At 73.4% G+C, this 56,679-nt stretch carries 52 protein-coding genes, 2 tRNA genes, 1 pseudogene and 1 riboswitch (2 of these 56 only partly in view); of the genes and pseudogenes, 33 read left to right on the top strand and 22 right to left on the bottom strand.

The annotated features are described in order from the left end of the window. From GL259_RS15945 to GL259_RS15920, 6 genes are all read left to right on the top strand, one after another. Window positions 1–655: the 3' portion of a carbohydrate ABC transporter permease gene (locus GL259_RS15945; RefSeq protein ID WP_159538679.1), read on the top strand. Its footprint begins 191 nt before the window's first position; the window shows 655 of its 846 coding nt (coding positions 192–846); its start codon lies beyond the left edge, outside the window; its stop codon occupies window positions 653–655. A gap of 5 nt (window positions 656–660) precedes the next feature. Then, on the top strand, window positions 661–2,349 hold the full coding sequence (locus GL259_RS15940) for a beta-N-acetylhexosaminidase (protein ID WP_159533327.1): 1,689 nt from the start codon (window positions 661–663) through the stop codon (window positions 2,347–2,349). 288 nt (window positions 2,350–2,637) lie between these two features. Further along, window positions 2,638–3,531, top strand: a complete 894-nt coding sequence (locus GL259_RS15935) for an FAD binding domain-containing protein (RefSeq protein WP_159533325.1) — start codon at window positions 2,638–2,640, stop codon at window positions 3,529–3,531. Continuing rightward, window positions 3,528–5,663, top strand: coding sequence for a 2Fe-2S iron-sulfur cluster-binding protein (locus GL259_RS15930; RefSeq protein ID WP_159533323.1), 2,136 nt, complete (start codon window positions 3,528–3,530; stop codon window positions 5,661–5,663). Before GL259_RS15935 ends, GL259_RS15930 begins: the two co-directional genes overlap by 4 nt. Further along, entirely contained in the window at window positions 5,660–7,966 is a 2,307-nt protein-coding gene (locus GL259_RS15925) for a molybdopterin cofactor-binding domain-containing protein (RefSeq protein WP_159533321.1), read from the top strand. The genes GL259_RS15930 and GL259_RS15925 overlap by 4 nt, the downstream gene beginning before the upstream one ends. Before the next feature lie 226 nt (window positions 7,967–8,192). Next, on the top strand, window positions 8,193–9,236 hold the full coding sequence (locus tag GL259_RS15920; RefSeq protein ID WP_159533319.1) for an SUKH-4 family immunity protein: 1,044 nt from the start codon (window positions 8,193–8,195) through the stop codon (window positions 9,234–9,236). A 15-nt stretch (window positions 9,237–9,251) separates the two neighbouring features. On the opposite strand, the gene GL259_RS15915 is transcribed toward GL259_RS15920, so the two are convergent. Both GL259_RS15915 and GL259_RS15910 read right to left on the bottom strand, forming a co-directional pair. After that, window positions 9,252–10,475 carry a hypothetical protein gene (locus tag GL259_RS15915; RefSeq protein WP_159533317.1) on the bottom strand — a complete coding sequence of 408 codons (1,224 nt, stop codon included), beginning with the start codon at window positions 10,473–10,475 and terminating at the stop codon, window positions 9,252–9,254. A 120-nt stretch (window positions 10,476–10,595) separates the two neighbouring features. Then, window positions 10,596–10,670 (bottom strand) — tRNA-Cys (locus tag GL259_RS15910). Window positions 10,671–10,888: 218 nt separating this feature from the next. Between GL259_RS15910 and GL259_RS15905 the strand changes: the two genes are divergently transcribed. The 6 genes from GL259_RS15905 (at window position 10,889) to GL259_RS15880 (ending at window position 16,855) form a co-directional block, all read left to right on the top strand. Next, window positions 10,889–12,361, top strand: a complete 1,473-nt coding sequence (locus GL259_RS15905) for an MFS transporter (protein ID WP_159533315.1) — start codon at window positions 10,889–10,891, stop codon at window positions 12,359–12,361. A gap of 46 nt (window positions 12,362–12,407) precedes the next feature. Then, a complete protein-coding gene (locus tag GL259_RS15900; RefSeq protein WP_159533313.1) occupies window positions 12,408–12,602 on the top strand; it encodes a CopG family transcriptional regulator in 195 nt (64 codons plus the stop codon). Beyond that, complete coding sequence (locus tag GL259_RS15895; RefSeq protein ID WP_159533311.1) at window positions 12,599–12,988, top strand: type II toxin-antitoxin system death-on-curing family toxin; 390 nt, start codon at window positions 12,599–12,601, stop codon at window positions 12,986–12,988. The genes GL259_RS15900 and GL259_RS15895 overlap by 4 nt, the downstream gene beginning before the upstream one ends. A 117-nt stretch (window positions 12,989–13,105) precedes the next feature. Further along, window positions 13,106–14,911, top strand: coding sequence for a DEAD/DEAH box helicase (locus GL259_RS15890; protein ID WP_159533309.1), 1,806 nt, complete (start codon window positions 13,106–13,108; stop codon window positions 14,909–14,911). Between the two features lie 322 nt (window positions 14,912–15,233). After that, entirely contained in the window at window positions 15,234–15,875 is a 642-nt protein-coding gene (locus GL259_RS15885) for a helix-turn-helix domain-containing protein (RefSeq protein ID WP_159533307.1), read from the top strand. 188 nt (window positions 15,876–16,063) lie between these two features. Then, entirely contained in the window at window positions 16,064–16,855 is a 792-nt protein-coding gene (locus GL259_RS15880) for a S16 family serine protease (protein WP_159533305.1), read from the top strand. Window positions 16,856–16,983: 128 nt separating this feature from the next. Here the strand turns inward: GL259_RS15880 and GL259_RS15875 are convergent, their stop codons facing one another. The 8 genes and pseudogenes from GL259_RS15875 to GL259_RS15845 form a co-directional block, all read right to left on the bottom strand. Then, window positions 16,984–17,928, bottom strand: a complete 945-nt coding sequence (locus GL259_RS15875; RefSeq protein ID WP_159533303.1) for a hypothetical protein — start codon at window positions 17,926–17,928, stop codon at window positions 16,984–16,986. Window positions 17,929–18,014: 86 nt separating this feature from the next. Further along, the gene (locus GL259_RS15870) at window positions 18,015–18,404 is read right to left on the bottom strand and encodes a peptidase inhibitor family I36 protein (RefSeq protein ID WP_159533301.1); all 390 of its coding nucleotides are present in this window, start codon (window positions 18,402–18,404) and stop codon (window positions 18,015–18,017) included. A 138-nt stretch (window positions 18,405–18,542) separates the two neighbouring features. Next, window positions 18,543–19,421, bottom strand: coding sequence for a helix-turn-helix domain-containing protein (locus GL259_RS15865; protein WP_159533299.1), 879 nt, complete (start codon window positions 19,419–19,421; stop codon window positions 18,543–18,545). A gap of 288 nt (window positions 19,422–19,709) precedes the next feature. Beyond that, window positions 19,710–20,660 carry a glycine betaine ABC transporter substrate-binding protein gene (locus GL259_RS15860; protein ID WP_243762573.1) on the bottom strand — a complete coding sequence of 317 codons (951 nt, stop codon included), beginning with the start codon at window positions 20,658–20,660 and terminating at the stop codon, window positions 19,710–19,712. A 32-nt stretch (window positions 20,661–20,692) separates the two neighbouring features. After that, window positions 20,693–21,550: an ABC transporter permease gene (locus GL259_RS15855; RefSeq protein ID WP_159533297.1), complete on the bottom strand. Its 858-nt coding sequence runs from the start codon at window positions 21,548–21,550 to the stop codon at window positions 20,693–20,695. After that, on the bottom strand, window positions 21,547–22,815 hold the full coding sequence (locus GL259_RS15850; RefSeq protein ID WP_208026613.1) for a betaine/proline/choline family ABC transporter ATP-binding protein: 1,269 nt from the start codon (window positions 22,813–22,815) through the stop codon (window positions 21,547–21,549). Before GL259_RS15850 ends, GL259_RS15855 begins: the two co-directional genes overlap by 4 nt. Window positions 22,816–22,824: 9 nt before the next feature. Then, window positions 22,825–23,454 (bottom strand): annotated as a pseudogene (locus GL259_RS37990) (ABC transporter permease); the annotation flags it as partial. A gap of 27 nt (window positions 23,455–23,481) precedes the next feature. Then, window positions 23,482–23,952: an Lrp/AsnC family transcriptional regulator gene (locus tag GL259_RS15845; protein WP_159533293.1), complete on the bottom strand. Its 471-nt coding sequence runs from the start codon at window positions 23,950–23,952 to the stop codon at window positions 23,482–23,484. 122 nt (window positions 23,953–24,074) lie between these two features. On the opposite strand from GL259_RS15845, the gene hppD reads away from it, so the two are divergent. After that, window positions 24,075–25,223 (top strand): 4-hydroxyphenylpyruvate dioxygenase, encoded by a 1,149-nt coding sequence (gene hppD, locus GL259_RS15840; protein WP_159533291.1) that lies wholly within the window; start codon window positions 24,075–24,077, stop codon window positions 25,221–25,223. 87 nt (window positions 25,224–25,310) lie between these two features. Here hppD and GL259_RS15835 read toward each other — a convergent pair whose 3' ends face one another. Then, window positions 25,311–26,711 carry a tetratricopeptide repeat protein gene (locus tag GL259_RS15835; protein ID WP_159533289.1) on the bottom strand — a complete coding sequence of 467 codons (1,401 nt, stop codon included), beginning with the start codon at window positions 26,709–26,711 and terminating at the stop codon, window positions 25,311–25,313. Between the two features lie 104 nt (window positions 26,712–26,815). Here GL259_RS15835 and GL259_RS15830 point away from each other — a divergent pair, with 104 nt between their 5' ends. The 3 genes from GL259_RS15830 (at window position 26,816) to GL259_RS15820 (ending at window position 30,734) form a co-directional block, all read left to right on the top strand. Then, complete coding sequence (locus tag GL259_RS15830; protein ID WP_159533287.1) at window positions 26,816–28,231, top strand: FAD-linked oxidase C-terminal domain-containing protein; 1,416 nt, start codon at window positions 26,816–26,818, stop codon at window positions 28,229–28,231. A 160-nt stretch (window positions 28,232–28,391) separates the two neighbouring features. After that, window positions 28,392–29,915 carry an RDD family protein gene (locus tag GL259_RS15825; protein ID WP_159533285.1) on the top strand — a complete coding sequence of 508 codons (1,524 nt, stop codon included), beginning with the start codon at window positions 28,392–28,394 and terminating at the stop codon, window positions 29,913–29,915. Between the two features lie 111 nt (window positions 29,916–30,026). Further along, window positions 30,027–30,734, top strand: coding sequence for an RDD family protein (locus GL259_RS15820; protein ID WP_159533283.1), 708 nt, complete (start codon window positions 30,027–30,029; stop codon window positions 30,732–30,734). 54 nt (window positions 30,735–30,788) lie between these two features. On the opposite strand, the gene GL259_RS15815 is transcribed toward GL259_RS15820, so the two are convergent. Then, window positions 30,789–31,085: a hypothetical protein gene (locus tag GL259_RS15815; RefSeq protein WP_159533281.1), complete on the bottom strand. Its 297-nt coding sequence runs from the start codon at window positions 31,083–31,085 to the stop codon at window positions 30,789–30,791. A gap of 415 nt (window positions 31,086–31,500) precedes the next feature. Here GL259_RS15815 and GL259_RS15810 point away from each other — a divergent pair, with 415 nt between their 5' ends. Together GL259_RS15810 and GL259_RS15805 are read left to right on the top strand one after the other, a co-directional pair. After that, a complete protein-coding gene (locus GL259_RS15810; RefSeq protein WP_159533279.1) occupies window positions 31,501–33,855 on the top strand; it encodes an immune inhibitor A domain-containing protein in 2,355 nt (784 codons plus the stop codon). Between the two features lie 123 nt (window positions 33,856–33,978). Continuing rightward, window positions 33,979–34,323, top strand: coding sequence for a hypothetical protein (locus GL259_RS15805; protein WP_159538677.1), 345 nt, complete (start codon window positions 33,979–33,981; stop codon window positions 34,321–34,323). Window positions 34,324–34,332: 9 nt separating this feature from the next. On the opposite strand, the gene GL259_RS15800 is transcribed toward GL259_RS15805, so the two are convergent. Together GL259_RS15800 and GL259_RS15795 are read right to left on the bottom strand one after the other, a co-directional pair. Continuing rightward, on the bottom strand, window positions 34,333–34,920 hold the full coding sequence (locus GL259_RS15800; protein ID WP_159533277.1) for a nicotinamidase: 588 nt from the start codon (window positions 34,918–34,920) through the stop codon (window positions 34,333–34,335). 142 nt (window positions 34,921–35,062) lie between these two features. After that, on the bottom strand, window positions 35,063–36,334 hold the full coding sequence (locus GL259_RS15795) for a nicotinate phosphoribosyltransferase (RefSeq protein WP_243762572.1): 1,272 nt from the start codon (window positions 36,332–36,334) through the stop codon (window positions 35,063–35,065). 247 nt (window positions 36,335–36,581) lie between these two features. Here GL259_RS15795 and clpS point away from each other — a divergent pair, with 247 nt between their 5' ends. The 8 genes from clpS (at window position 36,582) to GL259_RS15755 (ending at window position 42,708) form a co-directional block, all read left to right on the top strand. Then, the gene (clpS, locus tag GL259_RS15790; RefSeq protein WP_094052242.1) at window positions 36,582–36,899 is read left to right on the top strand and encodes an ATP-dependent Clp protease adapter ClpS; all 318 of its coding nucleotides are present in this window, start codon (window positions 36,582–36,584) and stop codon (window positions 36,897–36,899) included. Between the two features lie 56 nt (window positions 36,900–36,955). Beyond that, complete coding sequence (locus tag GL259_RS15785; protein ID WP_159533273.1) at window positions 36,956–37,558, top strand: DUF2017 domain-containing protein; 603 nt, start codon at window positions 36,956–36,958, stop codon at window positions 37,556–37,558. Between the two features lie 352 nt (window positions 37,559–37,910). Further along, the gene (locus GL259_RS15780; RefSeq protein ID WP_159533271.1) at window positions 37,911–39,335 is read left to right on the top strand and encodes an amino acid permease; all 1,425 of its coding nucleotides are present in this window, start codon (window positions 37,911–37,913) and stop codon (window positions 39,333–39,335) included. 132 nt (window positions 39,336–39,467) lie between these two features. Beyond that, window positions 39,468–39,890 (top strand): M67 family metallopeptidase, encoded by a 423-nt coding sequence (locus tag GL259_RS15775; protein WP_159533269.1) that lies wholly within the window; start codon window positions 39,468–39,470, stop codon window positions 39,888–39,890. 110 nt (window positions 39,891–40,000) lie between these two features. Next, on the top strand, window positions 40,001–40,096 hold the full coding sequence (locus GL259_RS39520) for a putative leader peptide (protein ID WP_323056066.1): 96 nt from the start codon (window positions 40,001–40,003) through the stop codon (window positions 40,094–40,096). Window positions 40,097–40,221: 125 nt separating this feature from the next. Next, entirely contained in the window at window positions 40,222–40,500 is a 279-nt protein-coding gene (locus tag GL259_RS15765) for a MoaD/ThiS family protein (protein WP_159533265.1), read from the top strand. 5 nt (window positions 40,501–40,505) lie between these two features. After that, entirely contained in the window at window positions 40,506–41,456 is a 951-nt protein-coding gene (locus GL259_RS15760) for a cysteine synthase (protein ID WP_159533263.1), read from the top strand. Window positions 41,457–41,955: 499 nt separating this feature from the next. After that, the gene (locus tag GL259_RS15755) at window positions 41,956–42,708 is read left to right on the top strand and encodes an MBL fold metallo-hydrolase (protein WP_159533261.1); all 753 of its coding nucleotides are present in this window, start codon (window positions 41,956–41,958) and stop codon (window positions 42,706–42,708) included. 84 nt (window positions 42,709–42,792) lie between these two features. On the opposite strand, the gene GL259_RS15750 is transcribed toward GL259_RS15755, so the two are convergent. Continuing rightward, window positions 42,793–44,040 carry a PTS transporter subunit EIIC gene (locus tag GL259_RS15750; RefSeq protein ID WP_159533259.1) on the bottom strand — a complete coding sequence of 416 codons (1,248 nt, stop codon included), beginning with the start codon at window positions 44,038–44,040 and terminating at the stop codon, window positions 42,793–42,795. 210 nt (window positions 44,041–44,250) lie between these two features. Further along, window positions 44,251–45,477: a PTS transporter subunit EIIC gene (locus GL259_RS15745; RefSeq protein WP_243762571.1), complete on the bottom strand. Its 1,227-nt coding sequence runs from the start codon at window positions 45,475–45,477 to the stop codon at window positions 44,251–44,253. 274 nt (window positions 45,478–45,751) lie between these two features. Between GL259_RS15745 and GL259_RS15740 the strand changes: the two genes are divergently transcribed. From GL259_RS15740 to rdgB, 4 genes are all read left to right on the top strand, one after another. Next, window positions 45,752–45,985: a PTS glucose/sucrose transporter subunit IIB gene (locus tag GL259_RS15740; protein WP_030868674.1), complete on the top strand. Its 234-nt coding sequence runs from the start codon at window positions 45,752–45,754 to the stop codon at window positions 45,983–45,985. Window positions 45,986–46,075: 90 nt separating this feature from the next. Then, window positions 46,076–46,813 carry a ribonuclease PH gene (gene rph, locus GL259_RS15735; protein ID WP_159533257.1) on the top strand — a complete coding sequence of 246 codons (738 nt, stop codon included), beginning with the start codon at window positions 46,076–46,078 and terminating at the stop codon, window positions 46,811–46,813. Window positions 46,814–46,957: 144 nt separating this feature from the next. Then, window positions 46,958–47,356, top strand: a complete 399-nt coding sequence (locus GL259_RS15730; protein ID WP_159533255.1) for a hypothetical protein — start codon at window positions 46,958–46,960, stop codon at window positions 47,354–47,356. A gap of 67 nt (window positions 47,357–47,423) precedes the next feature. Beyond that, window positions 47,424–48,026, top strand: coding sequence for an RdgB/HAM1 family non-canonical purine NTP pyrophosphatase (gene rdgB / locus GL259_RS15725; protein ID WP_159533253.1), 603 nt, complete (start codon window positions 47,424–47,426; stop codon window positions 48,024–48,026). A 44-nt stretch (window positions 48,027–48,070) separates the two neighbouring features. Here rdgB and GL259_RS15720 read toward each other — a convergent pair. Together GL259_RS15720 and bcp are read right to left on the bottom strand one after the other, a co-directional pair. Then, window positions 48,071–48,155 (bottom strand) — tRNA-Leu (locus GL259_RS15720). Between the two features lie 246 nt (window positions 48,156–48,401). Then, window positions 48,402–48,869 carry a thioredoxin-dependent thiol peroxidase gene (bcp, locus tag GL259_RS15715; protein WP_159533251.1) on the bottom strand — a complete coding sequence of 156 codons (468 nt, stop codon included), beginning with the start codon at window positions 48,867–48,869 and terminating at the stop codon, window positions 48,402–48,404. Window positions 48,870–49,008: 139 nt separating this feature from the next. On the opposite strand from bcp, the gene GL259_RS15710 reads away from it, so the two are divergent. From GL259_RS15710 to GL259_RS15700, 3 genes are all read left to right on the top strand, one after another. After that, window positions 49,009–49,338, top strand: a complete 330-nt coding sequence (locus tag GL259_RS15710; RefSeq protein WP_159533249.1) for a DUF3618 domain-containing protein — start codon at window positions 49,009–49,011, stop codon at window positions 49,336–49,338. A gap of 44 nt (window positions 49,339–49,382) precedes the next feature. Beyond that, on the top strand, window positions 49,383–49,739 hold the full coding sequence (locus GL259_RS15705) for a co-chaperone GroES (protein ID WP_159533247.1): 357 nt from the start codon (window positions 49,383–49,385) through the stop codon (window positions 49,737–49,739). 113 nt (window positions 49,740–49,852) lie between these two features. Next, a riboswitch (guanidine-III (ykkC-III) riboswitch) is annotated at window positions 49,853–49,919 on the top strand. 33 nt (window positions 49,920–49,952) lie between these two features. Beyond that, window positions 49,953–50,273 (top strand): SMR family transporter, encoded by a 321-nt coding sequence (locus tag GL259_RS15700; RefSeq protein WP_159533245.1) that lies wholly within the window; start codon window positions 49,953–49,955, stop codon window positions 50,271–50,273. 61 nt (window positions 50,274–50,334) lie between these two features. On the opposite strand, the gene GL259_RS15695 is transcribed toward GL259_RS15700, so the two are convergent. From GL259_RS15695 to GL259_RS15680, 4 genes are all read right to left on the bottom strand, one after another. Next, window positions 50,335–53,277 carry a hypothetical protein gene (locus GL259_RS15695; protein WP_159533243.1) on the bottom strand — a complete coding sequence of 981 codons (2,943 nt, stop codon included), beginning with the start codon at window positions 53,275–53,277 and terminating at the stop codon, window positions 50,335–50,337. Between the two features lie 2 nt (window positions 53,278–53,279). Further along, on the bottom strand, window positions 53,280–55,163 hold the full coding sequence (locus tag GL259_RS15690; RefSeq protein ID WP_159533241.1) for an HSP90 family protein: 1,884 nt from the start codon (window positions 55,161–55,163) through the stop codon (window positions 53,280–53,282). Window positions 55,164–55,209: 46 nt separating this feature from the next. Further along, complete coding sequence (locus GL259_RS15685) at window positions 55,210–56,193, bottom strand: hypothetical protein (RefSeq protein WP_159533238.1); 984 nt, start codon at window positions 56,191–56,193, stop codon at window positions 55,210–55,212. A 244-nt stretch (window positions 56,194–56,437) separates the two neighbouring features. Continuing rightward, window positions 56,438–56,679: the final stretch of a transglycosylase domain-containing protein gene (locus GL259_RS15680; protein WP_159533236.1), read on the bottom strand. 2,140 nt of this gene lie beyond the right edge of the window; 242 of the gene's 2,382 nt are visible here — the last part of the coding sequence; the start codon falls outside the window, past its right edge; its stop codon occupies window positions 56,438–56,440.

The following is a 56,679-nucleotide window of genomic DNA, read 5'->3' as shown; positions in this document are numbered from 1 at the left end:
GGTGTTCGGACAGCAGGAATTCGGCCGGTACTTCGTCAACAGCGTCGTCGTCGCCCTCGCCGTGGTGATCGCCTCGGCGCTGATCGCCTTTCTCGCCGCGACCGCCGTGACGCGTTTCCGGTTCCGTATGCGGACCACCCTGCTGATCATGTTCCTGGTGGCCCAGATGGTGCCCGTGGAGGCGCTGACCATCCCGTTGTTCTTCCTCATGCGGGACTTCGGTCAGCTGAACACGCTGTGGTCGCTGATCCTGCCGCACATCGCGTTCTCGCTGCCGTTCGCGATCTGGATGCTGCGGGGGTTCGTGAAGGCCGTTCCGGAAGCCCTGGAGGAGGCCGCGTACATCGACGGGGCGAGCAGGGCGCGCTTTCTGTGGCAGATCCTTTTCCCGCTCGTCCTGCCGGGCCTGGTGGCCACGAGCGTGTTTTCCTTCATCTCCACCTGGAACGACTTCCTGTTCGCCAGGTCCTTCATCATCAGCGACATCTCGCAGTCGACCCTGCCGATGGCGCTGCTGGTCTTCTACAAACCCGACGAGCCGGACTGGGGCGGGGTCATGGCCGCGTCCACGGTGATGACGATTCCGGTGCTGGTCTTCTTCGTACTCGTGCAGCGGCGTCTGGTCTCCGGACTGGGCGGCGCGGTAAAGGACTGACTGACGTGACCGAACTGATTCCAGCGCCCCGCAGCCTCGTCGCCGGTTCCGGCGAGGTACGGCTGACGGCGCACTCCCGGCTTCACACCGCCCCCGGGACGGAGGGCGTCGGCCGGTGGCTGCGCACCGTCCTCTGGCAGGCGACCGGCCTGCCGCTGCGCGAGGGACGGGGCCCCGGCGACCCCGGCGACACCGAGGGCGACGGCATCGGGCTCCGGCTCGATCCCGCACTCGGTCCCGAGGAGTACCGCCTCGTCAGCGACCGCGACGGCGTCCTCGTCGACGGCGGCGGCGCGGCCGGTGTCTTCTGGGGCGCCCAGACGCTGCGCCAGCTCCTCGGCCCCGACGCCTACCGCAGGGCCCCGCTCGACCGCGACCGGGCCTGGACGGTGCCGCACGTCAGGATCGAGGACGCCCCCCGGTTCCGCTGGCGCGGCCTGATGCTCGACACCGCCCGGCACTTCATCCCCAAGGAAGGCGTGCTGCGCTATATCGACCTGATGGCGGTGCACAAACTCAACGTCCTGCACCTGCACCTGACGGACGACCAGGGATGGCGCATCGAGATCCGGCGGTACCCGAGACTGACGGAGATCGGCTCCTGGCGCGCCCGGACGAAAATCGGCCACCGCGCGTCACCCCTGTGGGACGACAGGCCGCACGGCGGTCACTACACCCAGGACGACATCCGCGAGATCGTCGCCTACGCCGCCGAGCGGCATATCGGTGTGGTCCCGGAAATCGACGTGCCCGGCCACTCGCAGGCCGCCATCGCCGCCTATCCGGAACTCGGCAACACCGACGTCGTCGACACCGCCTCGCTGGCCGTCTGGGACACCTGGGGGATCAATCCGAACGTCCTCGCCCCCACCGACCACACCCTGCGCTTCTACGAAGGGGTGCTCGAGGAAGTCCTCGAACTGTTCCCCCCGTTCCCCGCGGACACCGGCGCGGCCACCCCGCCGGCCCCGCTTTCCTCGTTCTCCTCGTTCGTCCACATCGGCGGCGACGAATGCGTGAAGGACCAGTGGCGCGCGTCGGCCACCGCGCAACGGCGGATCGCCGACCTCGGACTGAAGGACGAGGACGCGCTCCAGTCCTGGTTCATCGGGCATTTCGCCGGCTGGCTCGCCGCGCGGGGACGGCGGCTGATCGGCTGGGACGAGATCCTCGAGGGCGGCCTCGCCCCGGGCGCCGCGGTGTCCTCCTGGCGCGGGTACGCGGGCGGCGTCGCCGCCGCCCGCGCGGGACACGACGTGGTCATGTGCCCCGAGCAGCAGGTGTACCTGGACCACCGGCAGGACGCGGGCCCCGACGAGCCGGTGCCGATCGGGTACGTGCGCACCCTGGAGGACGTCTACCGGTTCGAGCCCGTCCCCCCGGAGCTGACCCCCGAGGAGGCCGGGCGGGTGCTGGGCACCCAGGCCAACGTGTGGACCGAGGTGATGGAGGACCTGGGGCGCGTGGACTACCAGGTCTTCCCCCGGCTCGCCGCCCTCGCCGAGGTCGCCTGGAGCTTCCTGCCCGCCCCCGCCGAACGCGACGTCGCCGGCTTCGAGCGGCGGATGACCGCCCACTACCGGCGCCTCGACGCCCTGGGCGTCGCCTACCGGCCGCCCGCCGGCCCCCGGCCCTGGCAGAAGCGCCCGGGCGTGCTGGGGCGCCCGATCGACGGCGCGCCCCCGAACCGGTGACCCTCACGCCCGCCCCGCCCCGATCCGGTCACGCGCACACCTCGGACCCGCCTCGAACAGGTAATAAAAACAGGCACAAGGATCACCGAAGAGTGTCAATCCGAGCGCACCGGCGATGTGCTGCGAAAACGGACCAAGCCCGGGGTGAGGTGGGCGAACGTCTCCTAGCGGACCCCCGTCCTCGGCACTCGCCGAGATGTGCCAGAGTTGCCACGTCCGCCCTGTCAGGTCGTACCGTACGGCAACACGGGTCGGACCAGGTGGGGCAGCGGGAAGGGGCAGCCGGTTTTGAGCACGCACGCACCGCAGGCGGCGCAGGCCGTCACGCTGCCCACGACCCTGGACGAGGCCGTGGCGGCGCTCGGGGCCATGCCGGCCGCCGTGCCCGTCGCGGGCGGCACCGACCTGATGGCCGCCGTCAACTCCGGGCAGCTCAGGCCCGCCGCGCTGGTCGGCCTCGGCAGGATCAGCGAGATCCGCGGCTGGCAGTACCTGGACGGCCACGCGCTGCTCGGCGCCGGCCTCACCCACGCGCGCATGGGCCGCCCCGACTTCGCCGCCCTCATCCCGGCGCTCGCCGCCTCCGCGCGGGCCGCCGGACCGCCGCACATCCGCAACGCCGGCACCCTGGGCGGCAACATCGCCTCCGCCGCCCCCACCGGGGACGCGCTGCCGGTGCTGGCCGCGCTGGAGGCGACGCTGATCATCGCGGGCCCGGGCGGCGCCCGCCGGGAGATCCCGGTGTCGCACCTGCTGGCCGGGGTGGACATGCTGCGCGCCGGTGAGCTCATCGGCTACGTGCGCGTGCCGCTGCTGCACGCCCCCCAGGTCTTCCTGAAGGCGACCGGCCGCACCGGCCCCGGCCGCGCCGTCGCCTCCGTCGCCCTCGTGCTCGACCCCGCCCGCCGGGGGGTCCGCTGCGCGGTGGGCGCCATAGCGCCGATGCCGCTGCGGCCCCTGGAGGCCGAGCAGTGGGTCGCGCAGCTCATCGACTGGGACAACAACCGCGCGATCGTGCCGGAGGCGCTGCACGCGTTCGGGGAGTACGTCGCCGCGGCCTGCATCCCCGACGCGGCGCCCGGCGAGGACGGCACCGTCCCACCGCTTCCGCCCGCGGTACTGCACCTGCGGCGCACCGTCGCCGCGCTGGCCCGACGAGCACTGGGGAGGGCGCTGTCGTGACCGACGACCAGCACGGAGAGGGCACGCCCCGGGGCGGCGGCCGCTGGGACCCGTTGCCCCAGGGCGACTACGACGACGGCGCCACCGCCTTCGTGAAGCTTCCCGAGGGGGGCGTCGACGCCCTGCTGGACTCCCTGGAGAGTCCGCTCGCCGCGCCCGGCCACGGCTACGTGCCGCCGCAGATCACGGTGGCCCCCGCGACCACCGGCACCGACCCCGCGGCCACCGGCACCTGGCCGGTCCCGGGCGCGCCCGCCGACGGAGCCGGGTGGCACGACCCGCGGGCCGCCCAGGCGCAGGCCGGGCACCCCGGGCAGGAGCCCGGGGCGGACGCGGCCCCGCGGCACACGGGGCAGGACGACCGGTTCACGTACGACCCCGGCGCCTCCGGGCAGTGGGGCTTCGAGGAGGCGCCCGCCGCGGAGAACCCCGCGCCGGGCCACGACGTCACCGGCCAGTGGTCGATCCCCGTCGCCGGCGGCGACCTCCCGGACGAGTCGGGCGAGTTCACCACCTCCGCCCTGGTCGAACAGTGGGGCGGCAACCCCCCGGCCACCCTTCCGGGCGGCGCCCCCGCCCCCTGGGCCACCCAGGCCATCGGGCAGCCGTGGGGACCCGGCGTGCCCGGGGTCCCGCAGGAGCAGGACGGCGCGCACCCGGACGCGCAGCCCGGCCCGGACGACGCCTCCGCACCCCGGTACCCCGCCGGTCCGGACGGGTACGGCGGGCAGCCCGCCCGGGACGGGGCCGCGTCCGGGCAGCGGGCCGGCGAGCACGGGTCCGAGTGGCCCGGCGCCGCGGGACACGCCCCCGTCTGGCCGGACGCCGGCCACGCGCCCGAGCCGCCCGCGGCGGATCACGCACCGGAGCAGCCCGCGCACGCCGGGCCCCGGTCGTCCGGCGCGCCCCAGCCGTTCGCCACCGAGGGGTACGCGGGATCCGCCGCCCAGCCGCAGTGGGAGACCGGCGCGCAGGAGTACCCCGGGACCGGCGCGGAGGCCGTCCAGGAGTACCCCGGCACCGGCGCGGAGGCCGCCGACGGCGCCTCGGCCGGACTCCGGGAGCACCCGCACCCCGGCTCCCAGGACGCCTCCGGGGCCGACGCGGCCCCCGAGGCCGTCGTCGAGGCCGTCGAGGCCGTGGAAGCCGCACACGAGGCCGCCGAGACCGCACACGAGGCCCTGGAGGCCGCACACGGGGCCTCCGAGGCCGTCCAGGGGCAGGCGGAGCCCTCCGCCGACACCGACCGGACCGGCCCGGAGGCGGACGCCGGACCGGAACCCGCCGCCGACGACGACGGCGCACCGGCGGCCGGCTCCGCGTCCCCGGGCACCGCGACCGCGCAGGACACCCCGGACCCCGCCGGCTCCCCGGACGCTTCGGACGCCCCGGGCGACCCCGCCCCGTCCGAGGCCCCCGCGCCGGACGGCTCGGCGCCGCCGCACGACCCGCCGCCCGGCGCCCCGTACGACGACCATCCTCTGGCCTCCTACGTGCTCCGCGTCAACGGCTCCGACCGGCCGGTCACGGACGCCTGGATCGGCGAGTCGCTGCTCTACGTGCTGCGCGAGCGGCTCGGCCTCGCCGGTGCCAAGGACGGCTGCTCGCAGGGCGAGTGCGGCGCCTGCAACGTGCAGGTCGACGGCCGGCTCGTGGCGTCCTGCCTGGTCCCGGCCGTCACCGCGGCCGGCAGCGAGGTCCGTACCGTCGAGGGCCTGGCCCAGGACGGCCGGCCCTCGGACGTGCAGCGGGCGCTCGCGCGGTGCGGCGCCGTGCAGTGCGGATTCTGCGTGCCGGGCATGGCGATGACCGTGCACGACCTGCTGGAGGGCAACCCGGCGCCCACCGAGCTGGAGACCCGCCAGGCCCTGTGCGGCAACCTGTGCCGGTGCTCCGGCTACCGGGGCGTCGTGGAGGCCGTCAAGGAGGTCGTCGCCGAACGCGAGGCGCACGCCGCGGCCCCCGAGCCCGAGTCCGATCCCGGCCCCGGTCCGGACACGGACGCCGACGCGCCCCGCATCCCGCACCAGGCGGGCCCCGGCGCCGGCGGCGTCAACCCCTCCGCGTTCGGACCCACCGGACCGCACGACCCGCACGACCAGCCCTACGGCCAGGACGGAGGCCAGGCGTGAGCAACGAAGCAGCCACCGCACAGGCCGCGGAGGCCGCCCCCGAGCCGGAACCGCTCCCGCACGGACTCGGCGCCTCCCTCCCGGCCGCCGACGCCCGCGCCAAGACCGAGGGCACCTTCCCGTACGCCGCCGACCTGTGGGCCGAGGGCCTGCTGTGGGCGGCCGTGCTGCGCTCGCCCCACCCGCACGCGCGCATCATGTCCATCGACACCACCCACGCGCGCGAGATGCCCGGCGTCCGCGCGGTCGTCACCCACGAGGACGTCCCCGGCTCGCCGCTGCACGGCCGCGGCACGGCCGACCGCCCGGTCTTCGCCTCCGAGGTGGTGCGCCACCACGGCGAGCCCATCGCCGCCGTCGCCGCCGACCACCCGGACACCGCCCGGATGGCCGCCGCCGCCGTCATCGTCGAGTACGAGGTGCTCGACCCGGTGACCGACCCGGAGCAGGCGTTCGAGGCCGAGCCGCTGCACCCCGACGGCAACCTGATCCGGCACATCCCGCTGCGCCACGGCGACCCCGAGGCGGCCGGTGACGTCGTCGTCGAGGGCCTGTACCGCATCGGCCGCCAGGACCCCGCCCCCATCGGCGCCGAGGCCGGTCTCGCCGTGCCCCGCCCGGACGGCGGCGTCGAGCTGTACCTGGCGTCCACCGATCCGCACGGCGACCGGGACACGGCCGCCGCGGCCTTCGGCCTGGAACCCGAACGGGTGAAGGTCGTCGTCACCGGGGTCCCCGGCGCGACGGCCGACCGCGAGGACCGGAGCTTCCAGCTCCCGCTCGGCCTGCTGGCCCTGAGGACCGGCTGCCCGGTGAAACTCGCCGCCACGCGCGAGGAGTCCTTCCTGGGCCACGCCCACCGCCACCCCACCCTGCTGCGCTACCGCCACCACGCCGACGCCGAGGGCAAGCTGGTCAAGGTCGAGGCGCAGATCCTGCTCGACGCGGGCGCCTACGCCGACACCTCCTCCGACGCCCTGGCCGCCGCCGTCGCCTTCGCCTGCGGGCCGTACGTCGTCCCGAACGCCTTCATCGAGGGCTGGGCCGTGCGCACCAACAACCCGCCCTCCGGCCATGTGCGCGGCGAGGGCGCCATGCAGGTGTGCGCCGCCTACGAGGCGCAGATGGACAAGCTGGCCAAGAAGCTCGGCGTCGACCCGGCGGAGCTGCGGCTGCGCAACGTCATGGCCACCGGCGACGTCCTGCCCACCGGCCAGACCGTGACCTGCCCGGCCCCGGTCGCCGAACTCCTCGAGGCGGTACGGGACTTCCCGCTGCCGCCGCTGCCCAAGGACACCCCCGAGGACGAGTGGCTGCTGCCCGGCGGCCCCGAGGGCGCGGGCGAACCCGGCGCGGTGCGGCGGGGCGTGGGCTACGGCATCGGCATGGTGCACATGCTCGGCGCGGAGGGCGCCGACGAGGTGTCCACGGCCACCGTGAAGGTCCACGACGGCGTGGCCACGGTGCTGTGCGCGGCCGTGGAGACCGGCCAGGGGTTCACCACGCTGGCCCGGCAGATCGTCCAGGAGACGCTCGGCATCGACGAGGTGCACGTGGCGCCCGTGGACACCGACCAGCCGCCGGCGGGCGCGGGCTGCCGCGGCCGGCACACCTGGGTCTCGGGCGGCGCGGTGGAGCGCGCGGCGAAGATGGTCCGCACCCAGCTCCTGCAGCCCCTCGCCCACAAGTTCGGCATGTCCACCGAGCTGCTCCAGATCACCGACGGCAAGATCACCTCGTACGACGGCGTGCTGTCCACGACCGTGACCGAGGCGATGGAAGGCAAGGAGCTGTGGGCCACGGCCCAGTGCCGCCCGCACCCGACCGAGCCCCTGGACGGGTCCGGACAGGGCGACGCCTTCGTCGGCCTGTCCTTCTGCGCCGTCCGCGCGGTGGTCGACGTCGACATCGAGCTCGGCTCGGTCCGGGTCGTCGAACTGGCGGTCGCCCAGGACGTGGGCCGGGTGCTGAACCCCGCCCAGCTGGCCGCCCGGATCGAGGCGGGCGTGACGCAGGGCGTGGGCATCGCGCTCACCGAGAACCTGCGCACCCCGCGCGGTCTGATCCGCCACCCCGACCTGACCGGATACGCCCTCCCGACCGCGCTGGACGCCCCGGACATCCGGATCGTGCAGCTGGTCGAGGAGCGGGACGTGGTCGCCCCCTTCGGCGCGAAGGCGGTCAGCGCGGTGCCGGTGGTGACCTCCCCGGCGGCCATCGCCTCCGCCGTCCGGGCCGCCACGGGCCGCCCGGTGAACCGCCTGCCGATCCGCCCGCAGGCCGCGGTGGTGACCGGCGGCTGAGCGGCCGCCTCGGGTGATTTCCGCGGGGAGGCAACGCGCGGGGGCGTCCCGGCGTCTTCCGTGACGGGGGTGCCGGGCCGGTCCCGCCCCGGTCCGGGGGCGTTGTCAGTGCCGGCGCGTAGTGTTCCGAGCGGTGGGGGACGGCCGCCGGGTCCGGACGGGCGTGGTCCGTCCCGCCCGGGACGTTCGCGGGCCCGGGACCGAGCACACGTATCGCGGGGGGATCATGAGCACGACCTGCACCGCCGCCACGGCGGCGATCACACTCACCGAGGCGGACCTCGGCCCGTACGTCACGCACGCGTCCACGTGCCGCCGGCCGACCGGCCCCGGACTGCCCGGCGACACCGTCCCGTTCGACTTCGCGGAGCTGTGCGGCGAGGGGGGTGCGCGCCCGGCGGCGTACTTCTTCCACGACCGCCCCGACCCGATGGACCGCCGGCCGCTCGCCCCGTCCCTGCCGACCCTGGTGCGGTTCGCCGCGGTGACGGACGAACTGGCGGGACTGCGCGGCCAGTTCGCCGCCCGCGCGGGCCGCTGCGGCACCGAGGCGGCCGCCCGGGCGACCCGGCTGCTGCTGGCGGTGTTCGAGGAGGGCGCGGACGGCGCGCCGGCGCCGTTCCGGCGGATGGCCGCGCTGATCCGCCCGCTGGCCCTGGCGGCGGGCCCCGGCACGGCCTCGGGCCTGGCCCTGGACCTCCCCGTCCGCCTCCTGGACCGGGAGTTCGGGCGGGGCGGGGTGGTCCGCTTCGAGGAGGTCGACCTCCCCGCCGCGCTCACGCACGAGCCGACCCGCCGCTTCCTGTGCGGGACGGGCCTGCCGGAGGACGGCTTCCTCTTCCGGCCGGACACCGAGCTGCCCCTGCGCACCCTCACGGAGTACTACGCCGACGAACGCCCCGGCGAGTTCCCGGCCGGCCGCCTCCCCGCCCGCGCCGACCACCTGATACGCCTCGGACACCTGGTCGAGGGCGGCAGCCCGGTCGTCGACGGGACCACGGGGACGGTCTGGAGCTGGAGCGAGCCGGAGGCCGTCCTGCACCCCCTGAACACGGACGTCTCCACCTTCGCCTCCACCCTCTGGCTGCTCCGCCGCGAGCGCGCCGCCGACGAGGAGCCGGGCCACGCGCTGACCGGCGAGGCCTGCGACCGGCTGGCGATGACGATGATCCAGGCCCTGTCCTCCCTCGACCCGGCGGGCACCGCGACCGACGCGGACTGGCACTACTGGACGGAACTCTTCCGGGACGAGGCGGGCGGGGTGCTGTGAACCGGCGGGAGCGGGTCAGCAGGACCCGGCGGCCGTGCGGCGGCGTACGGCCATGACCAGGAGGCCGCCGAGCGCCGCGGCGCCGGCCGCGGCGCCGGCGAGGAGCGGGGTGCCGTCGGAGCCCGTGTCCGCCAGGTTGCCGTGGACGGAGGCGCCGGCCGCGGTCGCGGTGCCGGCCGCGGTGCCCGCGGTGCCCGAGCCGCCGGCGGCCTGACCCTGCGGGTCGTTGCCGCCCCCGCCCGTACCGGAGCCGCCGTCGCCCCCCGCCCCGCCGCCGGTGCCGGAGCCCGCGGTGGTGTCCTCCGACGGGCTCGGACCGGGTTCGTTGTCGGTGGGCAGGTCGATGCGGATCTGGTCCGTGTTGTTGGCGTGGTTCTTGTCGTAGACCGGTTCGACGTCGTACACGGAGGTCGCCTTCACCTCGCCCCGGGGTTGCTGCGCGTCCTCGTCGATCTTCACCGAGAAGGTGTAGGACAGCGACCGGCCGACCTCGAGGACGCCGTCCTCGGGCCAGCAGACGTACCGGGGACGGCCCAGGACCGGCGGTCCGCCCGGGCCGTCGACCTCGAACGGGGCGCAGTCCTCCGGCACCAGGGTGGTGACCGTGCCGGACGGGATGGTGACCAGCAGCGCCGGGATGTCGTCGCCCGTCTGGTCCTGGACCCAGCCGGGGCCGTCGTTGCGGAGGCTCACCGTGAACGACTGCCCGTCGCCGGGGAGCGCCTCGGTCCACTCGCCGACCGCGACGAGGTCGGCCGAGCTGTCCGCGGTCAGCGTCAGCCGGCGGTGGCTCTCGTCGAACCCCTCGCCCGGTGCCTCGCCGGTGGGCGAGGTGCCGTACTCGACGGCCTCCATCAGCGCCTTGGGCAGCGCCTTGAACCGCACGGGCGTGGTGAGGGAGGCGCCGGGCTCGACGACCGCGTCGAGTTCGCACAGCGCCTGCCTGATCTGATCGCCGACGGTGGAGTAGGCGCAGCCCTCGACCGGCTCGGGGAAGTCCAGGCCGCGGGTCAGCCGTATCCGGAAGGTGACGCCGTCCGCGGCCGCCGTCCCCCTGTTGGTGAGGGTGACGGACTCCTCGTACGTCTCGCCGGGCGCGGGGGTGGCGTGCGGCAGGGCGGAGACCACCAGGTCGGGTCCGGCCTCCTCGGCGGCCGCCGCGGGCGTGGCGACCACGGGGACGGCAACGGCGATCCCGGCGGCCACCAGGGCCGCCGTGGGGCGAATGCGCTGACGCACGGTTGTCTCCTCGTCGGAACAGGAAGGCACGACGGCCGGGCGCCGATCACCCGGACATGTCCTGGACAACCGGAGGACGCCCAGGGTTGTGCTCCCGTTCGCGAGGACGGGGGAGGGGAATGGAGGCCGTGGCGGGATTCGAACCCGCGTACCTCGCTTTGCAGGCGAGTCCCTGGGCCACTCGGGCACACGGCCGTGCCGGGGCGAAGTGCCGTGCGGCGCCTCGCCGTTCCGAACCGGTGAGTCGACCGTAGGGCGGGGCGGGAGCGGTGCTCAAGGGAACACCGGGCGCCGCAACGGGACTGCCACGCCCCGTTCACAAAGGGGCGGACGGGTCGTACGACCAAGGTCCCGGTGCCGGCCCCGACCCCCGACAGGGGTCAAAGCGGCCCGTGGCCCTTACTCTGGCGGGCATGACCGCCCCGAACCCGCGCGACACCGGTGTCGCCGCACCCGCCGGGACCGCCGACGCCGCCGGTCCCGCCCCGGCCCCCGCACCCGACGCGACCGTACTGAGCCGTCCCTACCGGGCGCTGAGCATCGGGATCGTCTCCGTGGTGCTGCTGATCGCCTTCGAGGCGACCGCGGTCGGCACGGCGATGCCGGTCGCGGCGCGGGAGCTGGACGGGGTGTCCCTGTACGCGTTCGCGTTCTCGGGGTACTTCACCACGAGCCTGTTCGGCATGGTGCTCTCCGGCCAGTGGTCCGACCGGCGCGGCCCGCTCGGGCCGCTGACCTGGGGCATCGCCTCCTTCGCCGCCGGGCTGCTGCTCGCCGGGACGGCGGGCGCGATGTGGCCGTTCATCCTCGGGCGGGCCGTGCAGGGGTTCGGCGGCGGGCTGGTGATCGTCGCGCTCTACGTCATCGTCGGGCGGGCCTACCCGGAGCGGCTGCGGCCGGCGATCATGGCCGCGTTCGCGGCGGGCTGGATCGTGCCGTCGATCGTCGGCCCGCTGGCCTCCGGCGCGGTGACCGAGCACCTCGGCTGGCGGTGGGTGTTCCTCGGGATACCGGCGCTGGTGGTGTTCCCGATGGCGCTCGCGCTGCCGCGGATACGGCGGTCGGCGTCCGGCCCGGTGGGCGCCGGCGCGGACGCGCCGGCCTCCTTCGACCGCCGCCGCATCCGCCTCGCCCTGGCGATCTCCCTCGGCGCCGGCCTGCTCCAGTACGCCGCCCAGGACCTGCGCTGGATCTCCCTGCTGCCGGGCGCGCTGGGCGCGGCCCTGCTCGTCCCGGCCGTGCTGGGCCTGCTCCCGCGCGGCACCTGCCGGGCGGCCCGCGGACTGCCCTCGGTGGTGCTGCTGCGCGGCGTCGCCGCCGGGTCCTTCATCGCCGCGGAGTCCTTCGTGCCGCTGATGCTGGTCACCCAGCGGGGGCTCAGCCCGACGCTCGCCGGGTTCTCGCTCGCGGCGGGCGGCCTGACGTGGGCGCTGGGCTCCTGGATGCAGTCGCGGCCGCGGCTGGAGCCTTACCGGGAGCGGCTGATGACCCTCGGGATGGTGCTGGTGGCGGCGGCCATCGCCGCGGCGCCCAGCGTGCTGATCGACGCCGTGCCCGCCTGGACGGTGGCCGTCGCCTGGGCCTTCGGCTGCCTCGGGATGGGCCTGGTGATCTCCTCCACCAGCGTGCTGCTGCTCCAGCTCTCCGCCCCCGAGGAGGCGGGCGCCAACTCCGCCGCGCTCCAGATCTCCGACGGCCTGTCCAACGTGCTCCTGCTGGCCGCCGGGGGAGCGGCCTTCGCGGCCCTGGGCGGCGGCACGGTGAGCCACGCGGCCGCGGAGGCCACCGGCTCCCACCCGGCCGCCTTCGCCGCGGTGTTCCTGCCGATGGCGGCGGTGGCGCTGGCGGGGGCGTGGGTGACGACGCGGCTGCGGGCCGCCTCCTGAGTGGTACCGGTCCGGCCCCATCCGTGGGTGCCGTTCTGGTACGGCCATGAACCCGCGTCCCCGCGACGACCAGACGGAAGCCCTGAGGCTGCGCGCCGAGGAGGAGGGGGTCGGCATGCACGCGACACTGCTCGGGGCCGTGGACGACCACCTGGCCCGGACGGCTCACGAGGCACTCGCGCGCAAGGCGGCCAAGGAGCAGACCGCCCAGTGGGCCGAGCCGCCGGAGAGGCTCAAGTGACCCGTGTCCACCTGACGGCCGAGGACGTCCCGGCCGTCGCGGGTCTCGCGGTCGACGACCAGGACGTCGTCGTCCGTGACGCGGGCCCGCTGGGGTCGGCCGTCCACCGTCCGGCGGCCGCGGTGTTCGGGCAGGAGGCGTACCCGGACCTGTTCGACGAGGCCGCGGCGCTCCTGCAGTCACTCGCGGCCGACCGCCCCTTCATCGAGGGGAACAAACGGACGGCGTGGACCTCCTGCGTCGTCTTCCCGGCGATGAACGACGTGCAGCTGCGTCCGGACGTCGACGCCGCCGAACGCCCGGTGACCGCGGTGGCCACCGGCGCCGCGGACGAGGCCGAGGCGATCTCCGAGGCTCTGCGGGAGCTGTCCGAACCACCGGTGTGACGTCGGTCCCACCCCCGGGGGACCCGGCACGGTCCACGCGTCGGCGGTCCCGGCCCGCCGGTAGGGTGGCCCGGTTGTCATACGTAGCCGAGCCGCCCGACCCCCACAACGGAGACCGTGACTACCACCGCCAGCTCCAGCGCCGCCGCCCACTCGCACCACCTGTCGCCCGCCTTCCCGGGCCGCGCCCCCTGGGGCACCGCCAGCAAGCTGCGCGCCTGGCAGCAGGGGGCGATGGAGAAGTACATCCAGGAGCAGCCGCGCGACTTCCTGGCGGTCGCCACCCCCGGCGCCGGCAAGACCACCTTCGCCCTGACGCTGGCCTCCTGGCTGCTGCACCACCACGTCGTGCAGCAGGTGACCGTCGTCGCGCCCACCGAGCACCTGAAGAAGCAGTGGGCCGAGGCCGCCGCGCGGATAGGCATCAAGCTGGACCCCGAGTACAGCGCGGGCCCGCTCGGCAGGGAGTACGACGGCGTCGCCGTGACGTACGCCGGTGTGGGCGTGCGCCCCATGCTGCACCGCAACCGCGTCGAGCAGCGCAAGACCCTCGTCATCCTCGACGAGATCCACCACGCCGGTGACTCCAAGTCCTGGGGCGAGGCCTGCCTGGAGGCGTTCGAGCCGGCCACCCGGCGGCTCGCGCTGACCGGTACGCCGTTCCGGTCCGACACCAACCCCATCCCCTTCGTGACGTACGAGGAGGGCGACGACGGGATCCGGCGGTCGTCCGCCGACTACACCTACGGGTACGGCTCCGCGCTCGCCGACGGCGTCGTCCGGCCCGTCATCTTCCTGTCCTACAGCGGCAACATGCGCTGGCGCACCAAGGCCGGCGACGAGATCGAGGCCCGTCTCGGCGAGCCCATGACCAAGGACGCGATCAGCCAGGCCTGGCGCACCGCCCTCGATCCGCGCGGCGAGTGGATGCCGTCCGTGCTGCGCGCCGCCGACCAGCGCCTCACCGAGGTCCGCAAGGCCATCCCGGACGCCGGCGCCCTCGTCATCGCCTCCGACCAGGAGTCCGCGCGGGCCTACGCCAAGCTCATCCGGGACATCACCGGCCACAGGGCCACCCTGGTGCTGTCCGACGACACCGGCGCGTCGAAGCGGATCGACGACTTCAGCGCGAGCGACGACCGCTGGATGGTCGCCGTCCGCATGGTGTCCGAGGGCGTCGACGTGCCGCGCCTCGCGGTCGGCGTGTACGCCACCACGATCTCCACCCCGCTGTTCTTCGCCCAGGCCGTCGGCCGTTTCGTACGGTCCCGGCGGCGCGGCGAGACCGCGTCCGTGTTCCTGCCGACCGTCCCGGACCTGCTCGGCTTCGCCAACGAGATGGAACGCGAGCGCGACCACGTCCTCGACAAGCCGAAGAAGGACGGCGAGGAGGACCCGTACGCCGAGTCCGAGAAGGAGATGGAGGAGGCGAACCGGGAGCAGGACGAGGACACCGGCGAGCAGGACATGCTGCCCTTCGAGGCGCTGGAGTCCGACGCCGTCTTCGACCGGGTGATGTACAACGGCGCCGAGTTCGGCATGCAGGCGCACCCCGGCAGCGAGGAGGAGCAGGACTACCTCGGCATCCCCGGACTCCTCGAACCCGACCAGGTGCAGCTGCTGCTGCAGAAGCGGCAGGCCCGGCAGATCGCGCACAGCCGCAAGAAGCCGGACGCCGAGGCCGATCTGCTGGAGCTGCCCGCCGAGCGGCGCCCGGTGGTCTCCCACAAGGAGATGATGGAGCTGCGCCGGCAGCTCAACAACCTGGTCGGCGCGTACGTCCACCAGAGCGGCAAGCCGCACGGCGTCATCCACACGGAGCTGCGCCGGGTCTGCGGCGGCCCGCCCGCGGCGGAGGCCACCGCGGGGCAGCTGCGCCAGCGGATCGACAAGGTGCGGGAGTGGGCCACGCGCATGCGGTGACCCCGTGGGCCGCAGGCCGGCGCGGGGAGGCCGGGCGAGGCGCGGAGGCGGTGCGCACACCCGGACAAACGGAACCACTTCGGCGGCGGATGTGCCCGGATTCTGGACGGAGCCTTCCGCTGACCGAACCGGCTCGCTACTGTCCCGCTACGCACACGCCCCGTGGCAGCGCCGCCGCGGAGCGCAGCCGTGAAGCGACTGTGCCCGGGAGACAGCCGGGCCGCCGGCCGATCGGCGGCCTCTGAGGCGCGTGACCGACGGGACTCGGTGACGCGTCTTCCGTGAGAGGGCCGCCGACCTCACCACCAAAGGAGTGGGCGTCGTGACCGCGGAGACCTCTCAGACGCTCGACAGGGGACTGCGTGTCCTCAAGCTGCTCGCCGATACGGACCACGGGCTGACCGTCACCGAGCTTTCCCACAAACTGGGCGTGAACCGGACTGTCATATACCGGTTGCTCGCCACGCTGGAACAGCACGCCCTGGTCCGCCGCGACCTGGGCGGGCGGGCCCGGGTCGGGCTAGGTGTGCTGCGACTGGGCCGGCAGGTGCATCCGCTGGTGCGCGAGGCGGCCCTGCCGGCGCTGCGGTCGCTGGCGGAGGACATCGGCGCGACGGCGCACCTGACGCTGGTGGACGGGGCGGAGGCACTGGCGGTGGCCGTGGTGGAGCCGTCGTGGACGGACTACCACGTGGCGTACCGGGCGGGGTTCCGGCACCCGCTGGACCGGGGGGCCGCCGGCAAGGCGATCCTCTCGGCCCGGCAGCACCGGGCGGAGGACCCCGGCTACACCCTCACCCACGGCGAGCTGGAGGCCGGGGCCTGCGGCGCGGCGGCGCCGCTGCTGGGCGTCACGGGCGTCGAGGGGAGCGTCGGCGTCGTCATGCTGGCGGACGTCGTCCCGGAACGGGTCGGCCCCAGGGTCATGGACGCGGCCAGGGAGGTCGCGGAGGCGCTGCGGTGAGCGGGGCCGCACCGGCGCCGGAGCCGCCGGCGCGGCTGCGGACCGGGGCGGGTCCGGTCGGGGCGGGTCCGGGCGGATCGCACGGCCCGGCGCCGACGGGGCGCCCCGGGCTCCCGGGGCACCGGGGCGACGGGTGGGGCGCGACCGCCCGCGACCGGGGCGGAAGCCGGTCACGTTAGATTGATCCCGTGCTCTCTCGTCTCACGCGCCCCCAGGCCCTGGCCGTCTGCGCCGCCCCCGTCGCCGCCCTGCTGGCCACGGCGGTGTTCGCGCCGCTGCCGTTCTCGGTGGCACAGCCCGGGGCGACGGCGGACGTGCTCGGTGAGTACCGGGGCACGCAGGTCATCACGGTCTCGGGCGCACCGGTGCGCGAGACCAGCGGAGAGCTGCGGATGACGACCATCGAGGCGACCTCCCCGGACACCCGCGTGGGTCTCCCGGACGTGATCGACAGCTGGTTCGACACCGACCGGGCGGTCATGCCCCGCGACTCGGTCTACCCGAGCGGGGACGACCTGGAGGAGATCGAGCAGTACAACCGGAAGCAGATGGAGGAGTCCCAGGACGAGGCGACCGAGGCCGCCCTGGGCCACCTGGGCCTCGAGGACGAGGACATCGAGGTCGACCTGAAGCTCGCCGACGTCGGCGGCCCCAGCGCCGGCCTGCTGTTCTCCCTCGGCATCGTCGACAAGCTGGACGGCGACGGCAGCGGCGGCGACCTCACCGGCGGCCGGGTCGTCGCCGGCACGGGCACGATCGACGCGGACGGCACGGTCGGCGCGGTGGGCGGCGTACCGCTGAAGACCCAGGCGGCCCGGAGGGACGGCGCCACCGTCTTCCTGGTGCCCGAGGCCGAGTGCGCGGAGGCGCAGGCCGAACTTCCCGAAGGGCTGCGCCTGATCCCGGTCACCACCCTCGGGGGCGCGATCGACGCCCTGGTCGCGCTGGAGAAGGGCACCGGCAAGGTCCCGAGCTGCTAGGAACCGTCCGGCCGGGCGAGGTGAGGCGGCTCGAGCGGGAACCGGACCGGTCGCTCCCGCCCCGTGCGGGGGCGGTTGCGTGCGGAACGGACGACCCGTTCCCGTCGGGTACCGGGGCCGGCGCCCTTTCACTCGACCCGGGCAAGGGCACGCTCGCGCAGGACACGGTAGGTGCCGATGTCCTGACCGCGCTCCCGGGCCAGCTCGCCGCGGTGTTTCCGGTCCAGGAGACGGATGACGCGGGAACGGCCGACGCGCCGGTCGCACAGGGCGTCGGCCACCGCGACCCGGACTTCCCGGCGCCGCAGCCGCGCGGTGCCGTCCCGCCCGGCACCGCGTTCCGCGGACGCCCGGTACGCCTCGACGAACTCCGCCCTCGCCGCTTCCGGGTCGGAGTAGGCGTGGCCGGCCGCCTTCATGCACGCGCGCCACGGCCCGACGGTTCGTCCGACCCGTTTGTCGGCGAAGATCCTCCGGCTGACCTCCCCCTCCAGGTTCACGACGACCATCTGCGCCTTCAGCCATGTCGCCAGGTCCCCGTAGAGCCGTCGCTCGGCCCGGGCGATGCAGCCGTCGGCGTTGAGGAACGCGACACCGTCGGGGAGCTCCACGTCGATCCGGTGCGCGGCCGTGCCGAGCAGCGCCTGCCCGTAGCGGGCGCGCTGCTCGCGCGGCAGCGAGCGCATGTGGTCCCCGTTGGGATCAGCGGGCGGCGGGGGAGCGGCGGCTGCGGCAGCGCCGTACCCCGCACGCCGCCGCAGCGCCACGTCGTCCCCGTTCCGCGGGTCCTCCTCCGGGAGCGGGGAACGGCTGTGCCACGCAAGGGGCCGGTACGGCCGGCCACGTTCGCGCATACAGGTCGCGATCATCCTCTCCTCGGCGTCGAACAGCAGCTTCTGCTCGGCGGCGTCGCCCTGGACCTGCGCGAGCTGCGAGCCGGTGACCGCCCGCCGCGCGGCCGGCGGCGGGCCGCCCTCCGGTGCCGTGCACGAGGTCACGAGCGCGAGCGCGAGTGCGAGTGCGGTGGCGCGACCGGCGGACAGAGCCGGCCGCGGTGGGCTGCGGCGGGGCATACGGGGCCTCCACGGATCCGGGACGGGCGGTCCCGGACGGGGGGTGTACCCGTCCGGGACCGCGGGGACTGCTCAGCCGGACCGTGTCAGCAGTTCCACGTCCACTTGTTGCTCTCGCCGTCGTCGTTGGGCCGGTGCTGGGTCCAGCCCCTGCCCCGGGGCAGGCAGCCCAGCTGACGGCTGTACCCCTCGTCGCCGTAGAGGATCACGCCCATTCCGGAGGTGCCGCCGTTCCAGGACGACGAGTCGTCGTTGAAGATGGCCCACTGCGCCCAACTGGAGTTGTCGCCCCCGAACAGGTACTCCCTGCCGCCGTAGTCGGCGTCCCAGTAGACGCAGTAGTAGCCCGCGTTGCAGGTGTTCGCCACGGCGGTCGGCCCGGCCTCCTCGGACGCTCCCGCACTCGGGGCGAGGACGAGACCCCCGCCCAGAACCGCCGTGCCCGCCAGAAGCGCGATGCGTGTGCGAACGGACATGCCGTTTCCCCCTTCTGCCGTACCGCCCGGTGCGGATACGTGTCGGAACGCGTGGAACACTCCCACCGGGTGGTCTGTGGCGTCTTGGACGAAAGCGCACTCGGCCGACGGACGTGCGTGCGGCCGGGGAAGGCGCACTCAGCGGGGGACCAGGACACTGGTGATCCGTCCGTCCAGGCGGTCGCGCGCCCCGGGCCCGGGAGCAGCGCGACGACGGGCGGCCAGCAGCCGCGTCGGCGGGCGGCCGGTCATCGTGGTGACCTCGCGCGTGAGGTGCGCCTGGTCGAAGAAGCCGGACGCCGTCGCCGCCTCGACCGGTGCCCGCCCCTCGCTCAGCAGCCGCAGCGCCCGCTGGAGCCGCATGATGCGCGCCGCGGACTTGGCCGGCACGCCGATGTGCCGGCGGAACCGGTACTCGAACTGCCGCCGCCCCCAGCCGCTGCCCTCGGCCACGTCCTGGATGCGCGTCCTGCCGGACGTCCGGGCGAGCTGGTCCCACGCCCAGACGATCCGCGGCGGGCAGGCGGGGCCGCCGGCCGCCCACCGCGTCAGCGTGATGTCGAGCAGCTCGAAGCGCTCCTCCCAGCGGGAACGGGACGCCAGGGACTCGGCGAGCTCATCGACGCGGCGGCCGAGCAGCTCACTGGCGTCGACGACCGTCTCCGAGCACTCCTGCATGGCCACGCCGAGCAGGGTGAAGGCCGCCCACGGGGTGAGGACGACCTCCACGCCGTACAGGCTCCCGTCGTGCTCGCCCAGCGTGGCCGACGTCCGCAGCCCGCAGGTCAGGAAGCGGTGCGTGGTCGCGGTGCCGGGATCGCGCACGTCGGTCAGCCGCAGCTCCCCATCGAAGTTGATCACGAGCGTGACCGCATCCGCGGGCACCTCCAGGCGCTGGCGTGGCAGGCCCAGAGCCAGCCGGTATCCCCGGTACCGGATCACGCCCGGAGACAGCCGCGCATCGGGCAGGGCCGACGCCCATTCCCACGTCCCGCCGGGATCCTTGTGGATCTGCATGCCTCTTCCCCCTCGGTCGAGCCGCGGGACCCCCGCGGCGGCACGATCCTGCACCGGGAGCGCCGATATGTCCGGTGCGTTCTCGGCCTTCTCGGTATGCGGCGGAAATGGCCGAGAGGGTGTTCCGGACGGTGAGGACCCGGTCACGGCCGTGCTCGCGGACCGCGCCGGCCGGTGCCCCGTCCGGGCGGCGCGGTCCGCGTCCCGGAGCGGAGGCGGCCGCCTCGCCCTGATCGGCCGGACAGCTCCCGGCGGAGACCGGGTCCGCCCGGTCCGGACGAAGGAGACCTACCCCTCCTTCACGAACCCCTCCTCCACCATCCAGTCCAGCGCCACCTGGTGCGGGTCCTGCCCGTCCACGTCCACCTTCGCGTTCAGCCTCCGCGCCACGTCGTTGTCCAGCCGCGCGGTGACCGGCGCGAGCACCCCGGCGATGGCCGGCCACTCCTCCAGGGTGTCGCTGTTGACCGTCGGCGCCGCGTTGTAGTTGGGGAAGAACCTCTCGTCGTCCTCCATCACCACCAGGTCCATGGAGTCGATGCGGCCGTCGGTGGTGAAGACCTCGCCGTAGGTGCAGGCGCCCTTCGCCGTCTGGGTGTAGATGATCCCGGTGTCCATCTGCGTGACGTTGCGCGCCGGGACGTCCATGCCGTAGGCGTTCTCCATGCCCGGCAGCCCGTCCGCCCGGTTGGCGAACTCGCCCTCCACGCACAGCGTCACCGCGCCCGGGTCGGACTTCGCCAGCGCCGCCACCTCGGACAGGGTGTCCGTGCCGTACTTCTCGTGGTGGGACCGGTTCATGGCCAGGGCGTAGGTGTTGTTCAGCTCCGACGGCTCCAGCCAGGTCACGCCGTTCCCCCGGTCGGCCTCGCGCACCGCCAGCCACTGCTCGCGCGGGTCGGGGATGGGCGTGCTGTTGCCCTGGTAGGTGATCCAGGCGGTGCCCGTGTACTCGTACCCGGCGTCCGCCTCCCCCTTGACCACCGCCTCCCGGGAGCCGACCGAGCCCTGGATGCCGGTGCGGTCGACGACCTCCGCGCCGGCCGCCTGGAAGGCGATGCCCATGATCGCGCCGAGGACGAGCTGCTCGGTGAACTCCTTGGAGGTGACGGTGAGCTCCGCGCCCTCCAGGGGCCTGCCCCTCCCGATCGAGCCCGGCTCCACGTCGTCGACCATGGGGGAGCCGCTGGTCAGCCCGCAGGCGGAGGCGACCCCCGCCAGCAGCAGCCCGGCGAGCAGCGGACCCGTGCGCCGTCCCGTGCGCCGCCGCCTCACGCGTCCGCCTCCAGGCCCCTCGGCCGCAGCAGCAGTTCGGCCAGGGAGGCCAGCCAGTCCACCAGCAGGGCGAGCGCGACGGTGAGGACCGAGCCCAGCACCAGCACCGGCATCCGCTGGCCGGTGATCCCGGTGGTGATCAGTGTGCCCAGGCCGCCGCCCCCGCCGAAGGTCGCCAGCGTCGCCGTGCCGACGTTCAGGACGAGCGCCGTGCGCACCCCGGCGAGGATGAGCGGCACGGCCAGGGGCAGCTCCACCCGGGCCAGCACGTCCAGCGGGGACATGCCGATGCCGCGCGCCGCCTCCAGCAGCGCCGGGTCGTTGGCCTTCAGGCCGGCGACGGTGTTGGACAGGACCGGCAGCACGGCGTAGGCGACGATGCCGATCAGGGCGGCCCGGCGGCCGATGCCCAGCCAGATCACCAGCAGCGCGAGCAGGCCGATCGCCGGGGTGGCCTGGCCGGTGTTGGCGAGCGCCAGCGCGACCGGAGTGGCCCTGCGCAGCGCCCGGCGGGTCAGCAGGACGCCCAGCGGGATCGCGATGACCAGCACGAGGAACGTCGAGATCACGGTGAGCCCGATGTGCTGCCACAGCGCCTCGGACACCCGGCCGTCCGACAGCGCGTTCCGCGACAGCGGGTCGAGGTCGGCCTGCACGAACCACAGCCAGGTCGCCAGCAGCACGGCGATCAGCGCCGCCGGCATGAACGTCAGCTTCCGCCAGGTCACCCGGGGCGGTCGCACGGCCGGCCCGGCGGGGGGCGCCGCCTCCTCCGGCGGCCCGCCGCCCTCGTCCCGGAGGGCGGTACCCCCGCCGCGCCCGCCCTCGGGCCGCCGCCCGGAAGAGGCCCTCACGGCTTCGCCTCCCCTCCGGAGCCCTCCTGCCCGGCGTGCGTCCGGTCGGCCCGCAGCCCCTCCAGCCCGGACCGCGCCTCCATCGCCTCCAGCCGGTCGGCCTCCAGCAGCTCGTGCACGGAGTTCATCAGCGTCTCCACGTCGACGACGCCCTCGTACGCGCCGCGCCGCCCGGTGACCGCCACCCGCCCCGCGCTGTCGGTGAGCACCGCCTCCAGCGCGTCCCGCAGGGTCGCGTCCCGGGTCACCGTGACGTGCACCGGCGTGCCCGCGCGGGCCGGCGAGCCCCCGCACCGCATCAGGTCGCCGCGCCTGAGCCACTTGCAGGGGCGGCCCTGCCGGTCGAGCAGCAGGACCTCGTCGGTGTCGCCGGCCCGCAGCAGGCCGAGGAGGTGCTGGACCGGGTCGTCCACGGACGCCGTCGGGCAGCCGGTGATCCCCACGTCCCGCACCCGGGTGAGGTTGAGCCGCTTCAGCGCCGCGCCCGCGCCGACGAAACCCGAGACGAAGTCGTCCGCCGGGTTGGTGAGGATCGCCTCCGGGGTGTCGAACTGGGCGATGTGCGAGCGCTCGCGCAGCACCGCGATCCGGTCGCCCAGCTTGATCGCCTCGTCGAAGTCGTGGGTGACGAAGACGATCGTCTTGTGCAGCTCGCGCTGCAGCCGGATCAGCTCGTCCTGGAGGTGGTCGCGGGTGATCGGGTCCACCGCCCCGAACGGCTCGTCCATCAGCAGCACCGGCGGATCCGCCGCCAGCGCCCGCGCCACGCCCACCCGCTGCTGCTGGCCGCCGGAGAGCCGGCGCGGATAGCGGTCGTGGAACTCGCCGGGGTCCAGACCGACCAGGTCCAGCATCTCCTCCACCCGCGCCCGCACCCGGCCCGCCGGCCAGCGCAGCATCCTCGGCACCAGCGCGATGTTCTGCGCCACGGTCATGTGCGGGAACAGCCCGCTCGCCTGGATCGCGTAGCCGATCTCGCGGCGCAGCCGCACCGGGTCCATGTGGGTGACGTCCCGGCCGTCGATGAGGATCCGGCCGGAGGTCGGCTCGATCAGCCGGTTGATCATCTTCAGCGTGGTGGACTTCCCGCAGCCGGACGGGCCGACGAAGATCACCGTCTCGCCCGCGCCGATCTCCATGCTGACGTCCTCGACGGCCGGCTGCGCGCTGCCCGGGTACCGCTTGGTCAGGCCCTCCAGCTCGATGGTCGCCCCGGCGGCGGAGGGGCGGGACGGCCGGGACGCCGTCCCGGGTGGCTCAGGCACGGATCCCCCGGGGATGGTCAGCCGCCCGACCAGGACGTACGCGGCGTCGAAGAGGAGCGCGAGGACGATGATCCCGAGCGTGCCGGCCAGCACCTGGTTGAGCGCGTTGCTGCTGCCCAGCGAGGCGATCCCGCGGAAGATCAGGTTGCCGAGGCCGGGGCCGGAGGCGTAGGCGGCGATGGCCGCGATGCCCATCAGCATCTGTGTGGAGACCCGGATCCCGGTCAGGATCGGCGGCCAGGCCAGCGGCAGCTCCACCCGCGCCAGCCGGGCCGGGCGGGACATGCCGATCCCCCTGGCCGCGTCCACCAGCGCCGGGTCGACCCCGCGCAGTCCGACGATCGCGTTCCGCACGATCGGCAGCAGCCCGTACAGCGTCAGCGCGATCACCGTCGGCGGCACGCCGAGTCCCACGACCGGGATCAGCAGACCGATCATGGCCAGCGCCGGAACGGTCAGGAGGGTCGCGGTGGCGGTCGTGGCGAGGTTGCCCGCCCACTCGCTGCGGTAGGCGGCCACCCCGATCAGCACCCCGAGCACGGTCGCCGCCACCATGCACTGGAAGACGACGCTGGCGTGCTGGTACGCGTCGGTGAGCAGCTGCTGATGGCGGCTCTCCAGGTACTCCCAGAAGTTCACGTCCGCTCACCCCCGGCTCGGATCGGGTCACTCGCCGAGCGCCGCCTGCTCCACCAGCGGGATGATCCGCAGCGGGACGGGGTTCTCCATGACGATCGCCGTGGAGGCCCGGACGATGCCATCAAAACCGACGACGCGGTCGATCACCCGCTGGAGATCGGCGTTGGAGCGGGCCACCAGCCGGCACAGCATGTCCCCGGTGCCGGTGGTGGTGTGCAGCTCCAGCACCTCCGGCACGGTCGCCAAGTGGGCCCGCACGTCGGCTCCTTGGCCCTGCCGGATCTGCAGCGTGGCGAACGCCGTGACCGGGTAGCCGAGCGCCGCCGGCTCCACCTGGGGACCGAATCCGCGGATGACTCCGTTCGACTGAAGGCGGTCCAGCCGGGCCTGCACGGTCCCGCGCGCCACCCCCAGCCGGCGGGACATCTCCAGCACGCCGATCCGCGGTTCGCGCGCCAGCAGCACGATGATCCGGCCGTCCAGGTGATCGATCGCCATCCCGCCCCTCCCGGTGGTCATCCTGTACAGAAAGCCCGTCGATGCGGGCGAACGGCTGAGCAGATTGTCCAGTGAACAGGCAAACTATTGCGCACCTTGCAGGGCTGCACCACCCTGCCCCTATGACGCAGACCACACACCACACTCCCGAGACCACCGCCCGGCAGGCCGACCCCTTCCCGGTCAAGGGAATGGACGCGGTCGTCTTCGCCGTGGGCAACGCCAAGCAGGCGGCGCACTACTACTCCACCGCCTTCGGCATGAGGCTGGTCGCCTACTCCGGACCGGAGAACGGCAGCCGTGAGACCGCGAGCTACGTCCTCGAGAGCGGCTCGGCCCGCTTCGTCCTCACCTCGGTGGTCAAGCCGTCCACCGAGTGGGGCACCTTCCTCGCCGACCACGTGGCCGCGCACGGCGACGGCGTGATCGACCTGGCCATCGAGGTGCCGGACGCGCGCGCCGCGTACGCCTACGCCGTCGAGCACGGCGCCCGTTCGGTCGCCGAGCCGTACGAGCTCAAGGACGAGCACGGCACCGTCGTGCTGGCCGCGATCGCCACCTACGGCAAGACCCGCCACACCCTGGTCGAGCGCACCGGCTACGACGGCCCCTACCTGCCCGGGTACGTCGCCGCCGACCCGATCGTCGAGCCGCCGGCCCAGCGCTCCTTCCAGGCCGTCGACCACTGCGTCGGCAACGTCGAGCTCGGCCGGATGAACGAGTGGGTCGAGTTCTACAACAAGGTCATGGGCTTCACGAACATGAAGGAGTTCGTGGGCGACGACATCGCCACCGAGTACAGCGCGCTGATGTCGAAGGTCGTGGCCGACGGCACGCTCAAGGTCAAGTTCCCGATCAACGAGCCCGCCATCGCCAAGAAGAAGTCCCAGATCGACGAGTACCTGGAGTTCTACGGCGGCGCCGGCGTCCAGCACATCGCGCTCAACACCAACGACATCGTCCAGACGGTCCGCCAGATGCGCGCGGCCGGCGTGCAGTTCCTGGACACCCCGGACTCGTACTACGACACCCTCGGCGAGTGGGTCGGCGACACCCGGGTGCCGGTCGAGACCCTGCGCGAGCTGAAGATCCTCGCCGACCGCGACGAGGACGGGTACCTGCTGCAGATCTTCACCAAGCCGGTCCAGGACCGCCCGACCGTGTTCTTCGAACTCATCGAGCGGCACGGCTCGATGGGCTTCGGCAAGGGCAACTTCAAGGCCCTGTTCGAGGCGATCGAGCGCGAGCAGGCCAAGCGCGGCAACCTGTGACCCGGTAGGCGGACACGCGCGGGGCGGGTGCCGGCGGCCGGCACCCGCCCCGCGGCCCGTCCTGCCCCGCGCCCGCCCCGCGCCCCGTCAGGACGCCTCCGGCCCCGCCAGGACGGACGGCTCGCCCAGCCGCTCCAGCGCCGCCTTCGCCCGCGGCACCCGCAGCGGCGAGAAGTACGGGTTGATCCACAGCGCCTCCCGCAGGTGCCGCCGGGCCGCCCCGTACCGCTCCACCTCCCGCTCGATCATGCCCCGGTGGTACGCGTACAGCGCGCTGCGCACCCCGCCGCCCTCGGTCCCCTCCGTCGCCCGCACCGCGAAGGGCAGCGCCTCCTCGGACCGGCCCGCCCGGTGCAGCGCCCAGCCCAGCGCGTCCGCCACCGCCGTCGACGGCTGCCGTTCCCACTGGGCCCGCAGCCGCCGCACCGCGGCCCGCGCGTCCCCGTGGTCCGCCTCGAACCGGCCCAGGACCAGGTCCTCGTCGGCTCCGTGCGCCGTGGCCAGCCGGACCCGCTCGCGCAGCAGGGCGTACTGCGCCTCGGCCGCCTGCCGCAGCCCCAGCGACTCGTACAGCTCGCCCAGCTCCAGCGCGTACTCGGGCCGGGGCTGCCGGGCCAGCGCCGCCCGGTACGCGCCGAGCGCCTCCGTCGTCCGGCCCAGCGCCGCCAGCGCCCTGCCCTGCCCGGCCTGCGCCGCCCGCTGGTCGGGGTCGGTCCGCACCGCCTCCCGGAAGTGCCGCAGCGCGTCCTCGCGGTCGCCGCGCTCCCAGGCCAGCTGCCCGGCCTGCTCCAGGTACGCCGCCCGCTCGGCCGGCTCCCCGGCGGCCGCCGCCGCGTCGGACAGCTGCGCCGCCGCGTCCTCCCGCCAGCCCAGGTCCCGGTACACGGCCGCCGCCCGCGCCATCACCGCGGGCCCGGAGCGCAGCTCGGTCAGCCGGTCCAGCAGCTTGCCCGTCTCCTCGTCGTCACCGAGCCCGGCGGACGCCTCGATCAGCAGCGGATACGTCGTCCACTGCTTCGGCTCCAGCTTCCGCGCCGCCTCGCCCCACCGGCGCGCCCCGGCGTAGTCCCGGCGCACGTTCGCCAGCGCCGCGAGGCCCCGCAGCGCCGGCGCGTTCCCCTCCGGCCGCACCTTCAGCGAGGTGCGCAGCGCCTTCTCGGCCCGCGACCAGTACGCCGGGTCCGCCAGCCGCCGCCCCTGCTCCAGCCGGGCCGCCCCGAGCACCGCCCAGGACTCCGCGTCCTTCGGGTGCCTCCGCAGGCGCCGCCCGCGTTCCTCGACCAGCACCTCCAGATCGGGCAGCGCGGCCGGCACCCCGCTGGTGACCGCCGCGAGCGCCCGCGCACCCGCGTCCGGATCCGGCGCCTCGGCCGCGCGCTCCGACGGCAGCAGCACCAGCACCCCGCCGAGCACCGCGCACCCGGCGACCGAGGAGAGCAGCACGCGACGGCGGATCCGCCCGCCGGGCCCTCGTGGCTTGTCGTCCATGGCGCCCACTGTGTGCCACACCCCGCGTTCGTACGATGAACACACTCCGGCGTGACGCGGCTGCCGTACGCGGGGTTCACACCGATGGCCCCCGGTGTCACGCTGTGATCATGAGCCGTATCGAAGCGCGACGCGATGAAGACACGGTGGCGGCCGGCCCCCTCGTCGACCGGCTGCTCGACGGCCTGCCCCCCGCGGCCGTCCTCACCGACCCCGACGTCACGGCCTCCTACGCCCACGACATGGCGAGCTTCTGCCCGGCCGGCAGCCCCGCCGTGGTCGTCCTGCCCCGCACGGTCGAACAGGTGCAGCACGTCATGCGCACCGCCACCGCGCTGCGCGTCCCGGTCGTCCCCCAGGGCGCCCGCACCGGCCTGTCCGGCGCCGCCAACGCCACCGACGGCTGCATCGTGCTCTCCCTGACCAGGATGGACCGCATCCTGGAGGTCAGCCCGGTCGACCGGATCGCCGTCGTCGAACCCGGCGTCGTCAACGCCGCCCTCTCCCGCGCCGTCGGCGAGCACGGCCTCTTCTACCCGCCCGACCCCTCCAGCTGGGAGACGTGCACCATCGGCGGCAACATCGGCACCGCCTCGGGCGGGCTGTGCTGCGTGAAGTACGGGGTGACGGCCGAGTACGTCCTCGGACTGGACGTGGTGCTGGCCGACGGCCGCCTGATGTCCACCGGCCGCCGCACCGCCAAGGGCGTCGCCGGATACGACCTGACCCGCCTGTTCGTCGGTTCCGAGGGATCCCTCGGCATCGTCGTCCGCGCGGTCCTCGCCCTCCGGCCCAAGCCCCCCGGGCAGCTGGTGCTGGCCGCCGAGTTCGCCTCCGGCGCCGCCGCCGGCGACGCCGTGTGCCGCGTCATGGCCGGCGGACACGTCCCCTCCCTCCTCGAACTGATGGACCGCACGACGGTCAGGGCCGTCAACGACATGACCCGCATGGGCCTCCCGGAGTCCACCGAGGCCCTGCTGCTCGCCGCCTTCGACACCGCCGACCCGGCCGCCGACCTCGCCGCCGTCGGCGCGCTGTGCGAGGCCGCCGGCGCCACCCGGGTCGTCCCGGCCGAGGACGCCGCCGAGTCCGAACTGCTGCTCCAGGCGCGGCGGACGTCCCTGGTCGCCCTCGAAGCGGTCAAGGGCACGACGATGATCGACGACGTGTGCGTGCCCCGCTCCCGGCTCGGCGAGCTCATCGACGGCGTCGAACGCATCTCCGAGAAGCACCGGCTCACCATCGGCGTCGTCGCCCACGCGGGCGACGGCAACACCCACCCGACGGTCTGCTTCGACGCGGCGGACCCCGAGGAGTCCCGGCGGGCCCGCGAGTCCTTCGACGAGATCATGGCGCTCGGCCTGGAACTCGGCGGCACCATCACCGGCGAACACGGCGTGGGCGTCCTGAAGAAGGAGTGGCTGGCGCGCGAACTCGGCCCGGTGGGGGTGGAGATGCAGCGGGCCGTCAAGCGGGCCTTCGACCCGCTCGGCATCCTGAACCCGGGCAAGCTCTTCTGACCTCCCCGCACCCCGCGCGGCCTCCCGGAAAACCTTTCGCCGGTTACCACATCGGTGCCCGAAAGGGGTGGGTCCGGCGGGACGGGCGGTCAGGCGGGCGCCCGTCTGATAGATGTGGTTCCCCCCGACCCACTCCTCGAGCAGATACGGGACGACGGACATGAGCGCCCCAACCCCGGCCCCCGGCGACGACCGGCCCCGCGAAGGGTATTACCCGGACCCGTCCATTCCTGGATACGTCCGGTACTGGAACGGTGCCGCCTGGGTACCGGGCACGAGCCGTCCGGCGCCCGAGGACGGCGAGTCGCTCGCCCCGCCGCCCGGTGTGCGCCCGGCGCAGCCCTCCGTCGAGGAGACCGGCCCGCACTTCTTCGACGAGGACCCGGTCGACGGACCGGCCGCGTCCGCGGCTCCGTCCGCCGCCTCGTCCCCGGCCGAGGCGCAGCACGGCAGCCGGCCCGAGCCCGCCTCGGCCTGGGGCGCCGACCGCTCCCGCCAGGCCGGCCTCGGCGGCGACCAGGACCGCAGGATCTCCTGGGGCGCCGACCCGAGGGTCCCGCACGCCCCCGCGGCGGGGACGGCGCCGGAGGGGACGGGCGCGGACCGGCCGGAGGCGGGTGCGGCGGCCCCGGACGGCACCTTCGTGTTCCGCAGGCCGGCGGCGGAGCCCCACCGGGCTGCGGACGCCCGGGCCGGAGCCTCCGGCGCCGTCCCCGGGGACGAGGGCACCATGACCTTCCGCGCCGTCGGCCCGCGCACGGGCGCGCCGGGCGGGGGACCGGCGACGCCCGGCACCGGGGCCCCGGGGGCCGCCGGCGCGGGCGGACCGGGCGTGGGCCCCCAGGCGGGCTCCGCCCCCTTCGGAGGGCCCGGGTTCGGGGCCGGGAAGGCGGCCGCCGCCCGTGCCGCCGCCGACCGGGCGGGAGGCGCCGGCCCGGCCGCCGCGGCCGCCCCCACGGCGCCGTCCGGGCCCCAGCGGGTCGCCCCGGCCGTCCCCCCGCAGACCGCCCCGGCCCCGCCGCCCGCCGCCCCCGTCGCCCCGGCCGCTCCCGGCGGCGCGCCGCTGACGAGCGGTCCCGGCGGCGGCCAGGCCTCCTGGGCGCAGCAGGTGCACCGGCTCGCGGGCGGCGAGGAGCCGCCGGTCGCGCCGTGGAAGCCGCCGGTCGAGGACCCCTTCCAGGCCGCCGCCCGCAGACAGGCCGCGGCCCGGCCCGCGGCGCTCGGCAGGCGGCTGGCCGCGCGGCTGCTGGACACCGTCGTGCTCGGCGGCGTCACGGCCGTGGCGGCCGTACCGCTGGGCCTGGAGGCGGTGGACCACATCAACGCGAAGATCGACGCGGCCAAGCTGTCCGGCGAGACCGTCACCGTCTGGCTGCTCGACGGCACGACCTCGGTGCACCTCGGCATCGTCCTCGCCGTCCTCCTCCTCGCCGGTGTCCTCTACGAGGTGCTGCCCACCGTCAAGTGGGGCCGCACCCTGGGCAAGAAGCTGATGGGCCTGGAGGTGCGGGACATCGAGGGGCACGAGGCGCCGCAGTTCGGCGCGGCCCTGCGCCGCTGGCTGGTCTACAGCGTCCCCGGGCTCCTCGTCGTCGGTGTCGTCGGCGTCCTGTGGTGCCTGTTCGACAAGCCCTGGCGCCAGTGCTGGCACGACAAGGCCGCGCACACGTTCGTGGCGGGCTGACGGCCCGCGCCGCACGGCGCGCGGCACCCGGCGCGCGCCGCCCGGGGAACCGGTACTCCGGACGGCCGATCGCCGGATGCGGGGCCGGGGGGTTCGCGGTCGACTCGGGCCATGAGCACCGAACCGCCCTCCGGCTCCGGTCAGCAGCCGCCGGACGACGATCCGTTCAGAAAGCACCCCCCGCCGGGCGGCCCCTCGGGCACCGGCGGCCCCGGGGCGCCGGGACAGGGCTCCCCGTACGACACCCCCCACGGGGGCGGCGGTCCGTACGGCACAGGCGGCGGCCCTGACGACGGCGGCGCCGGTGGTCCCTACGGCGGCGGTGGCGGCCCCTACGGCGGCGGCCCGGGTCCCACCGACCCCCTGGCCGGCATGCCCCCGCTCGCCGACAGCGGCAGGCGCACGCTGGCCCGCCTCATCGACATGGTCCTCGTGGGCATCGTCGTCTGGCTGCTCACCTGGCCGTTCGGGGTCAGCGAGTACGACATCGACGGCGAGGACATCAACGTCAGCAACTCCTTCTGGCAGTCCCTCGTCGCCGCCGTCCTCTACATCGCCTACGACACGTTCATGACGGCGCGCTCCGGCCAGACCCTGGGCAAGAAGCTGCTGAAGCTGCGGGTGGCCAACCTCGCCGACGGCGCCACCCCGTCCGTGCAGACCGCGCTGGTCCGCGCGCTCGTGCTGTGGCTGCCGTTCGCGTTCTGCTGCGCCTGCGTCTGGATCGCGATCGCGGGCGGCTGGAGCTTCTTCGACCGGCCCTACAAACAGGGCCTGCACGACAAGGCCGCCAGAACGGTGGTCGTCAGCACGGCTTGACGCACGCCGGCCCGACGTCCGCCGGTCCGGTGCGCGCCGAACGGGACCGCGGGGTCAGGACGCCGCCCGCTCCCGCACCGGCTCCCGGTCCGCGGCGGCGACCGGGACCGCGGGGGAGGCCGTGGCCCGGGCCGGCTCCTCGGGGGCGGGCCGCACCGGCGCGGCGGGGCGCGGCCCGGTGTGCGGCACCGTCAGGGCCACCAGGAGTCCGAGGGCGAGCGCCGAGACGGCGACGACCGCGGTTCCCGGACCCGAACTCGTCCCCGACAGCAGCAGCATGGCGAGTGCTGAGAAGACCACGGTGCACGAACCGTAGGCGAACTGAGCGACAGTCGGACGGGGCATGGCCATCGTGTCCTCGGAAGTCGGGGGCTGCCGGCCTGGCTTTCCACCGGTTCAAGGGCGTTCCGCCAAGCGACTCTAACCGCGAGCGTGCCCGAGGGGAACGGACAGTAAGCGTGACCTGACCGACAGGGCCGGTGCACGGGGGGCGCACGGATTCATGGCGTCACATGGTGGACGAATATGCGCGCCCGTTCGATTCCGCTCGCGAATGTCCCGCATGCCCCGGTCCGTCCCGAACGTGTCCGTAAAGCGAACGCGGTCTCCGCATAGTGCAGTTGAACTGTTCAAGTCAAGGTCTGTTTTTTCTGCCGAACCTCTAGTCAAATGTCGTCACTTGACTACACGCGTTGATCACGTGCGGCGCGGGCCCTCCACCAACGGATCCCCTGTCCGCGCGCACGCACGCGGGAGGGGATCTCAAGTGACCAGTAGACCCTGGACGTTCAGAGCGGCCGCGATAGGCGTGGCCCTCGCGGCGGTCACCGCCACCTGCTCTGCGTTCACCGTGGCCCAGGCCGACACGGCCGACAGGGCCGACCGGCCCGGCGCCGTGGACCGGCACGACCCGGCGGAGCGCCACCACGTCGAGCACGACCTCGAGGGCCCGCTCAGCAAGACCCAGGAAGCCCAGCGCGAAGAGGCGCTGAAGCAGGTCATCTCCGGCAAGGCCGAGGTGAAGAAGAAGGACGGCTCGAACGTCGTCCAGCTCAAGAGCAAGAAGGGCGACAGCAAGTACGTCGAGCTCGGCCGCGAGAAGACCGACAAGATCTTCACGATCCTGGTCGAGTTCGGCGACAAGATCGACAGCCGCTACGGCGGCACCCCGGGCCCGCTGCACAACCAGATCGCCGAGCCGGACCGTGAGAAGGACAACTCCACGGCCTGGCAGGAGGACTACGACCAGCAGCACTTCGAGGACCTGTACTTCGGGTCCGGCAAGGGCGTCGACTCGGTCAAGACGTACTACGAGAAGCAGTCCTCCGGCCGCTACTCGGTCGACGGCGAGGTCTCCGACTGGGTCAAGGTCCCGTACAACGAGGCCCGTTACGGCTCCAACAAGTGCGTCCCCGACAACTGCGCCTGGTACGCGGTGCAGGACGGCGTCACCGCCTGGGTCGAGCAGCAGAAGGCGGCCGGCCGGACCGACGCCCAGATCAAGTCGCAGCTCTCCCAGTACGACCTGTGGGACCGCTACGACTTCGACGGCGACGGCGACTTCAACGAGTCCGACGGCTACATCGACCACTTCCAGATCGTGCACGCCGGCGAGGACGAGTCCGCGGGCGGCGGCGCCCAGGGCGAGGACGCGATCTGGGCCCACCGCTGGTACGCGTTCGGCACCGACGCCGGCGCCACCGGTCCCGAGCAGAACAAGCTCGGCGGCACCCAGATCGGCGACACCGGCATCTGGGTCGGCGACTACACCATCCAGCCGGAGAACGGCGGACTCGGCGTCTTCGCCCACGAGTACGGCCACGACCTCGGCCTGCCGGACCACTACGACACCAACGGCGGCGAGAACTCCACCGGGTTCTGGACGCTGATGTCCTCCGGTTCCTGGCTCGGCACCGGCAAGAACGAGATCGGCGACCTGCCCGGCGACATGACCGCCTGGGACAAGCTCCAGCTCGGCTGGCTGAACTACGACACGGCCAAGGCCGGCGTCGACTCCTGGCACAAGCTGGGGGTCGCCGAGTACAACACCAAGCACAAGCAGGCGCTGGTCGTCCAGCTGCCGAAGAAGGCCGTCACCACCGAGATCGTCCAGCCGGCCCAGGGCGCCACCCAGTGGTGGAGCGGCAGCGGTGACAACCTCAAGAACACGCTGACGCGTTCGGTCGACCTCACGGGCAAGTCGAAGGCCGAGCTGACCTTCGACGGCTGGTACGACATCGAGGCCGACTACGACTACCTCTACACCGAGGTCTCCACCGACGGCGGCGCCAACTGGACCGCGGTCGACGGCACGGTCGACGGCCAGCCGATCCCGCGCGACGGCAGCGACAAGCCCGCCCTGCACGGCACGGTCGACGGCCACAAGAAGCTCGTGTACCCGCTCGACGCCTACGCCGGCCAGAAGATCGACCTGCGGTTCCGCTACCAGACCGACGGCGGCGTGGCCCAGAAGGGCTTCACGGCCGACGCGATCACGGTCACCGCGGACGGCACCGCGCTGTTCACGGACAACGCCGAGAGCGCGGACGGCGCCTGGACGGCGAGCGGCTTCTCCCGCGTGGGCGCGTCCTTCACCAAGGACTACGCGCAGTACTACATCGCCGAGAACCGCCAGTACGTGTCGTACGACAGGACGCTGAAGACCGGCCCGTACAACTTCGGCTTCCTCACCACCCGTCCGGACTGGGTGGAGCACTACGCGTACCAGAACGGCCTGCTGATCTGGAAGTGGGACACCTCCCAGGCGGACAACAACACCAGCCAGCACCCGGGCACCGGTCTGCTCCTGCCGGTCGACTCGCACCCGACCGCGCTGAAGTGGTCCGACGGCACGCTGATGCGCAACCGCATCCAGAGCTACGACGCGCCGTTCAGCAAGTACCGCACCGACGGCATGACGCTCCACAAGTCGGACGCGGCGACCTGGATCCCGTCGTCGAAGGGCGTGTCGGTCTTCAACGACCGCACCAACGACTACTACGACGAGTCGAACCCGACCGCCGGTGTCCAGATCACTGACACCAACACGAAGATCAAGATCCTCAAGGAGGCCAAGGACGGCTCGACGATCGAGCTGGAGGTCGGCCCCGCGGGTAGGTAAGACCGCATCTTCGCAGGTCAGAGCGTGATCGGCGGTGACCCCCTGGCGGGTCACCGCCGATCCGTGTTTAGGTGCGTCCTGTGGCTCTCTTATTGACACCGGATGACACGGGGGTATGACGACATGGCCGCAGGAGGTTTCTGCAAGCTGCCGAACGGCACCGTGGTGGTGGCGCTGAACCTGCCCAGCCCCGCCGCCGACGGACCGGCCGGGGTCCGCGTGCTCGTCCACGCGCAGAACCGGGCGCGCGCCCTGACCAGGCTGCGCAACCTGGGCCTGCGGGCGGTCTACCTGCGGGGCAACGCCGCCCCGCCGACCCCCGACGAGATCACGGCGGTGCTGCACCACCCCGACGGCCTGATATGGCGCACGGCGCCCGGCAGCGGCGTGCTGGGCGGCCCCGCGCCGGCCGTGGAGCTGTGGCACCCCATCAGGGCCCTGCTCGGGCGTCCCGCGGCACCCGCGTGACGGTCAGGATCACTGGACGACCGGCTTGCCCGAGAGCTCCACGCCCGCCTCCCGCATCTCCTCGATCGCCCGCTCGGTGGTCTCCTGGGCCACCCCGGCGGTGAGGTCGAGCAGGACCTGGGTGCGGAACCCCTCGCGGGCGGCGTCCAGGGCGGTGGCGCGCACGCAGTGGTCGGTGGCGATGCCCACCACGTCCACCTCGTCGATCTCCCGGGCCCGCAGCCAGTCGGCCAGGCCCACGCCGTTCTCGTCGGTCCCCTCGAACCCGCTGTACGCCGCCGCGTACGCCCCCTTGTCGAAGACGGCGTCGATCGCGCCGGAGGCGACCGCGGGGGCGAAGTTCGGGTGGAAGCCGACGCCCTCGGTCCCGGCGACGCAGTGCGCGGGCCAGGAGCGGACGTAGTCGGGGTTGTCGGCGAAGTGCCCGCCGGGGGCGATGTGGTGGTCGCGGGTGGCCACCACGTGCCGGTAGCCGGCCGGGGCCTGCCCGATCAGCTCGGTGATGGCGGCGGCCACGTCGGCGCCGCCGGTCACCGCGAGGCTGCCTCCCTCGCAGAAGTCGTTCTGCACGTCGACGACGATCAGTGCGCGGCGCATGGTCGGTGTCCTTCGGCTCCGGGGTCGGGTGGGGAGCGGCCCGGCCGGTGGACCGCCGGGCCTATGGAATTGGGGTCGGTACGGGCAGGGGCACGGCAGGGCGGGCAGGGTCCCCGGCCCGCCTGTGACGGCACATGCCGCTTTAGCTACCCGAGCCCCCGTGCACGTACTCCGTCGGAATGACGGGTTCCCCTCGGGAGAGCTGTGTAGCCGACAGGGGAAGGCCCGCGCGGGCCCTCGCGTGCCGGTCGCGGACCGCGTCCAGCGGCTCGCGCACGATCACCTCGCCGTCCTCGGCCAGCCGCACCAGGAGCTGCCGGCCGGCCAACTCGTCGGGCACCTCGCCGGTGCCGACCACCTCGGCCTCGGCGACGCCGTGCTCGTCCAGCCGCCGGGCGGCCCACTTGCGGCCGCCGACGGAGGTCTTGCCGCCGGTGGACTTCTTCGCCACCGGCACCAGCGGCGCCCCCGGGTCGTCGGACTCGGCGCGGGCGACCAGCTTGTAGACCATGGAGGCCGTCGGGTGCCCGGAGCCGGTCACCAGCTGGGTGCCCACCCCGTACGCGTCCACGGGCGCCGCCGCCAGCGAGGCGATGGCGTACTCGTCCAGGTCCGAGGTCACGATGATCTTCGTGCCGGTCGCGCCCAGCTCGTCCAGCTGCTGCCGCACCCGGTGCGCCACCAGCAGCAGGTCACCGGAGTCGATGCGGACGGCGCCCAGCTCCGGCCCGGCGATCTCGACGGCCGTACGGACCGCCTCGGTCACGTCGTAGGTGTCCACGAGCAGCGTCGTGCCGCTGCCCAGCGTGTCCACCTGGGCGCGGAAGGCGTCCCGCTCGGTGTCGTGCAGCAGGGTGAAGGCGTGGGCGGAGGTGCCCACGGTCGGGATGTCGTAGCGGAAACCGGCCGCCAGGTCGGAGGTGGAGGTGAAGCCGCCGACGTACGCGGCCCGGGCGGCGGCCACCGCGGACAGCTCGTGGGTGCGCCGGGCGCCCATCTCGATCAGCGGCCGGTCCCCGGCGGCGGACGACATCCGGGAGGCCGCCGCGGCTATCGCCGAGTCGTGGTTGAGGATCGACAGGATCACGGTCTCCAGCAGCACGCACTCGGCGAAGCTGCCCTCGACCCGCATGATCGGCGAGCCCGGGAAGTACACCTCGCCCTCGGGGTAGCCCCAGATGTCGCCGGAGAAGCGGTAGCCGGCCAGCCAGTCCAGGGTCCGGTCGTCGACGATCCCCTTCTCGCGCAGGAAGCCGAGGACGTCCGCGTCGAAGCGGAAGTTCTCCACCGCGTCCAGCACCCGTCCGGTGCCGGCCACCACGCCGTAGCGGCGGCCGTTCGGCAGCCGCCGGGTGAAGACCTCGAACACGCTGCGCCGCCCGGCCGTACCGGCCCTCAGGGCGGCCTGCAGCATCGTCAGCTCGTACTGGTCCGTGAAGAGCGCCGTCGAGGGAACGCCCACCCGCCGTCCACCGCCGCCCTTCCGGGGAGGCGTTCCGCGCCCGTCTTCTTCCGGCAGCCCAAGGTCCGCTGTGTTCATGGCGAAGATGCTACCCCCATTTCGTCAGTCTGACGATTTAGGGTCCGGACACCGGACGGGGCGCCCCGCGCACACCCCGCGGGCGGGCCGGTTTGTGCGACCACCCCCCTGCGGTGGCAGCATGGGCCATGTGACGTCACCCGCGCCCCTGGAGATCGAACGCACCGAGTCGGCGGAGGAGGTCTTCGCCGTACCCGAGCCCGACGTCCCGTGGGTCACCATCGTCCACAACGACCCGGTCAACCTCATGAGCTACGTGACGTACGTCTTCCAGACGTACTTCGGCTACTCCAAGGACAAGGCCACCAAGCTCATGCTCGACGTCCACCACAAGGGCCGGGCGGTCGTCTCCAGCGGCACCCGCGAGGAGATGGAACGCGACGTCCAGGCCATGCACGGCTACGGACTGTGGGCCACCCTCCAGCAGGACCGGAAGTGACCGAGCCGGACATGACCCGACCCCGCCCGCAGGACCGGAAGTAGCGAATCGCCTCCATGCCAGGACACTTCGAACCGCTCCCCGGCGGCGGCGCGGCCGTCGCCCTCGACGACGTCGAGATCTCCATCATCCGGTCCCTGGCCGTGCAGCTGATGGAGCTCATCGGCCCCGGCCCCGCCGAGGACGCCTCCGGCGACCCGCTCGCCGAGCTCTTCGCCGAGGGTCCGAGCGAACCGCCCTCCGACCCGGTGCTGCGCCGCCTCTTCCCGGACGCCTACGGCGACCCCGGGCGGTCCGCCTCCGCGAAGGAGGCCGAGGAGCAACGGGCGCACTCCGCCGAGTTCCGCCGCTACACCGAGAACGACCTGCGCGCGGGCAAGCGCGAGAACGCCCTCGCGGTGATCCGCTCCCTGGACGCGCTCGCCCCGGCCGGCGCGGGCGGGTCGGTGCTCGAGCTGGCGCCCGAGGAGTCGCGGCAGTGGCTCGGCGCCCTGAACGACCTGCGCCTCGCGATCGGCTCCCGCCTGGAGATCGGCGACGAGGACGACAACGAGCTCCTGCTCCACCTCCCCGACGAGGACCCGCGCAAGCCGATGGTGATGGCGTACCTGTGGCTCGGCGGTCTCCAGGAGACGCTGGTCTCGACGCTCATGCCGTAGACCGGCGCCGCATGTCCGGACAAGTCCGCCGATCCGTTCGCTCAGCGGACGCTCAAATCCGGATAACGATCCGGTTACCGAGCCCGCCTCCTATGGGTTTTCCGGGTGCGTTTTGTCCGCTTCTCCCTGTGGGGTGCGTCACAACGCGCCCGTGTGATCAGTGGGGTGGCCGTGGTACATCTTCACGACCGCCCGGTGAACACCACCCGAATGTTCGGCCGGGTGCGCCACCGAGCCGGCCACCGCCGGCCAGGCACGAGCGAACAGCTCAGCTCCATCAGTCCGGGGGGATCGCGACCCGATCCGAGGCCGACCAGCGGCCCGGGTCGGCATGGAGAAAGGCGCACCACACATGACCTCACCGCAGGTCGACAAAGAGGCAGTACCCGAGGAGGGGTACGAGCGCGGCCTCAACAGCCGTCAGGTCCAGATGATCGCGATCGGCGGCGCCATCGGCGTCGGCCTCTTCCTGGGGGCCGGGGCGAACATCGCCAAGGCCGGACCCAGCCTGATCGTCATGTACGCCCTCGCCGGCGTGATCATCTTCTTCATCATGCGGGCGCTCGGCGAGCTCCTGCTCTACCGCCCTGTCTCGGGCTCCTTCGCCGAGTACTCGCGCGAGTTCCTCGGCCCGTTCTTCGGTTACTTCACCGGCTGGACGTACTGGCTGATGTGGGTGGTCACCGGCATGGCCGAGCTGACCGCCGCCGCCATCTACATCAACTACTGGTTCCCGGCCGTCCCGCAGTGGACGTCGGCCCTGGTCTTCCTGATCATCCTGTTCGCGGCCAACCTGATCTCGGTGAAGCTCTTCGGCGAGATCGAGTTCTGGTTCTCCATGGTCAAGGTCACCGCCATCATCGGCATGATCGTGATCGGCCTCGGCGTGCTCACCCTCGGCTTCAGCCAGGCCGGTGACACCGCCGCGGTCTCCAACCTGTGGGCCTTCGACGGCTTCTTCCCCAAGGGCATCGGCTCGTCCCTGATGACCCTCCAGGGCGTCATGTTCGCCTACCTCGCCGTCGAGCTCGTCGGCGTCACGGCCGGCGAGTCCGAGAACCCGGAGAAGACCCTCCCCAAGGCGATCAACACCCTGCCCTGGCGCATCGCCCTCTTCTACGTCGGCGCGCTCACGGTCATCCTGTGCGTGGTCAAGTGGACCGAGTTCGCGGAGGGCGTCAGCCCCTTCGTGAAGGCCTTCGCCGTCATCGGCATCCCGGCCGCCGCGGGCATCGTCAACTTCGTCGTGCTGACCGCGGCCCTGTCCTCCTGCAACTCCGGCATGTACTCCACGGGCCGCATGCTGCGGAACCTGGCCGAGAGCGGCGAGGCCCCCAAGGTCTTCACCAAGCTGTCCTCCACCAAGACCCCGGCGCTCGGCATCGGCGTCTCGGTGGTCTTCATGGGCATCGGCGTGGTCCTGAACTACACCGTCCCGGAGAAGGCCTTCGGCTACGTCACCTCCGTCGCCACCGCGGCCGGCATCTGGACCTGGCTGATGATCCTGATCAGCCACGTCCTCTACCGCCGCCGGGTGACCGCGGGCCGGCTGCCCGCCTCCTCCTTCCCGGCGCCCGGCGGCTCGGTCTGCTCCTACATCGCCATCGCGTTCCTGCTCTTCGTCACCGGCCTCATCGCCTACGACGCGGACTCCCGGATCTGCCTGTACGTGATGGCCGGCTGGGCCGTCGCGCTGGGCATCGGCTGGGCGGTCCTCAAGAGCCGCAACCCGGAGGTCACCGCACGCCGCGAGTCGGACTTCGAGAAGGTCGGCTGACCCCGCACGGGACGCCCGGCCGTGGGGGGTACTCGTGGCACTCCCCGCGGCGGCCGCTCAGGGTGTCCGGCATTCGGGCCGCCCCGTACCACCCCTCGGTACGCGGCGGCCCGTCTGCTTATCCTGAGCCCCATGCTGACCATCACCCAGGCCCTGTACGACAAGATCGTCGCCCATGCGCGCGAGGACCACCCCGACGAGGCGTGCGGCGTGGTGGCGGGCCCGGTGGGCTCCGGCCGCCCCGAGCGCTTCATCCCCATGCTGAACGCGGCCCGCTCGCCCACGTTCTACGAGTTCGACTCGCAGGACCTGCTGAAGCTGTACCGCGAGATGGACGACAACGACGAGGAGCCGGTGGTCATCTACCACTCCCACACCGCGACCGAGGCCTACCCCTCCCGCACCGACATCTCCTACGCCAACGAGCCCGGCGCCCACTACGTCCTGGTCTCCACCGCCGACACCGACGGTGCCGGCGAGTTCCAGTTCCGCTCCTTCCGGATCCTGGAGGGCGAGGTCACCGAGGAGGAGGTCAAGGTCGTCGAGGCGTACTGACGGGCCCCGAAGAAGCCGCCGACCTGCGGGATTTCACATCCTGGTCGGCGAACATCCGCAATGTGAGATCACACTCGGACCCGCCGACCGGGAATCGATACGATGCCCCCATGGTTCTCCACGACGTGAGCGACAAGACGCCGGGCAAGCTGCTCGTGGCGCGGCTGCACGTCGACCTGTGCAGGCTCGCCAGCGCCATCTGTTGACGACCACCCTGCCGCCGTACGGCCCGTGAGCCGCGGCGCCGCCCCACCGCGTACGACACGCACCTTCCGCGCCGCCGCACGCCCACCGACCAGACGACACCCCTTTCCGACAGGAGCCCTCAGCCATGGCCATCGAGGTCCGCATCCCGACCATCCTCCGCCAGTACACCGACGGCCAGAAGGCGGTGGAGGGGGCCGGAGACACCCTCGCCGAGCTCTTCGCCGACCTCGAGACCCGGCACGCGGGCATCCAGGCCCGCATCGTGGACGGGGACCAGCTGCGCCGCTTCGTCAACGTCTACCTGAACGACGAGGACGTCCGCTTCCTCGACGGCATCAACACCAAGCTCGCCGACGGCGACAACGTCACGATCCTGCCGGCCGTCGCCGGCGGCATGGCCTGATCGGGATGCGGTACGACTCCCCGCTGGCCGCGGTGGGCAACACCCCCCTGGTGCGCCTGCCGCGGCTGTCGCCCTCCGCCGACGTCCGGATCTGGGCCAAGCTGGAGGACCGCAACCCGACCGGATCGATCAAGGACCGCCCGGCCCTGTTCATGATCGAGCAGGCGGAGAAGGACGGCCGTCTCACCCCGGGCTGCACGATCCTGGAGCCGACCAGCGGCAACACCGGCATCTCGCTCGCCATGGCCGCCAAGCTCAAGGGCTACCGCATGGTCTGCGTGATGCCCGAGAACACCTCCCAGGAGCGCCGCGACCTGCTCCGCATGTGGGGCGCGGAGATCATCTCCTCCCCGGCCGCGGGCGGCTCCAACACCGCCGTACGGGTCGCCAAGGAGCTCTCCGCCGAGCACCCGGACTGGGTGATGCTCTACCAGTACGGCAACCCGGACAACGCGGGCGCCCACTACGCCACCACCGGCCCCGAGATCCTCGCCGACCTGCCCTCGATCACCCACTTCGTGGCCGGCCTCGGCACCACCGGCACCCTGATGGGCGTCGGCCGCTACCTGCGCGAGCACAAGCCGGACGTGCGGATCGTGGCCGCCGAACCGCGCTATGACGACCTGGTCTACGGCCTGCGCAACCTCGACGAGGGCTTCGTCCCCGAGCTGTACGACGCCTCCGTCCTCACCACCCGCTTCTCGGTCGGCTCCGCCGACGCGGTCACCCGCACGCGCGAACTGCTCCAGCAGGAGGGCATCTTCGCCGGAGTCTCCACCGGCGCGGCCCTGCACGCGGCGATCGGCGTCGCCCGGAAGGCGCAGAAGGCGGGGGAGTCCGCCGACGTCGTCTTCGTCGTCGCCGACGGCGGCTGGAAGTACCTGTCGACCGGCGTGTACACGGCCGCGACGACGGAGGAGGCCATCGACACGCTCCAGGGCCAGCTCTGGGCGTAGGGCGACACCCGCCGGCCGGGAGCACACCGGCGGCGGACACCTCGCGCAGGGGCCGGAGGCGTACCTCCGGCCCCTTCTCGCGCGCCCGGGACCTCACCCCGCGGGATGCCGCACCCGGTCCCGCACCTCCGGGTCCACCACGCCCGCCCGCCGCCGGAAGCCCCCCGCCGGCGCCTCGCGCGGCCCGTCCGTCCCCGGGGAACCCGCCCGCCCCCGGCCCCGCCCGCCGGCGGGCGGGGCGACCGGCGCGGGCGGCACCACCGCGGCCCGCGCCGGTGCCGCCAGGACGTGCCCGCGTCCCGGCGGCACCGGCGCGGGCCGCCCCCGCGCGCTCCCGCACGGCACCCGGAAGCCCCGCTTCCAGCCGAACCGGTGACAGCACAGGTGAGTTCGCCCACAACAGCCCCTGGCGGAGGAGCGACCATGGGTTTTGCGCCTTACGCTCGACGAACCGCACGACCCCCGTCTTCACATCCCCGCCAGCGGAGGTTTCTGCTTCATGAAGCTCACCGTCGTCGGCTGCTCGGGGTCGTTCCCGTCCGCGGAGTCGGCCTGCTCGAGCTACCTCGTCGAGGCCGACGGCTTCCGGCTGCTCCTCGACCTGGGCAACGGCGCCCTTGGCGAGCTGCAGCGCCACTGCGGTCTCTACGACCTCGACGCGATCTTCCTCAGCCACCTGCACGCCGATCACTGCATCGACATGTGCGCGTACTTCGTGGCGCGCTACTACCGGCACGACGGCGGTCGCTGCGACCCCCTCCCTGTCTACGGACCCGAGGGCACCGAGCACCGGCTGACCACCGCCTACGCCGACACCCCCTCGGCCTCCTCGATGAGCGAGGTCTTCGACTTCCACACGGTCAAGCCGTCCACCTTCGAGATCGGCCCGTTCACCGTCCACACCGAGCGCGTCGCGCATCCGGTGGAGGCGTACGGCATCCGCATCGAGCACGGCGGCAGGACGCTGACCTACTCCGGCGACACGGGAGTGAGCACGTCCCTGGACGAACTCGCCCGCGACGCCGACCTGTTCCTGTGCGAGGCCGCCTTCACGCACGGCAAGGAGAACATCCCCGACCTGCACCTCAACGGCCGCGAGGCGGGTGAGACCGCGGCCCGCGCCCACGCCCGCCGCCTGGTCCTCACCCACATCCCCCCGTGGACCGACCCCCAGGTCAACCTCGCCGACGCCCGCGCGGTGTACGACGGTCCGGTGGAGCTGGCGGCGCCGGGGGCGACGTACGGGGTCTGAGCCCGGGAACGCGACGACGAGGCCCCCGGAGCCGTCACCGGCTCCGGGGGCCTCGTCGTGCCGTACGCGTCGGACGCGGACGGCTCACGCCTTCGTGGCGTCCTCGACCTCCTCCTCGGGCTCACGGCCCGGGGTCGGCAGGTTGAACTTGACGATGGCGAAGCGGAAGAGCACGTAGTAGATCGCCGCGAACACCAGACCGATCGGGATGATCAGCCAGGGCTTGGTCGCCAGGTTCCAGTTGAGCGCGTAGTCGATGAAGCCCGCCGAGAAGGTGAAGCCCGTGTGCACTCCGAGCGCCCAGGTGATCGCCATGGACAGGGCGGTCAGCACCGCGTGGATCACGTACAGCGCCGGCGCGATGAACATGAACGCGAACTCGATCGGCTCGGTCACACCGGTGACGAAGGAGGTCAGCGCGAGGGAGACCATCATGCCCGTCACGGCCTTGCGGCGCTCCGGGCGGGCGGCGTGCGCGATGGCGAGGGCGGCGGCCGGCAGACCGAACATCATGATCGGGAAGAAGCCCGACATGAACTGCCCCGCGTCCGGGTCACCGGCGAAGAAGCGGTTCAGGTCGCCGTGGACCACCTCGCCCGCGGCGTTGGTGAAGTCACCGATCTGGAACCAGGAGACGGTGTTGACGAACTGGTGCATGCCGACCGGGATCAGCGCGCGGTTGACGAGGCCGAACAGACCCGCGCCGACGGCGCCCAGCTCGGTGATCCACTCGCCGACGTTCGAGATGCCCTCGCCGATCGGCTCCCAGACCAGGCCGAAGAAGACGCCCATGGCGGTGCCGACGAAGGCCATGATGATCGGGACGAGACGGCGGCCGTTGAAGAAGCCGAGCCAGTCCACCAGCTTCTTGCGGTGGTAGCGCTGCCACAGCACCGCCGCCAGCAGGCCCATCAGGATGCCGCCGAGGACACCGGGGTTGTTGTAGGTGGCGGCTATGTCCGCGCCGTCCTGCACCTTCGCCTCGGTGACGGGGAACGCCTTCAGGACGTTGCTGTAGACCAGGAAGCCCACCAGGGCGGCCAGCGCGGTGGAGCCGTCGGCCTTCTTCGCGAAGCCGATCGCGACACCGATGCAGAACAGCATCGGCAGGTTGTCGAAGATCGCGCCACCCGCCGTGGCGAACACCGCCGTGACCTTGTCGGGCAGGTTCAGCTTCTCCTGGACGTCGGCCTGGCCGAGCCGCAGCAGGATGCCGGCCGCCGGCAGGACTGCGATCGGGAGCTGAAGGCTGCGGCCGACCTTCTGCAGGCCCTGGAACAGGCCGGATCCCCGCTTCTTCGCGGGGGCCGCCGAGGCGGTGGCGGTGCTCATACTTCCTCCATCGGTGGTGGTCTACACCACTACTGGTGTAGACCTGTTCTAGCACGAGGGGGGCCGCATGAGGAACCCGTGAATCCTGCTACCGGCGCGCTACCCACCGTGCCCGCCCCGGCCGCCGGCCGGAACCCTCCCGCGGGCACACCGAAGAGCCCTCGGACCACGAGGTCCGAGGGCCCGAACAGCCGCCTCCAGCCTAAGCAGTCACGCCTTCGCGGTGTCCTCCACCTCCTCCTCCGGCTCCCGCCCCGGAGTCCTCAGGTCGAACTTCACGATCGCGAAGCGGAAGACCGCGTAGTACACCGCCGCGAAGCACAGCCCGACCGGGACGATCAGCCACGGCCTGGTGGCCAGGTTCCAGTTGATGACGTAGTCGATGAGCCCGGCCGAGAAGCTGAACCCGTCCTTCACCCCCAGCCCCCACGTCACCGCCATCGACACGCCCGTCAGCACCGCGTGGACCACGTACAGCGCCGGCGCGATGAAGAGGAAGGAGTACTCCAGCGGCTCGGTGATGCCGGTCACGAACGACGTCAGCGCCACCGACAGCATCAGCCCGCCGACCTCCTTGCGGCGGTGCGGCCTCGCGCAGTGCGTGATCGCCAGCGCGGCGGCCGGCAGGGCGAACATCATGATCGGGAAGAAGCCGGTGGTGAACTGGCCCGCGGTCGGGTCGCCCGCCAGGAACATGTTGATGTCGCCGTGCACCACCGTGCCGTCCGGCTTGGTGTAGCTGCCGAACTGGAACCACATCGGCACGTTCAGGAACTGGTGCAGCCCGATCACCAGCAGCGCCCGGTTGGCCACGCCGAACACGCCCGCGCCCCATGCGCCCAGGTCGCTGAGCCAGTCGCTGAAGCTCTCCAGCGCGTCACCGATCGGCGGCCAGACCCACAGGCACAGCGCCGCGAACAGGATCGCCACGAACGCCATGATGATCGGGACGAGACGGCGGCCGTTGAAGAAGCCCAGCCAGTCCACCAGCCTGGTGCGGTGGAACCGCTGCCAGAAGTAGGCCGCCAGCAGCCCCATGACGATGCCGCCGAAGACCCCCGGGTTCTGGTACGTGAAGGCGGTCACCGTCTCCGCCCCCTCGGTCACCCGGCACCCGACCTGCGGCACCGCCCGCGACCCCTCCGGGCAGTCCTCCGGGAACTGCCGCAGCACGTTGAAGTAGACGAGGAACCCCGTCACCGCCGCCAGCGCCGTCGAACCGTCCGCCTTCTTCGCCATGCCGATGGCCACGCCGACGCAGAACAGCAGCGGCAGCCCCAGCGAACCGTCCAGCAGCGCGCCGCCCGCGCCCACCATCACCTTGGAGACGTTCGTCCAGCCGAGACCGTCGTCGCCGAACACGTCCGGCTGCCCCAGCCGGTTGAGGATGCCCGCCGCCGGCAGCACCGCGATCGGCAGCTGCAGGCTCCGGCCCATCTTCTGCAGACCCTGGTACAACCGGTGCCGGCGTTCCCGCGCGGGACCGGCCGTCCCCTCGGCGCCGGCGGGACGGTCGGCACTCATCCGGTCCCCCTTCGCTGGGAAGCACTGACGACGGGTTTGGCGGCAGTCCACCCGGTGGTGTAGACCAGTCGGGAGGACGGTTCCGCTGTCGTGACGCCATCATTCGGCACCCACGACATGACCGCTCGCAAAGATGGGCCAACTGTGGGTTACTGCGACAAAGCGGTTCGGATCAGGGAGAACGAACATGGCCACCAAGGCTGAGAAGATCGTTGCCGGGCTCGGCGGCATCGACAACATCGAAGAGGTCGAGGGCTGCATCACCCGCCTGCGCACGGAGGTCGTCGACCCGGCCAAGGTCGACGAAGCCGCCCTGAAGGCCGCCGGCGCCCACGGCGTCGTCAAGATGGGCAGCGCCATCCAGGTCGTCATCGGAACCGACGCCGACCCCATCGCCGCGGAGATCGAAGACATGATGTGAGGAGCCGGCATCGTCCCCGGCTTCACTCCTCGAGGGCCCCTTCCCACCGCGGGAGGGGCCCCTTCCGCAGGTACGGCTAGGCTCGGCGCCATGTCTCGAATCGACGGCCGCACCCCCGAACAACTCCGCCCGGTCACCATCGAACGCGGCTGGAGCAAGCACGCCGAAGGCTCCGTCCTCGTCTCCTTCGGCGACACCAAGGTCCTGTGCACCGCCTCCGTCACCGAAGGCGTCCCCCGCTGGCGCAAGGGCAGCGGCGAGGGCTGGGTCACCGCCGAGTACGCGATGCTCCCCCGGGCCACCAACACCCGCGGCGACCGCGAGTCCGTCAAGGGCCGCATCGGCGGCCGCACCCACGAGATCAGCCGCCTCATCGGCCGCTCCCTGCGCGCCGTCATCGACTACAAGGCCCTCGGCGAGAACACCGTCGTCCTCGACTGCGACGTCCTCCAGGCCGACGGCGGCACCCGCACCGCCGCCATCACCGGCTCCTACGTCGCCCTCGCCGACGCCGTCGCCTGGGCCCGGTCCAGGAAACTGGTCAAGGCCGGCCGCCAGCCGCTGACCGGCACCGTCAGCGCCGTCTCCGTCGGCATCGTCGGCGGCGTCCCCCTCCTCGACCTCTGCTACGAGGAGGACGTCAAGGCCGACACCGACATGAACGTCGTCTGCACCGGCGACGGCCGCTTCGTCGAGGTCCAGGGCACCGCCGAGGCCCAGCCCTTCGCCCGCGACGAACTCGACGCCCTCCTCGACCTCGGCGTCGCCGGCTGCGCCGAACTGGCCGCCGCGCAGCGCGCCGCGCTTGATACCGTCACCGAAAGGTAAAGGACGCACCAAGAAAGGCGGCCGACGCCGGGCAACCGCGCCGGCCGCCGCCGCGTCTGGACAAGTACGGGCGCACGGCTCGACACCGCGCGCCCGGCCAGTGACCCGGGCCGACGACCGGCCCGACGAGGGAGGGACCGTTCCATGGCCGCGAGCCGCCGACGCCGCACCGCAGCCGTCGCCGCCACCCTGGCGGCCGTCGCGCTGACCGCCGGACTCACCACCGGCTGCGACGCCGTCGACAAGGCACTGGACTGCGTCCAGACCGCCGACGCCATCGCCGACAGCGTCACCGACATGCAGCAGGCCGTGGAGAACGCCTCCAACGACGTCACCCAGCTCGAGGAGTCCCTCGACTCCATCGACAAGAACCTCGGCGAGATAGGCGACAAGACCGACAACGCCGACGTCTCCCGGGCCGTCGACGACCTCGACCAGGCCGTCGACAACGTCCGCACGTCGGTGGAGAACGGCGACAGGACCCCCGACATCGGCCCCGTCACCGACGCGGCCGGCGAACTGACCAAGGTCTGCACCCCGTAGGGACCCCGCAAGGGCGCCGCGGGGACGCCGCGGGGGGCCGGTCGTGGGGCCCGGGATACTGGACCCCATGACCCGCCTGATCCTCGCCACCCGCAACGCCGGAAAGATCACCGAACTGAGGGCCATCCTCGCCGAGGCCGGCCTGCCGCACGAACTCGTCGGCGCCGACGCCTACCCCGAGGTCCCCGACGTCAGGGAAACCGGCGTCACCTTCGCCGAGAACGCCCTCCTCAAGGCCCACGCCCTCGCCCGGGCCACGGGCCTGCCCGCCGTCGCCGACGACTCCGGCCTCTGCGTCGACGTCCTCAACGGCGCCCCCGGCATCTTCTCCGCCCGCTGGGCGGGCCGTCACGGCGACGACCGGGCCAACCTGGACCTCCTGCTCGCCCAGCTCTCCGACATCGCCGACGAGCACCGGGGCGCCCACTTCGCCTGCGCGGCGGCCCTCGCCCTCCCCGACGGCACGGAACGCGTGGTCGAGGGCCGGTTGCGGGGCACCCTCCGCCACGCCCCCGCCGGCGCCGGCGGCTTCGGCTACGACCCGATCCTCCAGCCGGAGGGCGAGACCCGCACCTGCGCGGAACTGACCCCGGCCGAGAAGAACGCGATCAGCCACCGGGGCGAGGCGTTCCGGGCCCTGGTGCCGGTGGTGCGGGAGTTGGTGGGCTGAGGACGCCGGAGGGGCCGTCCGGCCGGACGGCCCCTCCGTGTGCGTGCGGCCGGTGGGACTCGAACCCACACGGGTGTTAACCCACTGGGACCTAAACCCAGCATGACTGCCAAATTCCATCACGGCCGCTCAAAAACGGTCATCACGTCTGACCGGCGACGCTCAGTGTACGGGGGAACGGGTTGCCCCGCGAGGGTCGCCCTTCCCTTCCGGCGGCACCAGGTCTTCGCCGGGGCATGGCAGTTGGGGCACGGGTGCCGCGGGTTCTCCCGGCGGCCGGCGCTCCGGTCCCCGTCGGCGGCCGGACGCTCCCGCGCGGAATGCGGGGCGGCCCGCACCGGATCGCCGGTGCGGGCCGTTCGCGGGCGCGGTCGCTCAGACGCCCAGATCCTTGATGATCTTGGCCACGTGGCCCGTCGCCTTGACGTTGTAGAGGGCGCGTTCGACCTTGCCCTCCTCGTCGACGACGACCGTGGAGCGGATGACGCCGACCACCGTCTTGCCGTAGAGCTTCTTCTCGCCGTGGGCGCCGTACGCCTCCAGGACCCGCTTGTCGGGGTCGGCGAGCAGGGTGACCCTCAGGGACTCCTTCTCGCGGAACTTGGCGAGCTTCTCCGGCTTGTCGGGGGAGATGCCGATCACGTCGTAGCCGGCGCCCGCCAGCAGCTCCAGGTTGTCGGTGAAGTCGCAGGCCTGCTTGGTGCAGCCGGGGGTGAGCGCGGCCGGGTAGAAGTAGACGATGACCTTGCGGCCCCTGTGGTCGGCCAGGGACACCTCCTTGCCGTCGGCGTCGGGCAGGGTGAAGGCGGGGGCCTCGTCCCCGGGCTGGAGGCGTTCGCTCATCGGTCTGGTCTCCTCGTACGTGCGCGCTGCGTGGGTCAGGTGCCGGGATCGAGGGTAACCGGGGGTCCTGACAGTGCGGCGCGGCGTGAAGCTGACAGACTGTCCGGCACAGGTATCAGCGGATTTCGGAGGCGACACGGTGGCGGACACGGCGGACACCAGAACCCCGGCGCAGATCGAGGCGGACATCAGGCGCCGTCGTGCGGTGCTGGCCGAGACCCTGGACGAGATCGGCGTGCGGGTGCACCCGAAGACGATCGTGGGCGACGCGAAGGCCAGGGTCGCCGCCAACGTGGACCACACGCTCGGGCGGGCGTACGTCCGCGTCAACCACGCGGTGAGCGATGTGAAGGCGCAGTTCGTGGACGAGGAGGGATCCCCCCGGCTGGAGCGGGTGGTTCCGGTGGCGTTGCTGGTGGTGGGCGTGGTCGGCCTGCTGACGATGACCGCCCGGCGGCGAAAGGGCTGACCCACCCGCGTGCGAGCGCGGCGGAGGCAGGTAGGTTTCAGGACGTGAGCGCCAACAGACACGAGCACAGCTCCCAGGACGACAAGCTGCCCATCCGGATGCTGCACGACCGCGTACTCGTGCGGCAGGACAAGAGCGAGGGCGAGCGGCGTTCCGGGGGCGGGATCCTGATTCCCGCGACGGCGGCGGTGGGCCGCCGGCTGGCCTGGGCCGAGGTCGTCGCGGTGGGACAGAACGTACGGACCGTGGAGCCGGGTGACCGGGTGCTGTTCGATCCGGAGGACCGGGCGGAGGTCGAGGTGCGGGGCGTCGGGTACGTGCTGATGCGGGAGCGCGACCTGCACGCCGTGGCCGCGGACCGCTTCGAGGGCTCCGAGGACTCGACCGGCTTGTACCTGTAGGACCGTCAGATTCGTCAGTTCCGTCAGTTCCGCGCAAGAGCGGGGAAGGGGCCGGTGACCATGGTCACCGGCCCCTTCCCCGTCGCCGTGGTTAGAGTGGAAGGACCCGTGCGGAGCCCCCGTGGCTCCACGGGCCCCGACGAGACGCGCCGTACCGGGTGAAGGCAAAGACGACGCACCCCCGTTTCCGTTCGTGTCCCGGAGGTGCCCGTCATGGCCTGGGTTCTGCTCGTCGTCGCCGGTCTGCTGGAGGTCGGCTGGGCGGTCGGCATGAAGTACACCGACGGCTTCACCCGCCTCGTCCCCAGCGTTCTCACGGGTGCCGGCATCGTCGGCAGCATGCTGCTGCTGTCCTACGCCGCCCGTACGCTGCCCATCGGTACGGCCTACGGCGTGTGGGTGGGGATCGGCGCGGCCGGGGCGGCGGTGCTGGGCATGGTGGTGCTGGGGGAGCCGGTGACCGCCGCCCGGATCTTCTTCGTCTGTCTGCTGGTGGTCGCCGTGGTGGGGCTGAAGGCGACCTCCGGCCACTGAGGGGGCACGGGCCCGTCCCGGTGCCGGGACGGGCCCGTGCCCCGGCGCCGGGCCCGCCGTGTCACTCCTCGTCGCGCAGCCGGGCCGCCAGGGAGGCCAGCGGTTCGGTCTCCTCGGTGTGGCCCAGGGCGGTGAGGCGGGAGACCGCCGCGTCGAGGCGGGCCAGGGCGGGCGCGGGCCGTTCCAGGTAGATGCCCTCCACGGCGCCCGCGAGGCGGACGCACTCGGCCCACTCGCCGGCCCGGTCCTGCTCCGGTCCCGGCTCGCCGAGCAGGGCGAGGGCCTTCTCCAGGGCGGCCAGGGCGTCCTCGTACGCACCGGCGTAGGCGCCCACCCGCCCGTGCTCGTAGGCCAGGGCGGTGTCCAGGGAGCGGCCGTGGGCCTCGTACCCGGCGGCGCGGGCCTCGTCGGCGATCCGGCCGGCGTCGGCGAGGAAGGCACGGGCGTCCGCCAGGCCGTCGGGGCCCTGCCGCTGGGCCTGGAGACGGGCGAGCTCGCGCAGGCAGCCGCTGAGCTGCTCGTAGCGCGGGGCCCGGGCGTGGGCGGCGAGCGCCTGGTCCGCGGCCTCGCGGGCCCGGCCGAACTCGCCGGACTCGCCGAGCAGCACGGCGGTCTCCGCGGCGATCATGGCGTGGCTGCCCGGGTCGTCGTCCCAGCCGGCCGACTCGGCGGCGAGGGCGACGAACTCCGCCGTGGCGGCCTTGAGGTCCGCGCCCGCGTGCAGCGCGCGGGCGCGGGTCAGGCGCAGCTGGGCGACGAGCCGGTCGTCCAGCTCTCCCGCGGCGACGTCCGGTTCGGCCAGCAGGGAGTCGAGCAGCGCGATGCAGTCCTCGACGCGGCCCAGGTCGAGGCTGAGCCGGGCCGCGTTGCTGTAGGTGCAGAACGCGTCCGTCCGGCTGCCGTGGCGCAGCTCCAGCTCCGCGGAGCGGGTCAGGTGCCGCAGCGCCTCGTCGGGGCGGCCCAGGTGCATGACGGCCTCGGCCAGGTCACCGTGGAGGCGGGCGGCGTCGACCGCGTCGGCCGGCCAGTCGGCCGCCCGTCGCAGGGCCTCGGTCAGGTCCGCGTGCGCGGCCTCCGCGTCCTGGAGGCCGAGCCGGAGCCGACCGCGCAGTCCGAGCGTGCGGGGCAGGTGCCAGGCGGGGCCGTGCGCCTTCAGCCGGTCGAGGAGGGCGTCGATCTCGGTGACCGCGGCGGGCAGGTCGCCGGAGAGGGCGTACGTGCTGGCCCGCAGCAGCAGGGCGCCGGAGACCTGCCCGGCGATGTCGTGCCGGGTGGCGAACGCGTGCAGCAGGTCCGCCTCGGCGAGGACCGGTGCGACGTGCTCCTCGCTGCCCGTCGTCTGCAGGCGCAGGCCGAGCGCGGTCGCCCGCAGCCGCAGCAGGCGGGCCTCCTGGTACGGGGCGAGGCCGGGCGTCTCCTCGTGCAGGCGGACCAGGGACGCGTGGGCGGCGGTCAGCGCGGCGGCCTTCGCCCCGGCCGCGCCGGCTCCGCCGGTGTCCTGCCCGGGGATCTCGGCGGCGGCGAGCAGGGCGCAGGCGCGGGCGAACGCCGCGTGCCCCGGCTCCCCGGCGTCGTCGTACAGGCCCGCGGCCTCCTCGTGGAGGGCGACGGCGTCGGCGTACTCGTCCTTCCGGCCCGCCCGGCTCGCCTCCTCGGCGAGCAGGTCCGCGCGCAGCCGTACGAACGGGCCCACGGCCGGGTCGTCGGGGTGGACGTAGTCGCGGGCGGCGGCGAGCGTGCGCAGCCGCGCCCAGCAGGCCTGCGCGTCCGGGTGCCCCTGCTCGTCCAGGGCCCGGGCCCGGAGGATGAGCTCGGGCAGCGCGTCGGGGACGTCGGCGGCCGTACGGACGGCGGGCGCGGCGGCCGGGGCGGCCGGGGCCACGTCGTCGAGGCTGCGGGTGCGCAGGGTCAGCTCCAGCGCGTCCAGGAGCGGGGCGCGGTCGAGGCGGGCCCTGCGGCGGTCGGTGTGGGCCGTGGTGCCGTTGCGGGCGTCGAAGCGGGCGGCGAGGTCGTCGGCGCGGCCGCGCACCTCGGCGCGCAGGCCGGCCACCGTCCAGGCGCGGCCCGCGTACCCGGCGGCGGGCAGTTCGCCGTGGCCGAGGAGTTCGACGCGCTGGAGGAGGACCTCCACGCCGGTGAGGAAGTCGTACAGGTCCCGGGGCGAGTGCACCTCGTCGAACAGGTTCCGGTTCTCGGCGAGCAGTTCCAGGCCGCGGGCCTCGTTGCCGGTCAGCGCGCAGAACTCCAGGTGGCGGCCGACCTCCCCGGACATCGAGGGGTTGCGGCGGCAGAGGCGGTGGCCGGCGAGGTGCAGTTCGCGCGCCCGGTCGGCGCGGCCGGTGCGCAGCAGGGGCAGCAGCGCGTACGAGACGGAGCGGGCCGGCTCCTCCTGGCACGACTCCTTCCCGGCCAGGACGGGCTCCCAGGTGCGCAGCGCACGCTCGTCGTCGCCCGCCGCGAGGTGGTACAGGGCGCGCTCGCAGATCTCGCAGGCCTCGCAGTCGCTGAGCCGGGTGCGGGCGCGGCCCGCCCACAGCTCGTAGGCGAGGGAGGTGTCCTCGCCGGTGTGGGCGGCGAGCTGGTACGCCTGCCCGTAGTACGGCTGGAGGCCGAGGCCGGCCTTCTCGTACCGGTCGCGCATCTCGGTGAGCCACTGGCGCAGGCTGGCCAGCGGTATCTCCGGCAGCGCGCGCAGGGCGTTCGCCACCCACTTGAACCGCCAGAACAGCATGTGGCGCAGGCGCTCGTCGAAGACGTCGGGCTGCTCGTCGAAGAGGGTGAGCAGACGGGCGAAGACGACGGGCGACTTGCGGGGCTCGGAGCCGTAGGTGTACGCCTCCTGGAGTTCGAGCAGCGCGTGGATCAGCGGGACGGGCTCGGCGAACTGCTCCGCGGCGTCGACGAGTTCCTCGGCGGTGACGGTGCGGGTGCGGCCGTAGGGGCGCCGGTCGTTCTCCTGGAGCGCCTGGTACAGCTCGTCGGTGGTCTGGGGTGCGGTCGGCATCGTCAGCTGTCCTTGCGCAGAGCGTGGGCGAGAAGGTCGAGGAAGGAGCGGTTGATCAGGCTCGACTCGGCGGGCCTGAGCGGGCGCCGGGACAGCAGCGCGGCCTGCCCGTAGAGGGCCTCGGCGCTGGTGCGGGCCAGTTCGGGCTCGTCGATGGCGACGGCGGTGCGTACCAGCGGGTTGAGCTGGTTGAGGATCAGCTGGGCCCGCGGCGCCTCCTGGCGCAGGGCGCCGAGGATGTCGCCCCACAGGCCGCCCTCCTGCTCGCGGGCGAGCTGGGAGCGGGTGCGCTCGTGCCGGGCCTCGCGGCTGTCGACGAGGAGGGCGGGGGCGGAGGCGGGCTGGAAGGTGCGCAGCGCGACGTCGCAGTCGAAGACGGCGAGGGCGTCGCGGGCCAGGGCGAGGTAGGCCGCGGCGGCCAGTTCCGTCTCCCGGTCGACGGGGTCGAGGTGGGCGGTGAGGGTCGCCGGGTCGAGATCGGCGACCGCGGCCTCGGGCCTGATCTCGGGCAGCCGGTGGACCAGTTCGCGGTCGTAGGTGTAGCCGCCGTTGACGACGCCGAGCCCGGCGGCCGAGGCGATCGCCGCGACCTGCCGGAACTCCTCCACGCTCGACGTCACGAGCACGGTGCGGTGGGTGCGCGCGAACTCGTCGAGGGTGGTGTGCCCGTCGGTGGTCTCGAACGGCAGCCAGGGCAGCAGCATCCGCAGGATCTCGTCGTCGTGCACCGCGAGCGACTTCACGGCCAGGTGGTGGGTCTGCAGGAAGCGGTTCAGCAGGTCCGGGTCGCTGGCGGCGGCCCGGGCGATCCACGCGCGCAGCTTCCCGGCGAGGGCGTCGCGGACGGCGGCGAGGGTGTCGTCCTCGTACAGCGCCTCGCGGGACGCGGTCGGGCGCAGGCTCTCGGCGTCGACGACGCAGCGGACGAAGAACGCCCACTCGGGCAGGATCTCCTCGGCCTGCTCGGACAGCAGCATGCCCTTGACGTGCACGCGGTGGCCGTGGCGGCGCCCGGCCGGCACCGCCTCGGGCAGCACGCACGCGATGCCCTTCAGGCCCACGGCCGGCAGGTCCAGCTCGACGGTGTCCAGCGGGGTGAACCCGAAGACCTCCTCGCCGTACGCGGCCAGCGCGCGGGAGCGGGCCCCCGGCGTGGGGTAGGTCCGCGCCCAGGGGGCGGGCTCGGGGTTGACGGCCGTGCCCGGGCCGCCCGTGCCGTCGTCGAAGGTCACCGGGTGGCGCAGCAGGGAGCCGAAGTGGCGGGCCAGCGCGTGCACCTGCGCGGGCCGGGTCCACTCGCCCGCGTCGGCGCGCGGCGTCAGCGTGACGGTGGTGCCGGGCCGGGGGCGGGCGGAGGCGGGCAGGGTGCGGACGGTGTAGCTGCCGTCGCCGCGTCCCCGCCACTCCACGGCGGGTGCGTCGGGGGTGCGGGCGGAGCGGCTCAGGACGTGGATCTCGTCCGCGACCAGGAAGCAGGAGAGCAGGCCGATCCCGAACTGGCCGATGAAGTCGCCGCGTTGCTCGGTGATCTTCCCCCAGCCTCGAATGGGCTCGTCCGGGGGGACCCCCATGGCGCGCTTGCTGCTGCGGCCGATCGTGGCGAGGAAGGCGTGCACGTCGGTCTCGGTGAGACCGACGCCGTCGTCCTCGACGCGGACCACCGAACCGTCGGCGTACAGGCGGACGCCGAAGGCGCCGGTGGGGGCGTCCGGTTCGAGGCGGTGCCGGGCTGTCAGCGCGTCCACCGCGTTCTGCATCAGTTCGCGCAGGTAGACGCGGGGGCTGGAGTAGAGGTGGTGGGAGAGGAGGTCGACGAGGCCGCGCAGGTCCACCTGGAAGGTGCGGTCGGCGCCGGCCGGGTTCGCGGCGTTGTCGGGCAGGTTCATCGGGCAGTCCGGGGTGGGAGGGAGGGGCGACGGGGCGGGCGTGTGCTCAGGCGCGGCGCTGGCGGCGGGCGAACTGCTTCTCGGGCTCGGCGAAGAAGGTCCAGGGCCAGGTGGTGAAGGCACCGTCCAGCGCCTGGAAGACGCGCCGGGCCGTGTGGCGTTCGTCCGCCAGCGACAGGGCCATGGCGAACACGTTGAAGTCGTGCTGCCAGCCCGGGCGGCGCACGTAGGCGGGGTGGAGGATGCTGTGGTCGGCCGCGTTCCGCAACTCGGCCTGGATCCCGGGGGTCTCCAGGCAGTCCCCGCGGTCCGACTCGACCCATTCCTCGATGTGCGCCATGGCGATCACGCAGCCCAGGGGGTGCCCCTGCGGGGCGCGGGCGAACGCCTCGCGGGCGAACGCCAGGGCCTGGCCGGGCTCCCCGCCCCAACGGGGCTGCAGCTGCGCCAGCCACTCGGTGTGGATGTCCGGATCCAGCGGGTCGCGGCGCAGGCCGGCGTCGAACCGGGTCTCGTTGACGGCGGCGCCCAGCGACATGCCGCGGCCGGAGGTGAGGAGCTGACGCCACGGCGTGACCCACTCCGGCCGCAGCTCGGCGGCCTCGAGCAGCTGCTCCTCGGCGATGTGGAGGCGCTCGTGGAAGACCCGCCACTGCTCCTGCGTGACGTCCGCGGCGCGCGCGGCGGTGCGCGCCTCCCAGCCCCAGCTGATGTGGCGCGCCCCGGATATCAGCAGGGCCTCCGCCCGGTGCTCCTTGTCCTCCTCGACGGCCCGGCCGATCCAGTCCTGCACGCCGTCCAGGACGGCCAGTTCACCGAGGACCCGGTGGTCGCGGCCGAGGTCGAAGGGGGCCAGCGCCGCCCTGACCTCGGCCCAGTCACCGGCGTCGGCCGCCTCCACCAGCGCGAGCACCCGCGTGTCCCCGAGCGCGCGCAGCCGGTACATCCCGTTCTTCTTGCGCGGGACGGGAAGGGCGTGCGGATCCGCCGCCGGTCTCTCCGTGCCCCCGCCGAACAGCCTGCCGAACATGCCGCGCCCTCCCTGGTCCCGCGTGATCGTCCGGTGCAGCATAAGCGGCCCCACCGACACCGCTTCCACAGGGTTTTCACGGGCACTTCACGCTCCCGCCCCCTCGTCCCGCCCGGTCCCCGGCGGCACCTCCCGGGGTGCCCCGCGGGCGGTCACGGGACGAGGGCCGGGGCCGGGACGGGAGGGCGGGACGAAGGACCGGGGCCGGGGCGAGGGGCGCGGGGCGCGGACGGCCGGACCGGGCCTAGTCCCGTTCCCGGCCGCCCTGGATGAGGGCACCGGTCAGACCGCCGCCGCCACCGTCGTCGTTGTCGTCGTCGCCCGTCTCCCCGCCGCCGGTGTCCCCGCCGGTGGTGTCGTCGGTCGTGCCGTCCGAGGTGGTGGCGCCGTCGGTTCCCCCGTCGCCGGTGCCACCGGTCGCGGTGGTGCCGTCGGTCTGCTCCTGCGTCCCGCCGTCGGTCTGTCCCGGGGAGGTGCCGGGGGTGC

Source organism: Streptomyces sp. Tu 3180 (assembly GCF_009852415.1).
GTDB lineage: Bacteria > Actinomycetota > Actinomycetes > Streptomycetales > Streptomycetaceae > Streptomyces.
This window is presented reverse-complemented; position numbering and strand designations above follow the sequence as displayed.

Bases quoted from the DNA above. Each gene is read 5' to 3' on its own strand.
- GL259_RS15920 (WP_159533319.1), top strand. From the start codon at position 8,193: ATGAGCACGACCTGCACCGCCGCCACGGCGGCGATCACACTCACCGAG.
- GL259_RS15905 (WP_159533315.1), top strand. From the start codon at position 10,889: ATGACCGCCCCGAACCCGCGCGACACCGGTGTCGCCGCACCCGCCGGG.
- GL259_RS15900 (WP_159533313.1), top strand. From the start codon at position 12,408: ATGAACCCGCGTCCCCGCGACGACCAGACGGAAGCCCTGAGGCTGCGC.
- GL259_RS15875 (WP_159533303.1), bottom strand. From the start codon at position 17,928: ATGCCCCGCCGCAGCCCACCGCGGCCGGCTCTGTCCGCCGGTCGCGCC.
- GL259_RS15870 (WP_159533301.1), bottom strand. From the start codon at position 18,404: ATGTCCGTTCGCACACGCATCGCGCTTCTGGCGGGCACGGCGGTTCTG.
- GL259_RS15865 (WP_159533299.1), bottom strand. From the start codon at position 19,421: ATGCAGATCCACAAGGATCCCGGCGGGACGTGGGAATGGGCGTCGGCC.
- GL259_RS15845 (WP_159533293.1), bottom strand. From the start codon at position 23,952: ATGGCGATCGATCACCTGGACGGCCGGATCATCGTGCTGCTGGCGCGC.
- hppD (WP_159533291.1), top strand. From the start codon at position 24,075: ATGACGCAGACCACACACCACACTCCCGAGACCACCGCCCGGCAGGCC.
- GL259_RS15835 (WP_159533289.1), bottom strand. From the start codon at position 26,711: ATGGACGACAAGCCACGAGGGCCCGGCGGGCGGATCCGCCGTCGCGTG.
- GL259_RS15825 (WP_159533285.1), top strand. From the start codon at position 28,392: ATGAGCGCCCCAACCCCGGCCCCCGGCGACGACCGGCCCCGCGAAGGG.
- GL259_RS15820 (WP_159533283.1), top strand. From the start codon at position 30,027: ATGAGCACCGAACCGCCCTCCGGCTCCGGTCAGCAGCCGCCGGACGAC.
- GL259_RS15815 (WP_159533281.1), bottom strand. From the start codon at position 31,085: ATGGCCATGCCCCGTCCGACTGTCGCTCAGTTCGCCTACGGTTCGTGC.
- GL259_RS15805 (WP_159538677.1), top strand. From the start codon at position 33,979: ATGGCCGCAGGAGGTTTCTGCAAGCTGCCGAACGGCACCGTGGTGGTG.
- GL259_RS15800 (WP_159533277.1), bottom strand. From the start codon at position 34,920: ATGCGCCGCGCACTGATCGTCGTCGACGTGCAGAACGACTTCTGCGAG.
- GL259_RS15795 (WP_243762572.1), bottom strand. From the start codon at position 36,334: ATGCTGCAGGCCGCCCTGAGGGCCGGTACGGCCGGGCGGCGCAGCGTG.
- clpS (WP_094052242.1), top strand. From the start codon at position 36,582: ATGGGCCATGTGACGTCACCCGCGCCCCTGGAGATCGAACGCACCGAG.
- GL259_RS15785 (WP_159533273.1), top strand. From the start codon at position 36,956: ATGCCAGGACACTTCGAACCGCTCCCCGGCGGCGGCGCGGCCGTCGCC.
- GL259_RS15780 (WP_159533271.1), top strand. From the start codon at position 37,911: ATGACCTCACCGCAGGTCGACAAAGAGGCAGTACCCGAGGAGGGGTAC.
- GL259_RS15775 (WP_159533269.1), top strand. From the start codon at position 39,468: ATGCTGACCATCACCCAGGCCCTGTACGACAAGATCGTCGCCCATGCG.
- GL259_RS39520 (WP_323056066.1), top strand. From the start codon at position 40,001: ATGGTTCTCCACGACGTGAGCGACAAGACGCCGGGCAAGCTGCTCGTG.
- GL259_RS15765 (WP_159533265.1), top strand. From the start codon at position 40,222: ATGGCCATCGAGGTCCGCATCCCGACCATCCTCCGCCAGTACACCGAC.
- GL259_RS15760 (WP_159533263.1), top strand. From the start codon at position 40,506: ATGCGGTACGACTCCCCGCTGGCCGCGGTGGGCAACACCCCCCTGGTG.
- GL259_RS15755 (WP_159533261.1), top strand. From the start codon at position 41,956: ATGAAGCTCACCGTCGTCGGCTGCTCGGGGTCGTTCCCGTCCGCGGAG.
- GL259_RS15750 (WP_159533259.1), bottom strand. From the start codon at position 44,040: ATGAGCACCGCCACCGCCTCGGCGGCCCCCGCGAAGAAGCGGGGATCC.
- GL259_RS15745 (WP_243762571.1), bottom strand. From the start codon at position 45,477: ATGGGCCGGAGCCTGCAGCTGCCGATCGCGGTGCTGCCGGCGGCGGGC.
- GL259_RS15740 (WP_030868674.1), top strand. From the start codon at position 45,752: ATGGCCACCAAGGCTGAGAAGATCGTTGCCGGGCTCGGCGGCATCGAC.
- rph (WP_159533257.1), top strand. From the start codon at position 46,076: ATGTCTCGAATCGACGGCCGCACCCCCGAACAACTCCGCCCGGTCACC.
- GL259_RS15730 (WP_159533255.1), top strand. From the start codon at position 46,958: ATGGCCGCGAGCCGCCGACGCCGCACCGCAGCCGTCGCCGCCACCCTG.
- rdgB (WP_159533253.1), top strand. From the start codon at position 47,424: ATGACCCGCCTGATCCTCGCCACCCGCAACGCCGGAAAGATCACCGAA.
- bcp (WP_159533251.1), bottom strand. From the start codon at position 48,869: ATGAGCGAACGCCTCCAGCCCGGGGACGAGGCCCCCGCCTTCACCCTG.
- GL259_RS15700 (WP_159533245.1), top strand. From the start codon at position 49,953: ATGGCCTGGGTTCTGCTCGTCGTCGCCGGTCTGCTGGAGGTCGGCTGG.
- GL259_RS15695 (WP_159533243.1), bottom strand. From the start codon at position 53,277: ATGCCGACCGCACCCCAGACCACCGACGAGCTGTACCAGGCGCTCCAG.
- GL259_RS15690 (WP_159533241.1), bottom strand. From the start codon at position 55,163: ATGAACCTGCCCGACAACGCCGCGAACCCGGCCGGCGCCGACCGCACC.
- GL259_RS15685 (WP_159533238.1), bottom strand. From the start codon at position 56,193: ATGTTCGGCAGGCTGTTCGGCGGGGGCACGGAGAGACCGGCGGCGGAT.